Below are 57,671 nucleotides of genomic sequence, written 5' to 3'. Positions count from 1 at the left end.
AAATACCGATTCTTATAAAAAGGCTCTCAAAAGTGTTGAGCAAAACGATTCGGATGTGATTATCGAAATTCCTGCACATTTTGAAAGAACCTTAATCAAAGAAAATGAGGCCAAATTATTACTTGCTATCAATGCTGTCAATGGCACAAAAGGCAACATGGGAGGGGCGTATCTCAGCTCCATTATCAAAGATTTTAATCAGGATGTGCGAACAGATTGGGTTACTTTTCCAAGAATGAACCCTATGCCTTTACTGGATATTGTCCCTCGTTTTTGGTACAACACCCGTATGAATTACCAGCTATTTATGGTTCCTGGTATCTTGGTTATTTTGGTTACAATGGTCGGGAGTTTTCTTACAGCATTGAATATTGTTAAGGAAAAAGAAGTAGGAACGATTGAGCAAATCAACGTTACTCCTATCAAAAAACACCATTTTATCTTAGGCAAATTGATTCCTTTCTGGGTGTTAGGCTTGATTGTAACTGCTATTGGTCTTACAGTTAGTCGGGTAGTATTTGGTATTGTTCCAGTAGGAAGTTTACTGGTTATTTTTGGTTTTACTGCTATTTTTCTCTTGGCAGTTTTGGGGCTTGGTTTACTAATGTCTAACTTTTCTGATACACAGCAACAAGCCATGTTTTTTGCATTTTTTATGATAATGGTCTTTGTCCTAATGGGAGGCTTGTACACCTCCATAGATGGAATGCCTGAATGGGCGAAGATTATGACAAAGTTTAACCCTGTTGCCTATTTTATTGACGTCATGAGATTGGTTGTGATAAAAGGTTCAGGTATTTATGAAATCAGAAATCATATTTTTGCCATATTGAGCTTCGCTATTGTATTTAATGGACTTGCCATTTGGACCTATAAAAAGCAAGTTTAACACATTCCGAATGATAAGAATCAATTCGGTTATTAAAACTACACGTGTTATGAAGTCAATTATTTTGCTTAAACCATCCAATCTTACTAAATCAAGAAAAGGACTGGTTGATGAAGCATTATCTCAACTTCCCTTTATTGAAACATGGACGATTGACTGGCTTGATAAAGAAAGGATTATTAGGATTGTTTGCCGAAATGAAGGTAGTTTCGAAAATTCAATTGTTAGGATTCTTTACGATGCTGGTATTTTTGTCGAAATTTTTAAAGATTAAAAGATAATATCATTAACCTAAGACACACAAAAAACCGCTCTGTAAATTACAGAGCGGTCATCTATCAGTATTGGATTCCTAAGAATTAAGAGTTTATTTTTCCTCTCAATGCACGTGGGATATCGATAGTAGCAACTGGGTTAGTTGGGTTGTTCAAGATAGAAACACCTTCAACTTTCAATTTGCTAACTTTGATTGTTTGACCCAAATCCAAACCAGTAATATCTGCTTCAACAAAATCAGGAATGTTTTCAGCTAAACCTTTCAAAGTAACTTTGCGAAGTTTCTGAACCATTTTACCCCCTTTTTGTACACCTGGAGCGTTACCAACGATTTTCACTGGAACGTCAACTTTGATAGCTTTACCATCAACGATTTCCAAGAAGTCAACGTTTAAAATAGTTTCGTTAACTGGGTGGAATTGTGAATCTTGTAAGATTGCACGACGGATTTCGCCTTCAATGTTCAATTCAACTTCAGCAACTTCTGGAGTATAAATTAAATCACGGAATAAAATCATTGGAACTGCAAAGTGAACTACGTCTTGTCCACCGTACAATACACATGGAACTAATGATGCATTGCGTAAATCTTTTGCTGATTTTGTACCTAAAGTTTCTCTTTTGAAACCTACAACTTCAATCTTTCTCATTTGAGTGATTTTTGTGTTACTAGCCTTTCGCCAACTGCTATCTTCTAGTAACTGTTTTAGTAATTATTGTTTTATGAAAAGTGAACTGATAGACTCGTGGTCACGGATTCTTCCGATAGCTTTAGCAAACAATTGTGCTACTGAAAGAACTTTAATTTTATCACACTCTTGTTTGCTTGGAATGGTGTTTGTCACAACCAATTCTGTCAACACAGAGTTACTGATATTTTCGTAAGCATTACCAGATAATACTGCGTGAGTAACGATAGCTCTTACTGACTTGGCACCTTTGTCCATAATCAACTGAGCTGCTTTACACATTGTACCGCCTGTATCAATTAAGTCATCTACTAACACTACGTCTGCGCCTGTAACATCTCCAATCAATTGCATCGAAGCAACTTCATTGGCACGCTTGCGGTGTTTGTCACAGATAACCATTTCAGCATTGAAGAACTTCGCAATGTTACGAGTACGAACTACACCACCTACGTCTGGAGAAGCAAACAAAATGTTATCTAAGCCTAATGATTTCAAATAAGGCACAAAGATAGCTGTTCCTTCCAAATGATCTACAGGAAAATCGAAAAATCCTTGAATTTGTCCAGCATGTAGGTCAACTGTCATCAAGCGGTCAGCACCAGCGGCAGTCAAAAGGTTTGCAATTAATTTTGCACCAATACCAACTCTTGGCTTGTCTTTACGGTCTTGGCGTGAGTAACCGAAGTATGGAATTACTACTGTTACATAGTGCGCCGAAGCACGACGAGCCGCATCAATCATCAATAACAATTCCAACAGGTTGTCGGCTGGTGGAAAAGTTGATTGAATCAAGAAAACATCACAACCTCTGATTGATTCATCAAAACTTGGAGAAATCTCACCGTCTGAAAATCTTTGAATTGTAGTTGAACCTAATTCTTTACCGAAATACTGAGCGATTTCTTTTGCTAAATATTCAGAAGAAGTCCCTGCGAAAATTTTAACTTGATTTATGGAAGCCATTTTTTGTGGGGGTACAACGCCTTGCGTTTGCGAAGTACTGATTATTGTTGGATCTGTTTGCAATCGTTAATACCCAATTTTAAAATTTTCCGCAAAAGTACAAAATCCAGCGGATAAATGCTAGCAATCAAGACCTGTATTTTTGTTTTTCCTATGCTTTTTTTTCTATACACCTCGCTAAATGGTTATATCTTACCGAAATGCCTCTCTTTTGAGCTAAACAACGAATTTCAAACTTAAATAGCGTCAATCAGACACATTTGCTATGTTCTAATCAACGCTATATTTATACTACATTTTTTTTCTGGAAATAATTCAGCATTTCCTCAAAAAATACAATTCGCTATTCTCTATCAGTACTGAATGAAGGAATTCAAACTATTGCAGATTTGGGATTTTTGATTTCGGAAATAAAGTAAAATCCCTCTGTTTTTTTTCAAAAAATAGCAGATTACAATTCCTCAATCCAACATCCAATATCTGAAATGGATGGGTATTGCATTCCTTCATACACTACAAATTCTCTATCCGTAATACTTTTCAAAGCTAAAACCACTACTCAAAAGTTTTTGTGTTCGGTCTTTTTTCCATTGCTCTGTATCGTTATTGATTACAGCTTGTACAACACTTCTTTCATCGATTGAACCTAATCCCGAAGCAGAATAAATTCCTTGTGAACTGGCTGCTTGAGTAACTGCTTTTTGAAGAACCGCCAATGAGCCAGATAGTCCTCTATTCACCGCTAAATCTACTCGTAGCGCAATTCCACCTTCTGAAAATAAAACGCTATTTAAAGGAACTTGCTGACCAAAAATTCCAATACCAGTAGCATCCGAAAGTGCTTTGTTCATGTATTCCTCTTGGGCAATTTGAATTTGTGCCCTTATCATTTCTCTTTCAAATCCTGAAGCAATAAATACCCCTGTCAGTTGCAAATCATTGGCTATTGCCGTAAAGGCTGAATCGCCCGAAGCACCTTTGGCACTTACCACTGGAGCGCCATAACCTGAAACATCTATTCCGAACTTACTAAAAGAATTGTAAAAAGCGTCGCTACTATTCTGTTTCATTCTTTGCAACACCTTACTCAAAATCGAACCGCTTGCCGAAGCTCCTGTAAACTGAATAAAACCAAATGAGAAAATAGCTTTATCATAACTATTCACAGCATCGAAACAGCCTTCATTTTTACCAATAAAATGTAATACATCTGCGTAAAAAGCCTTGGGTAATAAATCTTCAAATTGATAACGTTGTGCGTCAAATGTTGATTTACCAAAATAAGAAACCCCTCTTGGATTTACCAAATTAGGTGAAGGATAATTGTCTCGCATTGTGCCAGTCGAGTCTGTTCCATAACTTGAGGGATACGAAATCACAATACTGTTATAACTACCTTTATTGTCTTTTCTTACTACAAAAGACGAAATACTTGAAGCTGTACTACCTCCTGAACTAGACGTTGTACCACCATAATTAGAGGGTGAATTGTTTGGGTAAACAGGTTCTGTATTAGAATACACAGGGTTGGTATTCGGATAAACGGGATTGCTATTAGGATATACGGGGTCACTGTAAGAAGGAGAATACCCCCCTCCTGAAGAAACATTTAATGTCTGACCAATCGAGATGTTATTGTCATAAAGATTATTAAATTGCTTCAACTGGTCTACGCTAATATTAAATTTTTTTGCGATACTATAAAGAGTGTCTTTGGGTTGTACAGTATAAGTTGCCATAGTTTTGTGTGCAATACATTAAAAGGTTCGGTTGATAATCGAAATTAAACAAATACTATGCAGAAAATAAAGTCTAGATTAATAACTGAGTAAAAGGCAATCCAGTTAGGAAGTTAGAACCGTAAAAAGGATTTCAAACCATTTCGGATTGGAGATTGCGGATTTCGGAAACATTTAACCCGCAATCTCCAATCCGAAATAGTTTTTATAATGGTTTATTTCCAGAAACTAAATGACCCGTCTAGCAATTTCAGAATTCTTTGTTTTTTCAAGGCGTCTGGCTCATTTTGTGCCAATACCTCCACTACTCTGCGCTCGTTGATTTTGGCTAATTGCATACTGGTAGAAAGCTTAGATTCTTTTGCCACCTGGATAATAGCTGTTTGAATAGGAGCCAATGAACCCGTAAGACCGCGATTGACAGCCAAATCGATTCGAATCGCAAACCCTCCTTCCGTTTTGAGTATATCGTTGAGCGCTAAGAGAGTTCCATTAAAATTGATTTTAACGGTTGGCGCTACCGCCTTCATTACGTATTCTTCCAAGGCTAATTCTACCTGTGCTCTAATCATACTACGTCGATAACTACTTGCTATAAAAGCACCTGTCAATGCGAGATTGTTAGCTACTTCCATATACGCAGCATCATTTTCTAAGATACCTTTAGGGGTTTCTACTCGAAAAATGGGCTTTGCTCCTGCTATTATATCCATGCCATACTGACCAAAACAGTCATTGAAGGCATATTCATCTCTTTGTTTAAAACGATTTAATACTTGAGACAAAATTGATCCCGAGGCCTGAGCTCCTGTAAATTGCAAAAAACCAAATGAGAAAATCGCTTTGTCATAGCTATTTACAGCATCAAAACAGCCTTCATTCTTGGCGATGTGATGCAATACCTCCAAATAAAATGGCTGAGGACACAAATCTTGAAAATAGCTAGTATTGATATCAAAAGTATTTCTTCCTGTATAGCTTACTCCATTGGAATTTACTCGGTTGGGCGAAGGATAATTATCTCTGAATATTCCTGTTTTTTGTATACCAATTGGGGTTGGATATGCAATAGTAAAAGTATTATAACCTACTTTAGGAAGCTTTTCAACGGCAAAATCCTTTCGTTTTTCGTAAATTGATTTGAGAGTTGTAGTAGGCTTGTTAGGAATAATGGGCGATGGCAAAGAAACAACTAGATTCTGACCAATACTGAGATTTGTAGAAACTAAATTATTGAGTGACATAACCTGCTCAACAGTCAAGCCATATTTTTTTGCAATGCTGTAGAGGGTTTCTTTGCTCTGAACGGTATGCGTCATAGGTTTTTGGGGTTCAAATAAATGATTACATAAAATAGTACGAATGTACGGAATTCACTTCAATTGATGATGAAGCTCTAGAAATAGTTGAAAGATAAAATCGAGGAAAGTTTCTGGAAGGGTTTTCCAGAAAGGTATCATGACAACAACTAAATAAGCGGATTAGCGTGAAGGCTCTTTGCTATGCTATACTAACTACCTTAGTTGGGGACGGCGTAATGGTTGGAAAGTTTTAAATATCAGCCTTTCAGGTTAATAATAATCTTACATTTAAGCAAATCTGTTTTGTGTCAAAGTAGTTATGCTTGAAATGACTTTAAAGTAGGAAGAATATGTCTATCAAGGATAGATTTATTACTGAGGAATTGTAAAAAAACAACAAACGCCATTTTTCTCGACAATCACCTTTATACGTCAATTATAACCATACAAATAAAACAAACAAAGGAGACTAATCCAAAGATTAATCTCCTTATTATTCAAAATATTGAAAATTGTTAAGCAAAACTCATATCATCAGCACTAGGCCCATAACTTCCAGGGATAGGGATATTTAATAATCTTAAAAATACTCCCAATTGTGCTCTATGATGTATAATTTGCGAAAACGTCATTCGAAGCACATCTATTTTAGGATCAGAACTATAGATGGTTTCTCCTGCACGTAATGTCCAAGGTTTGTCAAAGGTACTTACATCAGCAGTCGCAAGTGCATCACGGCTATCCAACAAGTTCTTCTCAAAAAAATCAACAAGCTCAGCAGTAGTGTTAATTTTGGGTACTGAATAAGGATTTTTTTCAAAATCTAACTCCTCTGTCTCCAAGACCATACGAACCCAAGTGGGTAATTCTGCCACGTGAGTCGACAAGCTTCTTAATGTCATACTCTTTGGGTGAGGTTGCCAGTCAAATTGGTCAGCAGGCACAATGCTCAACATCTTACGAGTAGTTTGTGCTTCTTTTTCAAGCTCTTGCTGGAGTAATGCTAATACAGTCATGGGAATAAAGGTTTGATTATTTTGTTTTTAATTGAGAACACTACAAAATAACAAGCCCATAGTGACAACCCTATGTCAGTAGTGTGTTAGTTTTTTTGAAATATCTATAATTTCTCAAGAATTTTCAGCACAATCCCTTTTACCATACCTCTTAGCTCAATGGGTTCTAGGATTTCGGCATATTCACCAAAGTTCAAAAACCAATGAGCAAATCCTCTAATAGAAGCCGTCAGAAAGGTCATTTCTACTTTTTCACCTCTATCTTTTTGATCCACAAAACCATTATAATATTTCTGGTCTCCAAAATAACGTAATACATTTTTTTGTACTAATATCTTTACCAAAGTCAGATTCTCCCTCTGACTAAATTTGGGCAAATAGGTCTGCAATGAAGGATGTTCACTCGAAAAACCAAGATTTGTATTTTTCAATTCCTTAATTCTATCTATCCTAAAATGTCGATAATCCGCCCTTAAACGGCAATAAGCAATCAAATACCAAGCAGTAGCCTGTAAGAATATTCCCACAGGTTCAATGATTCGCTGGCTATCGACTTGACTATGATTGGCAAAATAGAGCATTTCAACACAACGCCTTTCGGCTATACTTTGAAGCAAAGTTTGGATATGGTTGCTTTCATCGTGATGTTTGGGAAGATAAGGATTATCCAATACCTCAATATGATTAGAAATGGTATCCAGATAATCTTTTTCGGTCATTTTCAAAACGGACTTTACCTTAAAAAGCGCCGACTGATAGGTATTTCGGGTTTGTTCATCGGTAAGTTTTTCCACCAATTTTTCGGCTGTCAAAAATGCCGTTGCTTCTTCTTTGGTAAACATCACGGGCGGCAATCTGTAACCTTCCATCAAGCTATAACCGATACCTGCTTCGCCAATAATAGGTACACCAGCCTCTTCAAGCGTACGAATATCGCGGTAAACGGTGCGAAGACTAATCTCAAATCTATCTGCAAGCTCTTGGGCTTTTACCACTTTTTTGGATTGAAGCTGTATCAAAATGGCTGTTACTCTATCAATACGATTCATAAAAATAAACAGTTAGAGGTTTGTGAGAAAATAATTAGAGGTGCAAATTTCGTATTTCTTAGGCTGATATAAAATTCCTTTTAGTATATTTAAGCTACACTTCGAACGAATTATGAAAACTAAAACGCTCATCTACGGCTACGCTATTATTTTCAGTTTATCGATTCAATTCTCAATAGCACAGAATAGAACCATCGAACTTTGGAAAAATCGTTTGCAAACCGAAACTAGAGAAATCCCAAAAACTGATATTCTTCTGAATCTTTCAAAAGAATATGAACTCGAAAATAACCTCAATGAATCATTGATTTATGCTACTCAAGCTTTGAGTTTGGGTGAAAAAGCCAACTACAAAAAAGGAATGGCATTTGCTTATCTGCAACTTTCATTAGTTAATGGCAAACTTGGCAATAAATCTACCGCCCGAAAACAGCGCAATAAGGCTAATGACCTGCTAGAAGAAATCAACCAACATATTGGAAATGATATTGTACAATTACAAAAACAACAACTTTTAGCAGAAGAAGAACTCAAAAAAGACCAAGAAGAATTGGCTTTACAAAAAGAAGAAGCCGAAAAAAAACGCTTAGAACTAGAACAAAAAAACGCTGAAGTCGAACAGTCAAAAGGCGAAATAGCCCTTTCCTTACAAACCATTAATGAACTAAGTGGGGATATTTCGGAGAAAGAATCGATGCTCCTCAAAAAACAAAGACAACTCGACAAGCAAGCAGACAAAATCAAAATTTTACGACAAGAAAAAGCCATACAAGACCTTGCCCTCGAAAAACAGAAAGTCGTTCAAAAGCTGATGTTAGCAATTGTTGCAGGTATTTTGTTGCTGGTACTTTTTCTTTTGATTTTGTATTTTAACAAAAAAAGAAGCAACCAAAAATTAGCCGAGAAAAACGAAATCATCGAACTAGAAATGCAACGTTCGGATGAATTGTTACTAAACATTCTTCCTTCAGAACTCGTTGACGAATTAAAAGAAAAAGGGACTGCAACCACTCAGTATTACGAGTTGGCAACGGTCATGTTTACCGACTTTAAAGGTTTTACTCAAATCAGCGAACAGCTTTCGCCACAAGAACTGATTGAAGAAATCGATTATTGTTTTAGAGGCTTTGACTTGATTCTTGAAAAATATCCTTCTATCGAAAAAATCAAAACCATTGGCGACGCCTATCTCTGTGCTGGCGGCATTCCTATTCCCAACACCCAACATCCCATTGAGGTAATTAGGGCAGCATGGGATATATTGGCTTTTATGAAAAAAAGAGAAATACAACGACAAAACCAAGCCAAACCTTATTTTGAGATTCGAATTGGCATACATTCTGGTCCTTTGGTAGCAGGCGTAGTGGGGGTCAAAAAGTTTGCCTACGACATTTGGGGCGATACTGTCAACACTGCCTCTCGTATGGAAAGCAAAAGTGAAGTTGGCAAAATCAATATTTCTGGCAATACTTATCAGCTTGTTCAGAATCATTTCGCTTGTCATTATCGGGGAAAAATTCAGGCCAAGCACAAAGGAGAAATAGATATGTACTTTGTTGAAAAACCACTCAGCAATAATGCTGAATTGTAAGTAGTGAATTGTGAATGTAAATTTTTAAATATCAATACAATATCTCTTATGAAATGATAAAAACATTTTGCTGACCGCCCATTGCTGATTGCCGAAAGCCTAATTATATCACTTATCACATTTGGAATACAATACGATGAACCTCGCATTAGCTCGAACATATATTTTAGAACGATTGACGAAGGAACTCTCTCCTACTTTTAGCTATCACCATGTCAATCACACTCTGTCGGTCGCAAAACGAGCGCATGAAATAGCTTTGTCAGAAGGTATTTCCGACGAAGAAAATCTTGTTTTATTGGCTACAGCTTGCTATTTCCATGATTCAGGCTTTTTACTTTCGTACGACAATCACGAAGATTTTAGTTGTCAAATTGCAGAGAGAATTTTGCCTAGTTGTGGCTATAATTCTGCCCAGATTTCAGTGATTAAGAATTTGATAAAGGCAACCAAAATACCACAATCACCTGACAATTTGCTCTCGAAGATATTATGTGATGCCGACTTGGATTATTTGGGAGGAGCCAATTATTACACGATTGTTGAGACTTTACATCAGGAACTTTTGCATTTTGAACGTCTTAACTCAAACCAAAATTGGACGCAAATCCAGATAGATTTTCTGGTAAAACATGCTTATTTCACCCAAACAAACCAAAAAGAGCGAACAGAGGAAAAAAATAAAAGAATCGTAGAATTACGCTCAAAACAAGACACCCAATAAACTGACGGTGAGGTTCAATTCAATAAAAGTCAAAGCCCACAGTCCACTCAAACATATCTCAAATCGAACAACTTAAATTATGCAACATAATTATCCAATAAAAGACTATCAACATGATTTATTGGTAAATAGTCTATCTAGTGTTTTTGGCAAATTTGACACTCAAATGCTTGGACTAATCGAACCGCAATTGGAGTGGATAGAATTGGCTGGTGGCGAAATCTTGTTTCGACAAGACGAGATAGATGATTCCTTGTATTTTGTTATTAGCGGTCGACTACGAGCATATATTACCACTACAGAAGGCGAAAACTTGACCGTAGGAGAAATTATCAGAGGTGAAACAGTGGGCGAAATGGCATTGTTTACTGGCGAACCACGAGGCGCAAGTATTGTAGCTACCCGCGATAGCGTGTTGGTAAAACTCACAAAAGCGCTTTTTGAGGAAATCCTGAAAGCTTATCCGCTAATTTCGATGAGTGTTTCCAAAATTATCATCAATCGTCTACGCAATTCACAGTCACTCAAAAAAAGTATTAAAAAGCCTGTTAATATTTGTTTTGTGGGTATATCTCCTACACTCAATCATCGTGATTTTATTGACAAACTTTTTCCTTATCTCGAACGAAAAGGTCGAACACTTTTACTTTCTTCTGACCTCATTAATCATACCCATGAAACTGAAAATCTGGCTCAAGCTGCCAAAAGTGATACCACTCATTATCGCAAACTCAGTCAATGGCTCGACGAACAAGAATCTAAATATGATTTGATGTTGTACATCTGTGATAGTTCTAACACAGAATGGACCAAACGCTGTATTCGGAATGCCGACGAAATTTATCTGCTTGCCTCAGCAGAATATTCACCAGAGTTGACTGCTTTTGAAAAAGAGATTTTCGTCAAAACACAGGCTAAACCAGCGGTCAAAAATTTAATATTATTGCATAATGAATCCACAAGAATACCGCATTTTACTGATAAATGGTTAAACATTAGAAACGTTCAGCGACATTTCCATATCCGCCCCCATTTAATTACTGATTTACAACGTCTTGCAAGGGTTATCTCTGGCAATGCCATTGGTTTGGTGCTAGCTGGTGGGGGTGCCAAAGGTTTTGCCCATTTGGGCGTTTATCAGGCATTGAAAGAATTTAATATTCCTATAGATTTTGTGGGAGGCACGAGCGTTGGAGCTATGATGTCCTCATTGGTTGCCTTTGATATTTCGCCTGATATGGCAAGACAAAATGCCAGAAAAGGAGCCTTTTTCAATCCAACCAAAGATTATACTTTATTACCTTTTGTGTCATTAATAAAAGGACACAGAATCGAAAAAATGATTTCGGATAGCATTGTCAGTAGTGTTGGCAAGGAGGTAAATATCGAAGATACATGGATTCCCTGCTATTTTGTCTCCAGTAATTTTACTGAAGCACGAGAAGTATTACATACCAAAGGCTCTATTACCAAGTATTTGCGTGCCAGTAGCTCTATTCCGGGCGTTTTCCCACCTGTGATTGACAACAATGATTTCTTGGTAGATGGCGGTACTTTCAATAATTTTCCGACAGATATCATGAATAAAATAGGCGTTGCCAAAATTATTGGAGTAGACTTTTTTATTGATAAACCCAACAAACTCTCTATAACCAAAATGCCTTCGGGTTGGGAAATACTAAAAGATAGATTTCGTAATAAAAAAGACCAGAAATACCGTATGCCCTTGCTCATGTCTATTATTTTGAATAGCACAGTGTTATACAGCGATGCTCGACAAAGTGAAACCAAAAAATATACAGACCTATATATCAATCCAGATTTACGCAAATACAGTATTCTCAATTGGCAAGCTTTTGATGAAATCTATGAAATTGGCTATCAGCACGCCAAAAAGATGTTCGAAAATATGTCTGAAGAAGAATTAAGATTTTATAGAGAATAATTTTGTTTCGAAAAAACCAGCCAAAGTTGACGAGGAGGCTATATAATCTTCTCTAATTTTAGAGAGAAAATGTCGCTTTAGTCAAATGCCCAATTCATTACTGAAATTTCCGACAAACGGGTGTCAACCTCAACGAAAAAGCCAAAACAGTTACAAGTTCGTTTTATTCAATTTTTTAGCAAAATAATATTATTTTTAACTAGATTTTGCAACGAAAGTAGCCCTTATTTCGTTTAATAAATAGAGGGTCAAAACCACATATTCCATGATGAAAGTTAATACAAAACCTGCTTTTCAAGAGTGTTTTGTTCTTTTTATCAACATAACTTGCTTTCCATAAATGAGTAGAAAGCTTAAAACATCAAGGCTATGAAAAAGGTGATTGTTGCAACGAATTTTTCGGAAGAAGCCGAAAATGCTACTATATATGCTGCACAAGCTGCGGCTGCATTAAACTTGGAGTTGGTATTGTTCAACCTACACAATGTGTCTATACACGCCCTGAACGCCCGTACTTCAAGTAACTCAATGAATCATGGATTAGCCTTAGCGAAGTTAGAGTTGGCTGAAGCTGCCCAAAAACTCGAAAAAGAATACCAAATCAAAGTAACTCCTCATATTGCTTCTGGTGATATAACTGACGAACTAAATCGCTGTTTTGTAACGCATGACGCCGATATGCTAGTTTTGGGAATGCCCGAAAAGTCGGTTGAACAAGATTTATTGGGGAATACTACGACACTTGTTATCAACAAAATCAAATACCCTATCATGGCGATTCCTAAAAGTGTAAAATTTGAAGGAATCAAGAAAATTCTATTTGCTTGTGACGTCACCAAAGGCGTTCATGGTATCATTTTGGAAAGGGTAAAATCCGTTGCCAGAAGTTTTGGCGCCAAAGTGGAGGTATTTTATGTTTGTCGTAAACAATACGAACTCAATGCAGTAGATACCGAGCATTTGGATAGTATTTATGCAGGTTTGGATGGAATCGATTACTCGTACAACAACGTAACTTCTGATAGCGTAGTCGAATCTATTAAAGATGAAATAAAAGAGACCAATTCCGATTTATTGGTCATGGTACCGTATAAATACGGCTTTTTGAGCTCTATGGTACATAGAAGTAAAACCCGTATGATGGCATCTGAAAGTAATGTTCCTTTACTCTCATTGAACCTTTAACATACAAACTAATTATTGAGTGATTTGAGATTGAGTAAATGAGTGATTATTTTCATTGATTACTAGATAAATTGAAATAACTGATTCGAGACAAAGTCAAAACTATTGAATCGCTTTTATCCCTTTTGTCCAGTATTAATAATCACTCATTCACTCAATCATAATTCACTAAATTAACGAAGGCTCTAGAAAAGCTTTTCCTGTGGTGGCTTCGCTCCTGCTAAACGAATATAAACCGTTGTTTGACCTCTGTGGTGTGTTTGATGCTCAAAACATTTAGCAAAGGCTGAACCTCTAGTCATCTCAAAACGATTAAACAATTTGATTGTCTCACCCATTTTGTCTACTGGTACTTTTTTCAAGCTGTTAATCACAAAATCATATCCATCCAATACGATTTTAGAGACATTTGCTTTAGACTTATCTGTCGTCTTTTCTAATTCTCCCGGTGCAAAAGTACTTTTTTCGCCTGAAGCTGCTGCCGCAAAACCATAATTACCATCTGTCAAGTGTAACATTTGTTCAGCAAATGAACGCATTTCTGGTGTGGGCTTTAAGGCATAACCAGACTCAGGCATTGCATCAAGGTATTCCTTAGTGTAGGTCTTGGCTCTTTCCCATTCTTTAATCATTTCATCTTTAGATGTTTGTGCGTTTGCAAGGCTAGAAATAGCCAAAAACAAACAAATCATTGAGAGTAATTTTTGAAGTTTCATGAATTAGATTGTTTAGAAATAAATATTCTTCGAAAGATAAAACACTCAGCCCAGTCATTTTCATAAATCAATTCAAATATTGTCCATTCTTAGCGAATTTTAACCCAAACGTATATTTCATCGAATAATTAAGTAAATTGTTTCCTTTACCTTCATTAACCTTCTAATTGTACAATTTCGATGAATAACTATTCCAAAAAGGGTTTCAAGCTTTTATTGATTGGATTATTTATAGTTTCGCAGAACGCAATGGCTCAATCTTCTAAAAAAGCACTATTTAATTATACAATTGATTTTAATAAGCCTCAAAATCAAACATTTACCGTTGAATTAAGTAGCGCTGGATTCCCCAAAGACACCTTAGATTTTACGATGCCTCAATGGATGCCAGGGTATTATCAAATCATGTCTTACGCCAAACAAATCAATAAAATCGAGGCTAAAGATGCCAAAGGAAAAGCATTGACACTTACCAAAAAAGGGGATAATGTTTGGCAACTAGTTTTACCCAAAAATACACCCTTTTCCATCAACTATTCGGTAGCCGCCAAACGAAATTTTGTCGCAGCAGCCGTAGTGGATACCACTCATGCCTACGTTGTTACGACAGCAGCTTTTTTGTATATACCCGAATTTCTACAGAGTCCAGTAAATATTAAAGTAAAAACACCTTGGAAAGATGTTGCAACTGGTTTAACACCAGTTTATGGGAAAAAGCATGAATTTACTGCACCCGATTTTGATATACTTTACGACTGTCCTATCCTTTCTGGAAGCCTAGATGAGTTACCATCATTTAGTGTTGGTGGCAAAAAACACCGCTTTGTGGGTTATAAAATGGGCGAATTCGACAAAGTTCGTCTCATGAACCAGCTTCAAAAAATTATTGAACAGGCTACAACGCTTATTGGCGATATTCCTTATAATGAATATACTTTTATTGGAATCGGTCCAGGAAATGGCGGTATTGAGCACTTGAACAATACAACCGTTAGTTTTACAGGCGAAAAACTAAGCAATAGAGATGTTGAAATTAAGATATTGAACTTTTTGACACATGAATATTTTCACCATTACAACGTAAAAAGAATTCGTCCTTTTGAGTTAGGTCCATTTGATTACAGTCAAATGAATCATACCAATCAGCTTTGGATCAGCGAAGGTTTGACCGTGTATTATGAGTATTTATTAGTAAAAAGAGCAGGACTAATCTCCGAGCAAGAGGTATTAACTAATCTTTCCAGAAATATCACAAATATTCAAAACAACCCTGGCAGATTACATCAATCCCTTGTGCAGGCTAGTTATGACACTTGGAAAGATGGACCTTTCGGAACATCTGGAAAAGATGCGTCAAAATCAATTTCTTATTACGAAAAAGGACCCCTAGTAGGCTGGATTGTTGATTTGGCGATTAGAAATGCAACTGATAACCAAAAATCATTAGACAATGTCATGAGCTATTTGTATAATTATTATTACAAAAAACTCAAAAGAGGCTTCACTGATGCCGAATTCCGTCAGGCTTGTGAAACGATTGCAGGACAATCACTGAGTGCAGAATTTGACTATATTTATAGTACCAAAGAGTTGGATTATGCCACTTATTTGGGATACGCTGGTTTGGAAGTAAAAGCCGACGACACAACGCATAAATGGACAGTTTCAAGAAAAACCGCTGCCATTACATCTCAACAAGAGGCTATTTTAAAAAGTTGGTTAGGAGAAAAATAATAATTCCTAATAGGGTGCGACTAAAGTTGTACCCTATTAGGAATTTATAAAATACCTCTAGTGTATTCAAATAACAGATACCCCATTAACTGATAACTTCACAATACCTACAACATCACAGGCAATCCAGTTTTAACAGATTCGTCACAAGCAAAGGCAATTCTTAAACTATTGACTGCATCTTCTACATGGTCATCTAAATTTAGGTCTTCTTGGATTGCTTTCAAGAAATAGGCTTGTTCTCGATTACAAAGCTCTTGATGATCTGGCTCGTCGGTGAGGTTAATCCATTCATCAGGTTTGGTAAAAGCATTGTTACCATCAATATCTGCATAGTGTACACGCAAAGATTCTGTTTTGGTATGAGCATCCACATTGTCAGATTTGCCAACGCCCCCTGCTTCTTTGGCAACAATCGACACACAGCCTTTTGGTCCAATAACATCTTTGACAAAAAAGGCCGTTTCACTCATCATTGGTCCCCAACCAGCCTCGTACCAGCCCACTGAACCATCTTCAAAGCGAATTTGTAATTGACCATAATTATAATTTCCTTCAGGAATATCATTGGTCAATCTCGCGCCAATAGCATTGACCTGCAATGGTTTAGAACGAGTCATTTGACACATCACATCAATATAATGAACGCCACAATCTACAATCGGACTAAGGCTTTTCATCAAATTTCTGTGCACATCCCACATATAGCCATGACTTTGTTGGTTGAGATTCATGCGCATAACCAACGGACGTCCTAATCCAGAAGCAACTTCTACAAATTTTTCCCACGAAGGGTGATGTCTCAATATATATCCAACTACAACTTTCTTATTTTTCCCTTTTGCTTTAGCAGCTACTCTTTCAGCTCCAGCTACGGTGTCAGCCAATGGCTTTTCGATAAACACATGACAATCAGCTTCTAATGCCTGAATGGCAAAGGTTTCATGGGTATCAGGATAAGTCGAGATACAAACTGCATCGGGTTTAGTAGCTTCTAAGGCTTCTGTATAGTCATTAAAAAGAGCATAACCTCCTCCTAATTTGTCATTGAGAACTTCCTTACTTTTTCCCGTAGAAACAATTCCGCAAATCTCGAAATTTTCTGAATTGTGATAGGCTGTGGCGTGCGAGGCACCCATATTTCCACAACCGACAACCAATACTTTGATTTTTTGAACTGACATGTTTTTGGTAGTTAAATCAATTTAGATATGTGTATGCAATCTGTTTGTTTAAACAATCAACTACATCCAATATCCTTTCTTTTTATGAAAATTGGATATGATGTGATTTCTCACTGTTTAGCTCAAATCTATGAATTTATGCTGAATTTATTGTCCTGTCGAGTAAAGTTCCTAAGAGAATGAGCAGTGCAAATTAAGTTTTGATAAACGAGAATTATATCGCTATCATTGGTTAAAAGTGCCGTAAGTGCAACCGAAAGCTACTTATCTTGAAGTCTTTCGCACCTACGGCGCTCTATAATGGTACAAGAAAAAGATTCTTGACTACCAAACTGTCGCTCCTACGGAGCTGATGAAAAACAGTAACAATAAAATCTAGTTCAAGACTAAGTCTTGGACTCATTTTTTATACAGTTTAAAACTTAAACAAACGATAGTCTGAAACCAAGTCTTGAACTAGTGAAGAATGCAATCTTATTATTATAGGTATTGTAAGCACTTACAAATAACTGAGATACAATCAACTAATGTAATAATATCTTGTTACTTATGAAATTTTGAAAGAAGTCATCGATATTGCACCTAAAACAGTCTTATCGTTGAATACGCTTACTTGTTCTTGGGCTTGCTGTGTTCCAAGCGTATAAAGCAAAGGTAAATAATGGTCTGGTGAAGGCGCAGCCAATTGTACAGCCGAGCCTAAACTTTGGTAATTAATCAGAGATTTATGATCTTGATTTACTGCCATTTTTTTCAACATTTCATTAGCTTCCAATGCCCAATCATACCCGTATTCTGGCAAACGAGCTTTGTCCCAAGCCAAACGGCGGAGGTTATGAACGATATTCCCACTCCCTACAATCAATACGCCTTTATCCCGTAATTTGGCAATTTCTTTTGCCAAGTCATAGTGATATTGTGGTGCTTTGGTATAATCTAAGCTTAGCTGCAAAACAGGAACATCGGCCTTTGGATAAATATGTTTGATAACACTCCACGCACCATGATCTAAGCCCCATTGTTCGTCGAGACCAACCTCAGTGGTATGAATCGCTTGCTTAGTTTCTAAAGCAATCGAAGGGCTTCCTGGCGCAGGATATTGCACATCAAATAAAGCTTGCGGAAAGCCTCCAAAATCATGAATTGTTTTCGGTTTGGGCATGGCAGTAACAAAAGTACCTCTCGTTTCCCAGTGTGCCGAAACACACAGAATGGCACGTGGTTTAGGTAAATCTTGTCCTATTTTCTTCCAACCTCTCGAAAACTCATTATCCTCAATTGCATTCATCGGACTACCATGTCCTAAGAAAAATGCAGGCATTCTCTCCGTCTTTGGAGCGTTAGCCAATTCGTTTAAAGCCTTGATATCCATATTCATAGTAGCTGGCAATATTGCCATAGCCTTTAAAAACTCTTTGCGATTCATGTATATACATTAAATTTCTATAAAGGTAACAATAATTATTATCTATTCATTTCACGAATAGATAAATTTAATGTATATACACGAAATATATTGAGTAAGTTAGTGATTATTACATGTAGAGACGTAATACTTTACGTCTAAGGATATGCTAGCTGGCAAACAGGATTTCTGCAAGAAAATCCTTACAAGAACTTTACCTTAAAGAAACCATACTGATATTGTATTTTGATGACTGCGCCATAATCAATATCAACTGCGAAGACTTTTTGAGCGGGAATTTCTAAAATTAAGTGTAAAATTGTTCGTAATACGCCACCATGGCAAACAATGACTTTATGGTTTATAGTTTGTTCTAAAGTCGTTTCCCAAACAGATTTTACTCTTGCTATCATCTGGGAAAAACTTTCACCGTTGGGAGTTGCCACATTGACAAAGTCTTGCATCCATAGTTGACTTTCTTCTTCAGGAATATCGTTCCAAAGCTTCATTTCCCAATCGCCAAAATTCATCTCCATCCACCTTTTATCTATTTGGAATGCTTTTTCTGGAAACAAAAATTCCATCAAATGAGTACAACGACTTAGTGGGCTTGAGTGTAAATCAAAATCCACTTGAGTCGACAGAAGTTTCTTTTGTATAACTTTTGCTTCCTCCTCAAAGGTCTTTGCCAAGGGAACATCACTTTGCCCATAACATAGTCCCTTGGGAACATCCACAGAAGTATGTCGAATCAGATATATATCCATTATGAAAATCTTATTTTACCGTCCAAATTCCTACTAAATACAAATACGCGATAACCTCTGTCAATTGTTGAATACTACCCAAACAATCGCCTGTGTAGCCACCAAGCCACTTGGTAAAAAACCTAGAAAGATAGGCTCGCATTAAGAATACAGGAACTAAAATGCCTATAATTCTCCAATCTTGCGTTACATAACTCACAATACACATTGGTAATAAAGCAAAGATAGAAGCTGCAAAAAAGGCATCTATTCCTATTTTCTTGCCAATAGGTTTTGCCTTGCTTAGGGCGTCTTCACGAACATATTCATGAGTAAAAATCATCGACAGCGCCGCATATCTACTGAGTGGATGCACCAACATGAGGGCATAAATTTGATAGTCTTTTCCGATGTAAAAGAGACTACTTACCTTTAAAACAAGTACCAACCCAAGACCCAACAACCCAAATGTTCCTAAGCGTGAGTCTTTCATAATATCCAATATTTTTTGTTTGGTCCAGCCTCCACCGAACCCATCGCAAACATCAGCTAATCCATCTTCATGAAACCCACCTGTTGTTAGGATACTTGCAACCAAACTCAAAAGAATAGCAATTGGGAAAGGCAACACCAACGAAAAAAGCAAGAAAAGAAGGCTCGAAATAGCGCCTACAATCCAACCTATCACTGGGAAATAAACAGTTGCTTGGTTGAGCATATCCTCGTCATGTTTCATCCATTTGGGTACAGGAATACGGGTATAAAACATGAGAGCATTGAGAAAAATATGAAACTGTCGAGTTAGCATGATAAGTTAATTTAATTGATAAAGACCTGAGAATAAAGCAAAAGTAAAAATGACTTCTTGAAACTTTTGCCAAATGCCCATAACTGACTGCCAAAAGCCCAAAGCTAAACATTGGATACCCCAGCTGACTCAAAACTTGCCATTTCGTTCATAAAGTTTACCGCAGATTGGATAATTGGATACGCCAACGCACAGCCTGAACCCTCTCCTAAGCGTAAGTCTAATTTGAGGAGGGAATTTGCTCCTAAGAAATCCAACATGGTTTTGTGACCGCTTTCGTCTGATTGATGACAAAAAATGGCATAATGCGAAATATTGGGTTCAATCTGATGCGCTATCAAATAGGCAGATGTTGCGATAAATCCATCTACCAACACAATCATGCCTAGTTCGGCAGCTTGCAGCATGGCTCCTACCATTTGGGCAATTTCAAAACCACCAAATGCTGTCAAAACTTTTAGTGGGGTATCTAATCGACGATGCAAATCTTGGGCTTTTTGTAAGAGTTGAAGTTTGGTTCTTAAAGCTTGGTCATCTAGTCCTGTTCCTCGACCCACACATTCTGATAATGGTAATTTGCAAATTTTACTCATAATCAAGCTTGCTGAAGAAGTATTACCAATTCCCATTTCACCAAAACCGATGATATTGCAACCGTTTTCGTAAATCTTTTGAATAAGTGCTGCACCTTTATCTATGGACTTTTGTCCTTCTTTGATGCTCATGGCAGGTTCTTTCAGATAGTTTTTTGTCCCAAATGTATTTGGAATTTTATTCTGAATAATAGTCAGGTTTTTATCAAATGTTCCATTCACACCAGCATCAACCACCTCTAAGGTAATGTTATGTTGACGACAAAATACATTAATAGCTGCGCCACCCTGCACAAAATTCATGACCATCTGATAGGTCACTTCAGGAGGATATTTGCTAATACCTTCTTGTGCAGCACCGTGGTCACCCGCAAATACGACTAAATGAGGTTTTTGTAAGGAAGGATGTAAAGTTTGTTGAATCAGCGAAATTCGCAAAGCAAGTTTTTCTAATTGCCCCAGTGCACCTAGTGGTTTGGTTTTGAAATCTATTTTATGCTGAATAGCGTCTAAAATAGATGAATCTGGCACGGGAATATGGAACGTTTTCATAAAGGAATCAAATCTGTAAAGTAATATGTTGTGCGGTGCATGTTGAGGGCTGCATCCTTGTATTCGTAAGTTTTGTCGACGGTCTCTCCTATCTCAAATTTTATTTCTTGGCTAAAATAGGGTGCTTTAAAAACGAATGTATGAAACTCCCCATTTTCTCCACAAGGGTCAATATTGGGTGGAAGGTCGTTGACAAAGTCTTTGTTGAGGATTCTTCCGCAAAAACTTTTATCTAATAAGTTTCCATTCACACTCACAACAATGGTTTGAAAGCCCAAAGACCAAAATTCTTCTAGCAATTCCATCGAATCTCTTTTCCAAATAGGGAAAACACCTGTAATACCTTGTTGAGCCAAACGTTCCTCTCGGTGCTTACGAAGATCTTCTAAAAATATATCCCCAAAAATGGAATGTGTAATACCTTGTGACAAAAGTGGCTCTAAAGTTTCAGCCATTTTTTGCTGGTATTCCTCCATCGAAACCGTTTCGGGTAAGCGAAGTGTCGCAAGGGGTTTGCCGATACTTTGGGCTTGCTGTTGGAGCAATTCTTCACGTACTCCGTGCATAGAAATACGTTTAAACGAATCGTTAACTGAGGTAAGAAGTGTCTCGACACTCAAGTTAGGGTCTTTGAGCGCATGATAAAAACTCAATGCCGAATCTTTACCTCCCGACCAGTTCATAAGAGCTTTATGTGTCATGGGGTATAATAGTTTAGGAGCAAAATTCAGTTAATATTACTTAATCTGCACAGGAATCCCGCTTACCATCAAGGTTGCCTTTGTGGATTTTTGAGCAAGATATTGGTTGACCCACCCTTGCAAATCTACAAACTTTCTTCCCATTTCAGTTTCAGCATGCACGCCCATTCCTAATTCGTTGGTAATAAAAATAATCGTAGCATTGAGCTTTGCCAATTTGTCAATTTCTTGTTTCGCTTTGGTTAGACAAGCCTCAATATCATTTTTTTCGTCAATAAAAAAATTCGTCAACCAAAGTGTCACGCAATCAATCATATACACTTTATCGGCTTCAATTACTTTACTAATCTGCTTTTCTTCTTCAATCAAAGTCCAACGCTCGTCGCGGTCGCCACGATGGCGCTCGATTCTTTTTTCAAAATCTCCATCCCAATACCTTGCTGTGGCAAGATACGTTGGCGATTGAGAAAAGCTAAGTGCCAGATTTTGTCCATAACTACTTTTTCCACTTCTAGCACCGCCTGTAATCATCCAAATCATGGTATTATATTTATAGCTGTTGGCTTTTAGCCTTCAACATTCAGAAAATCATTTATTTTAAGTAAGGACATTTTTACACTCGAAACTCAGCACTAATACCTACACCAATACTGATTCATAGATATTTACGGCTTTGTGTTTTAAATGTGCTGGAATTTCAAAAATTTCAGGATGAAATAAGGCAGCTAATACCTCTATTCCATTCACTAGTGTTGACGCACTCGGTTGAGTAAACATATCAAAATCAGCCAAATACACTTGTTTGTTCTGCACAGCTTGAAGTTCATCCCAACCTTGTTGTTTTTCGAGCAGAAATAACTCTTCTCTAGCACGTTCGGTTTCGAATCCACAAGGGGCAATCACCAAAACTTCTGGATTATAACGTTTTATTTTATCAAAATCGGTCACAATGCTATAGCCAGCAGGGTTACTTAGCATATCTATTCCTCCTGCAAAAGCAATTTGGTATGGTATCCAGTGTCCACAATTATATACGGGCTGAATCCATTCCAATAAGCTCACTCGTCTAACTGGTGCTTTGTGTTTACGTAGGGTATCAATTACCACGTCTATTCTAGCATTGAGTTTTGACAAATATTCATAAGCTGCCTCTTCTTTTCCTAAAGCTGTTGCTATTTGAATGGCACAATCAAACACCTCTTTAAGATTTTTGGGTGTAAGTGCCACCAATTCAGGAACTTTTGGAAGCTGAGATACGGCACTAGCTGTACAAACGGTATCAATTTGGCAAACCTCACAGACATCCTGTGTAAAAACCACATCTGGTGAAGCTTTTTCGAGTCGCTCTTGCTCTACATAGTACAGACTTTTTCCTTGTGCTTTATAGGAAGAAAAGATTCTATCTATTTCATCGCTCGTGTAGTTGTTATCCTCTAATACGCAACGTACCACGATAGGCTTTTCGCTACGAGATTCGGTACTACATTCAAAAGTCACGCCATGCAAATGCCCCTGAAGATTCATATCATAAATCATCTGGGTAGCAGCTGGTAAAAAAGAACAGGCTCTCATATTAAATAAATGGCTATGGGGTTTGGACGGTAATTGGCTGTGAGGTTTGGGCTATCAGCTTTTGGCGAATGTTTCTCTGGTTTCCGAAGAAACATTTTTAAACTTTTACCTCAATACCTATTGGATTTACCTAAAAACAAATAAACTACTGATTATCAAAAATTTACAATTTATTATTAAAAAAGGTGTGAACTATTATAGTTGATCCGAGTATATATTAAACAATAGGTTATAGGTATGATTGAGAAATTAAAAAGTGTTACTTTGAAAAATTAACCAGATTTTTCAGAACTAAATACTAAGCTTGTTCAAAGGCAATATTCGGTAATTTTGTTTTTGCAAATTCAATAGCGCCAAACATCACGGCACCATAACCCAATGTTCCTGCTAAGAAATTAAGCATATATGGGTATCCTTGGATATAGCATTGGATTAAGCCATTCAAATCTCTTGAAAGTGCTCCGCCTGTGCGAATATCCATACCTCCACCAAACCAAACACCAAAGTCAACCAGCAACCAAAATCCTACCGATGCAGCTACACCACTCAATAAGAAATTTTGAAGATTTACTTTTTTCATCAAAACCTTTCCGAGCAATACAATGCCAGCAAAAATGGCGTAATTATACATCCAGCCGCTATACATGATACCGTATTTTCCTCCATAAATCATCCCATTGATGATTAAGTCAGAAAATAAAAGTGTCAATAAAGGAAATGCGAAGGCTTTCCAGCGTTGAGAAAAATACGTACCTCCAAATAAGCCCATAGCGCCAATTGGCGTAAAATTACTCAAAGGATTGAGACATGAGGCGTTGATGAGACGTGCTGTTCCTACCAAAATTACAATTGATAGTAGCAGACTTACACGTGGATTTAGTTGTGTTTTTGTCATGTTTGTAATCGTTTTTACTGTTAGAAAGGCAGAAAATCAATGTTTTCTACCTTGCCTTGCCTTTTAGTGAATACTAAATACCGCTCCAGCCATGAAGTTACGACGACGGCTATTGTAGCCTGGTACGTCTGAAAACTCCTTGTCTGTAAGGTTTTTCAAATCAAAGAATAATTTGATAGTCGAATTGATTTGATACTCTGTATAAAAATCTAATGTTGTGTAATTTCCGAGAACAACTTTAGCATCGTCGTAAGGACCACTACTTGCTTTGCTTACCGAACGAAGTGCTAATTGAGCTGACCAATTTTTCAAGATTTGATAAGCCACATTTACGTTAACTGTATGTTTTGGACGACGGAAAAGATTAGCATAAGTAGTATCTTTCCCAGCTACTTGTGTCGTAACTTCGCCATCTACAAAAGTATAATTAGCTTTTACTTGTGCTTTGCCAATGCTCCATTGAGCATCTACTTCAAACCCATGGTCTTTCTGTTGACTCAAATTTACATAACGTCCCCAAGGGTCTTGGTTGATACTGATATAAGCAATCACATCTTTGATATTGCGATTGAAGTACACCCCACGAATATATGATTGGTGATTTTTGCTAAAAAATTGAGCACCGATTTCACCTGTTTTACCTACCTCTGGCTTCAAAGCTTCGTTGCCATAAGGTGAGAATAATTGGTATAAGGATGGCGCTTTGTAGCTTGAAGAATAGGTAGCTAATACTTTTAATCTACTTCCAATCCAATAGAACGGATTAACGTTATACGTAAAATTGTTACCATAAATAGAATGATTGTTGTAACGTCCACCAAGCTCTAAACCAAAGCCATTGAAGTCTTGCAAATTCAAAGAAGTGTAGCCACTAAACAAACTTGTATTGGCTGTTGAAGCTTTAATAGCTGGACTCTCGTAAGGGCCATAGCTACTGATAGACAAATACGTTTGGTCGGTGTTTTGCCAACGATTTTCGACACCTAATACCCATTTGATTTTATCAGAAAATGTATGAGCATAGTAAGCCTCCGCAAATCTTGCTACGCCACGGTAATAACCATAAGAATATTTGGCAAAAGCACCAGCCTCCACATGAACCGAATCGTCGACATATACCCTTTGACCATTGGTTTGCTGAAAATTGACCGTTAACTTTCCATTTTTCAATTGGTAAGCACCGCCAACAGACCAAAGCAAGTTTTTATTTTCAAATGTATAGTCTTTTTCGTCTTTGAAAGATCCTGCATCCAAGTCTGTTTTGTAGTAATTACTCATCAAATCAGCTCTCAAGGTCAAGTTTTCACCTATTTGCTGACCTAATTTTACTTGGATATTGTTCTGTTTGAAACCGTCATTATCAAAGGCAGTTTTGGCTGTTTCTGGCTGTTTTGCTGCAGAGATACCATTTGATTTAGTACCATTCCACGACAAGCCATAAGTCGTTTTTTTGTACTGACAGCCTGCATTTATGCTCGCACGATATGTGTCATAACTACCGCCCGCTAAACTTCCGCCAAGACCTAATTTTTTACCACTATTTTTTGTCGTAATAATATTAATTACGCCAGCTACAGCATCAGAACCATACAAACTAGACTGACCGCCTTTCAAAATCTCGATACGCTCGATTTGATCGATAGCAATCAAGTTGATGTCAAATGAGGTAGAAGAACCTGAAGGGTCATATACAGGCAGGCCATCAACCAAAATCAAGGTATATCCAGCGCCTGCGCCACGCAAATACAAATCTTGGTTTGTACCAAGTGTATTTTGAGAACCAATTACCGTAAGACCAACTTGTTGATTCAACAACTCGCCTACGGTTTTACCTTTGCTACGTTGGATTGTAGCAGCATCAATTACTGTAACTACTTTTCCAGACTGAGACTGCTTTTGAGGATATTTGTTTGTACTAACAACTACCTCATCAAGCACCTGTGTCTTTTCTGAATTTTGAGCAATACTTTCTACGCTTGCGCACAAGGCAAGCAATACGACTGATGGAAATAACTTTGAAGAATAAAACATTTAGAATTTGAACTTCCATTTTTTTATTCACCCACTCCAAAACATTCATTCTATTACCGCAAAAGCAGCACAGAGAACTGTTTAAAAATGTTGATAATGGTCAATAAAAAAAGCGAAAATACTTTGCGAACGCTCGATTTTTGCTCATCCTCCGTAAGCGCGTATCAAGAATAATCTATGGCAGGTCTCCTGACTTCACTCGTCAAACTCGAACCTTCCCGAAATAAATTCAGTGGTTATGAGGATTGAGTTGACACAATTGAGTGTTACAGTTGCGGGGACAGTTCAGGTATCACACCTGATTCCCTATTAAGCTTTGAGGTTTTTACTGGGAAAAACTAAAGCACCATAAACTGTTGGCAAAGTTATGGAAAAAATTAGGACAAAAAAAATAGCGTATCAACTAAATCGATACGCTATTCCAAACTACACCAAATATTATTATGATAACCACAATCATGGCTCTCGAAAGTCTTGTTTCATTGTAATAGCACTTTGATGTTACAAATTTGAGTATTTATTATTAATAATAAAATAAGTAATTATACTTAATTGTTAGCAAAATTTATAGATTTATAATGAGTGCTTTCTTAAATTACTGAAAAAAAACCAGAAAGTCACAAACTTTTATTTTTCGGACTCTCATGCAAATGCTTATAATCATTTCAAACAAATCTGTTAACTTCAACGCCAATCTCAATTTTTTACATTAATTCTATAATCAAACATTTTTTTACTCCCTGAAATTTTAAAAAAATGACCAATTTTCTAAAAAACTCCAAAATTTTAACTCTTTTATTAGGCAGTTTGACGCTTGGTTCACAAGCACAAACCGTTGACAAAGTAAATGACCCCGTAGAATGGATTAATCCTCTGATGGGTACTGCCTCAAAACCTAGCCTTTCTACAGGAAATACCTATCCTGCCATTGCTTTGCCTTGGGGGATGAATTTCTGGATGCCACAAACTGGTAAAATGGGCGATGGTTGGGCTTATACTTATGATGCCGACAAAATTCGTGGCTTCAAACAAACACACCAGCCAAGTCCGTGGATCAACGACTATGGTCAGTTTGCGATTATGCCTATTACTGGTAAAATTCGTTTTCATGAAGACCAACGTGCTAGCTGGTTTTCGCACAAATCCGAAATTGCCAAGCCCTATTACTACAGTGTGTATTTGGCAGATCATGACGTTACTACCGAAATCACTCCTACTGAACGTGCGGCTATGATGCGCTTTACCTTTCCCAAAACTGACAGCGCTTTTGTGGTAATTGACGCTTTGGATAAAGGTTCTTTTGTGAAAATTATTCCTGAAAAAAATCAGATTATTGGCTACACCACCAAAAACAGTGGTGGCGTTCCTGAAAACTTCAAGAATTACTTCATCATTCAATTTGATAAGCCAATTACTTACAAATCGGTCTGGAAGGCAAAAGAATTGCTTACAAACGAATTATCGGTAACAGATAATCATGTTGGGGCTGTTGTTGGCTTCAAAATCTCAAAACGCGGTGAGCAGGTAACGGCTAAAATTGCTTCTTCTTTTATCAGTTTCGAACAAGCTGAAATTAACCTCAAAGAAGTAGGAAGTCAATCATTTGAGGAGATTAAAAACTTAGGAAAAGGTATTTGGAATACAGCTCTTTCAAGAATTGCAGTGGAAGGCGGCAGCGTAGACCAAACTCGTACGTTTTACTCGTGTTTGTATCGTACCATGCTTTTTCCAAGAAAATTCTATGAACTAGATGCCAAAGGAAAAGTTGTTCACTATAGCCCTTATAACGGTCAAGTATTGCCGGGATATATGTTTACAGATAATGGATTTTGGGATACTTTCCGTGCGGTATTTCCATTTTTCAACCTGATGCACCGTGACCTTAACTCTCATATTATGGAGGGTTTGGTGAATGCCTATAAAGAAAGTGGGTTTCTCCCAGAATGGGCAAGTCCCGGACACCGTGATTGTATGATTGGTTCAAACTCGGCTTCATTGATAGCCGATGCTTATATCAAAGGCGTTAGAGGTTTTGATGTTGAAACACTATATCAAGCAATGTTGAAAAACAGCGAAAACGAAGGTCCATTAACATCGGTAGGTCGTAAAGGTGTGAAATACTACAACGATTTGGGATATGTGCCTTATGATGTAAAAATCAACGAAAATGCTGCTCGTACACTCGAATATGCGTATGATGACTTTTGTATTTATCAGTTAGGAAAAGCATTAAATAAGCCAGCATCAGAATTAGAGAGATTTGCCAAGCGTTCACAAAATTACAAGAACCTTTATGACCCAAGTCATAAATTGATGCGTGGTAAAAATGCTGATGGGACATTCCAATCGCCTTTCAATCCGTTCAAATGGGGCGATGCGTTCACTGAAGGTAACTCTTGGCACTACACTTGGAGTGTATTCCATGACATCAATGGATTATCAAACTTAATGGGCGGCAAAAAGGAATTTGCTAATATGTTGGATTCTGTTTTTGTGGTTCCACCCGTATTTGATGATTCGTATTACGGCTTTGTAATTCATGAAATTCGTGAAATGCAAATTATGAATATGGGTAATTATGCACATGGCAATCAGCCAATACAGCACATGCCTTATTTGTACAACTATGCAGGACAACCTTGGAAATCACAATACTGGGTGCGTGAAGTAATGAACAAATTATATCAACCAACACCAGACGGTTACTGTGGTGACGAAGATAACGGACAGACTTCCGCTTGGTATGTTTTCTCAGCGATGGGCTTCTACCCTGTTTGTCCAGGTACAGACCAATATGTATTAGGTGCTCCATTGTTCAAAAAAGTTACCTTGTCACTTGAGAATGGTAAACAAGTTGTCATTAAAGCGCCAAATAATAGCGCTGATAATAAGTATATTGGCAATTTGAAATGGAATGGCAAAGATTATTCTAAAAACTGGTTGAGTCACAATGATTTGCAAAAAGGAGCTACTTTGGATTTCTTGATGCAGTCAAGCCCAGCTACGAACAGAGGTGTATCGGAGACAGACATTCCTTATTCGTTTGTAAAGTAATTGATTATTATCTTCTCTTAATTTGAAGATAAGGCAAAGCCCTAGATAAAAATGAATTCATTTTTATCTAGGGCTTTTAAAAATATATACTGGTAGCAATACGCTTTAGATATTCCTACAATCAAACATTTACGAAACTAGTATTTCATAATTTTTTGTTGAATAGATTTTTCACCTTTTGAAAACTTGAGGATATATACACCAGAAGGAAGCATTTGCAAATTCACTTCATGCTGTTTTCCTTCTAATATTTTTTCAATCATAAGTTGACCTTTTGTATCAAAAATCTGAATAATACCGCCTTGATAATCAGAGTCAATATTGATTTTTTCTGCAAATGGATTAGGATATACGACCATTCCTTGATTGTTTCCTAATTCGTTGACTCCTAAAACAAGCTTGACTTCAATAGTTTTTTTCAAACTAATTGCATTATACTTCGCATTTCCTGATTGTGAAATCTCTATTTGAACAGTTCCTGGAATACCTGTAAATGTAATTTTACCATTCTCATACTTAGCAGGTCCAGTTACAGTAATTGCAACAGGTAAAGAAGATGATGCTGTTGCTGTTAAATCCAAGGACTTTACGTTCTGTAATACTTCATTTGGCAAAGTATTTACCGTAATCATTTGATCATATTTATTTACAGTGATAATCACATTCGCAGAGGCTGTATTGTATTTTATGGTTTGTGCAGTCGATACTTTTACTGTTGAAACTCCGCTTTGAAGTATTTTTACTTGACCCGTTGCACTAACTTGAACTGAGTTTCCTTCAAGCAATGTGTACGTAAATGGAGAATCAGAATCAGTAGTTGGCTTCAAATCAAACATCACATCGTCTACCTTTTTACTGACATTCGAAATGGTTATATTGGGAGTTAACCTAGGCGCGCTCTCAACATCTATGATAATTGAACCAAAATGCCCTCTATATCTGTCTTCTTCTGGTGCTATAACAGAAATATATGTTTGGCCAATACCTACGATTTTAACCGTATTAGTTACAGGATTAAACTCTACACTATTACCATACAATACTGACAATGTTGGCTTTGTGTTATTGGTATTTTTAATCTCAATCGTAAAGTCCGAATCAGTGATTTTCTTTTTATAACTAGTTGTATAGCTAAAAGATTGATATGCCTTATCAACCGAAATTTCTACCAAAGTATATGTTTCTGCATAAGCCCCACTTGCTGCTGAACGTACTTCCAATATTGATTTCCCGCCTTTTACGATTTGGAGCTCACCTGTTGAGCTAATAGTTACGGATTCTCCTGAAATTATTTTATAAGTCAAATTATTTACACTACTCTTAAACTCGGAACTAATATTCTTTGAGGTAATTTCGGTTGTAAAGTTAAATGTATTTGGACCCGTAATAATGTTGGCTCGTGTGTTGGCTTTTGGAGTAAATCCAAATATTTTAATCTCATTAGACCTCTCACGACTTACAATTATATCATCCTTTATGGTAGCTATTTTAGCTTCACCGTTTTGAGAAACTTCTACTCTGGCACTTGCAATATTTCTTGCAGAAAGGTCAAATGATTGTATTTCAAGAGATCTTGAGTCTTCAACATTAACGGTATGTATATATTCACTACTTGAATTTTCTACAAATCCATCTACTGTTGAATATCCTGTATATACTTTAGGGATAAAGGTTTTGAAGGGAAAACCAAAGCTCAAAATATTTTTTGGACTATCATTAATAATCAAGTAATTTCCGTCCATCTTTTTATATGCCTTATTTGCACCCTTACTAATGATTTTCATATACTGCTGTCCGTTCAAATAGTAAGCTGTCAAGTTGTCGAATGCTTTTATCAGTACAATAGGTAACATTTTTTCGTCATAATCCATAAAGATTTGCTCTGGAGTAGTATCTAAACTAAGGGTAAAAAGGGGTTGATCCAGTTTGCCTTCCTCATACAAACTATATTTGTTGTAGGCTCCAGAACGTTCTGGAGTTAAGAAATAACTCTTTCCTTTGTTGTCCAATGCAAATGTTATAGGGTGATATTTTGCTACTATACCTGCATCAAAATTTCTCAAACTTGTAATCTCTTTATAAGTCGAATCATATACCATCATTTTATAATCATCAAGTACAAATAGCCTTTTGGTGTAATGATGCGCTTGAATACTACGAACACTAACAGGTGCAGGAGCTGTATATGGCGTATATACATCAGTTATCAACTGTTTAGTACTAGCATCGAAAAACCTCCACTGCGAGTCATTTAAACTCAATGTTTGAACAACTACCTGTTTGTTACTTTTCACAAAAACTATTTGCCCTACTTCGTTTATATCATTGCTGTATGGTGATTTAGATAACTCAACACCAGCGTTGTTGTAAACATACAAGTTTAGGTTTTTTGATGATTTAAGCACATATATTTTTTCATCAGAATCGATTGTGAAATCTTTTATTCCTTCTGAGGACTCAACTTTTGAGAGATAATTACCTTTATTATCAAACACTTGCACTTTGGCGTAGGCGGTACTTCCACCCGACCTAACGTAAATTTTACCAGAACTACCAACTAAAATTTTATTGATAACACCAAAGAATTGACCATCGCCAAAACCTGATGAACCAAATCTGCCCAAATATCTACCTTGGCTGTCATATTTATGGACATAGCCATTGTAACCACCAATATAAATTGTACCTGAATCATCAACCTCCAAATCATAATCATAGGATTGAAAATTGTCAGAAACAGCAATTGATGCATCAAACGAAAACAGCATTATTCCCTTAGGGCTATATTTTTGAATCGTATTCAAACTACTCAAAATGAAGTAATTACCTAATTTGTCGACCTCCACATTGCTGGCATCACTATAAAACTGACTTGTTTGTGGGTAAAGGTTGTCATTTTTTGAGACAAATAATCCGCTGTTATCAGTTGTAATAATTGCATTAGAACCCAGATAAATAACTTTATTTCCTTTGACTAATATATTATCAACTGATTTAACTAAGGCTTTTTTCCCAACTTCATCTACAAATGAAATGGTTTTTAGAGGCAAGTACTGCGCAAAAGGACTAAGAGGTAATACAAGTAAAATACAGAGTATTAACACTCTGAAATAAGAAGTGTAAAAGTGTTTCATGGCGAGCTAATTTAAACGAACTATAATTTTTTGTAGTTATTAGAAATGCTTTAATCACAAAAGCTGAAGGGAACTTAGATATACAAGATTATAGGTGTAAGGTATTTCAATTTATCTACAAATAATTAATTCTCTATTTATAGCTTAATCACCACTTAACTTCTACTCTAGGTGTAATCGGTGTAATCTTTTCACTTTGTAAGTATGCGTCTCTCAAATAATTGCAAAATTAAACAATATTCTTATTAGTGAAAAATAACTAATCAGGTTATTAGTGAACAAACTTTCAAATAGTCAAAAAGCATACTATATATTTGTCAGAATCCAGTCAATAATGCTCCTCAATATTATCTCAGATCTCGTTTAATAAGTTTAAGTGACAAAACTTGCCTTGTTTTCGGTTAAAGGTAAAATTTGCATTTTATTAATAAACTCACTTAAATCTTAGGACATTCTCGCCTATGAAATCACAACAACTATTCATTGCTATAGGATTTGCTATTATCATCACTTCATTTTATCAGGTTACTACGGTTTGGAGTACACCGACTACTACCAATATTCCAGTGCTGTTTTTCAATGTTTTTTTACTGGTACATTTCGTTATGGCTTTCAAGCATCTTTTAGCCTCACAGAAACTTTCCTATTTTTATTTGGGAGGGTTATTCGTAGCTGTAGGAATCAATGGATTTATGCTTAAAATGGAAGAAGCGTCCTTTGTTTCACAAGTATTGCTTACTGCTACAACTCTTACATTGAATTATGCTAAAGCCAGTATTGACGAGCAAAATTGGGAAGAAGATAATTTTGTCTTACAAGAAAAAGAAGACTTAGTAGAACTATAGATGAGCGTATGAAGCAATAAATCTCATCTTCACAAAAATCCCTGATAATTATTCGTGTAGTAATATTTACACTGAGCAATTATCAGGGATTTCTTATTGAATCGTAAAAATATCAAGCAAAAACCTATTGCTTTTAAGCACAACTTATTAACTTAGAATTAGTTCACCTTTCATTCCTTTTTAAACGCAATTACATGAAAAAGTTCATAATTCCTCTCCTGATTTTATCAATAGTGAGTTTGATTCTCTTTTGTCATTTCTTCGTTGATATTTACCCAACACTCGACCAATTCCACCTATTTTTCGGAAGTACGATTATGGTCACAGGTATTTATCATCTGTATAACCTCCGAACAATTTTCAAGTCAATAAACTCCTTTAGTGATTTTAATTGGGATTATTTTTCATACAGTTTATCTATAAGCATTTTTCAAATTGTCTGTAGTTATTCCGTATCAATCTGGTCTTTATTAGGGTTATTTTCTTTAAGTGCTGCCTACCGACTATGGAGAGTAGGCAAAAAAACACTTTTGTAACGGTTTATTCCGCACAATTTATTTCACCTAAACTATCACTCATTATGAACCTTCACAAATGGCTACTAGTAGCTGGCATACCTATCATTGTCAATGTTTGTTTTGCTCAACACAAAACACTTCATTTTCCGTTTGATAATAGCGCTTATTTATCCCTTTGCCTGATTCTCATCAATCTTGTACTTTTTTACTTTTTGAGTAAATACCTTAGAAATCCCGAAGTGAAAAACTCCCTTTTTCCTGTAGAATACCTCTATGCTGGTTTATTGATCAATATAGGACTATTGTTCGATAACATATCTTTAGTGTTTGCCATCATAGCACTAGTTATTATCAATCTTAGAATGATAAGTTTAAGATTGGAAAAGGTATAAAATCAAACCCTTGGAATCGCACTGTGCATTTCCAAGGGTTTTCTTCAAGTACACCAATTTATTAAGCTGGCATAACGGTCATTCTACAAATTAATTTTTTCGGTATATTCATTCCCAAATCTATCAGTAGCTTTCACAACAATCGTTTTGGCTTGTGATGAAGGTTGGGCAAAAAACAAATGGTCTGTCATAGTCGGATCCACGAATTTATGTTTTTTAGGTAATTCGGGTCCTGCAAAAAGCTCAATAGCTAGGGGGTCCAGTCCAATTTTTTGCTCCATTGCTCCTTTTACTATTCCATCTTCCCACCATTCAACTTTCCACTTTTTGTCCCAATTCCAAACATTGGCGACAATACTTTCTGGAAAATCTTTATTCGCTCCTTTCGGATACACTTTCAATTGATACGTGGCAGGTTTGCCTGTTCCTTTGTAATACCAAGAGATATTTCCGCCATCAACCTGATACACGCCATATCCACTTGGCGAGCCATCCGTACAAATGGGTCCTGTCCACCAAGCACCGCAAACCGTTCCGTGGACGTGCTCAATGATATTGCCTTCCTCCCATTTTTCATTCACGTGGGTATGTCCCGACATAATATGTGCTTGGAATGGCTCTAGCATTTTATACAATTGACGTCTATTGGCAACAGTTCCACCTAATTCCTCCTCTTTTAGTTTGTTACGACGAGCATGACCCGTGTTGGTCGGAATATGCAAACTCACTACAACTGTTGAACCTTTGGGTATAGAAGCCAAATCCTGTTCTAGCCAATGCAATTGATTTTCTGTGAGATACCCAACGTATTTCTTGGCAGTACCCATAAAAAACACATCGTCCAGAACCACATAGTGAACTTTGCCACGGTTGAATGAATAGTAAGTTGGACCAAAAGTATTTTTAAATGTTTTGGAAGAAAAATCGTCAGTTCTGGCATCCAAATCCATGTCATGGTTACCAATCACACTAAAAAATGGAATCTGAGCTTTCCCAAAAGCAGCGATATAATCATCCAACAATTCAAAATGATCCCAAACTAGGTCTCCACAACCGATACCATGAAAAAGAGTATCTTTTGGTACTGCTTTTACCAATTCAGCTAAATCTTCGCCTGACTTTTGTAGTTCTTCAGCATCTTTTTTAGAAATAATCTGAGGGTCAGCCCACACCACAAATTGGTGTTTGGTATCGTCAACTAACAAAGGTTTCAAGGTGAAATTTGCCTGAAAAGTACTTTTAGCCGTATCTAATTTTTGATAAAAACGTGCGACTCCCTTTTCATTGGGAAATTCATATCCAGATGGCACACTGATATACACAAACTCAGCTTGCGAATGCGCCTTGATTTGATATTTACCATTATTATCGGTTCTAACTACCGTAAAGCCGTCTGTTACTGATACCTGAGGAATACCTTTGCCATTGGCAGAAACAGTACCTTTTATTGTGACAAATTCAGTGTTTGCAGGCTGGTCATTTACCACGACAGAGGGTGCTCCAAGCACAGCCCCTCCTATTCCAAAATTCTTAAGAAAATTTCTTCTGTTAAACATATATTTTGGTTGTTTTTGTAGCTAAATATTAATGCTAAATTGTGAATGTAAACTTTTAATTATCAATATTTTACATTCACAATTCTTAACTCACAATTCATCACTAATAATTACCTGCTTACTTCGTCCACCATGTTTTGGTGTTGATATCGTCTCCTCCCATTTGAGCTACTACTTTGTCGTAATTAGCACGATTAAGTGATTGCGTCGATAAGGGATATTTTAATCTCATAGGCATTTTACCATTGTTTTCAATGCCTTTACCAACTGGCAAAACAGGGTATCCTGTACGTTTGTATTCAAACCATTGTTGCATATCATTGAAAAATAGAGCAATGTATTTTTGCGTCATGATTTGTTGGAGTGTTCCGTTATAAGCAACGCCTGAACGAGTCAAAAAGTCGGTTGGTTGCGTTGCACCCCAATATTTCATCGAAGCAGAAATACCTTTCTCATAATGGTCTTTGGGACTATCAGTGGTATATCCTTTTAACGCTGCCTCAGCTAACAAAAACTCTACCTCCGCATATTGCAAGATAGTACCTAAAATTAAAGAAGTTTTAAGGTTTTTGTTAAGTTTTGAAGAACTTATGGCATTCATCGCTGGACCTTCGGCTATGGTATATCCACTTGGGATACCTGTATATTTACCACTGGCTTTGGTAGCCCAAATATCCAATCTTGGGTCAGACCAAGTGCTTAGGGTTTTGATAAAAAACTCAGAAACTGCATTTGCTCCATTAAAATCATAATCACGGGTACTGGTAAAGGGATTCAATAGAGGAGTAACTTGTGTAAATTTCAAAGCAGCACTTTCGTCAAAACTAGCCATCAAAGGATATTTGTCTGGGTTTGACAACATGGTTTTCAGTTGTGCTCGAAAAACTGGAGATTTGGCTTCACCACGCATTAATAGTCGTAAACGAAGCGAATTAGTGAATTTTTTCCAGCGAACCGTCCCAACTGTACTCTTGTCTGCGCCAAACAAGGCATCTTGTCCTAAAGTTAAGGTTTTACTGACATCATAAAGCGCATTGGCTGTATCTAGTTTTGCTATCAAGTCGGTATAAATGTCTTCTTGTTTATCAAAAGCGGGATTTACTATGTAATTGGGATACCCTTTCAATGCCTGTGAATAGGGAATATCACCATAAATATCAGTCAAGTTCGCAAACAACCAAGCCTTTAAAGTAAGTCCAATGGCAAGGTAATTGGACTGTGACATGGCTTTTGCCTTTTGAATCATATCTTCGATATTGGTCAATGACAAATAATAATTGCTCCACATGTAATCTGACTCACTCGGAAAAAGCACATATCGATGAAACACCGTATTGCCTTCGGTCAAGGAAACTGTCACTTGCATCAACTCATTATTGAGGCGATGGCTTCGACTCAAACCAGTGTTAACTCCTTCCAAAATGGCAGTATTCATAAAGCTGCCTGCTGTGGCGGACGATACCCCTTCTGGGTCGTGATTGAGCTCTTCCATGCCTTCTGTACAAGACGTCAGAGCTAGGATAAGGAACAGATATAAAAAGATAAGTTTTTTCATGTTATAAAAATTAGAAAGATATAGTAAGGTTTGCTCCCATAGTACGAGTAGATGGGAATTGTCCAACTTCTAAACCTGGGGTGATAGTGGCATTATCGAGCGTAGATGTTTCGGGGTCAAAAGCTGGGAAAGTTGACCATACAAATAAATCACGACCGTAAATTCCGATACTGGCAGTTCTTAAGAAAGTCTTACGAAGTACTTTTGTAGGAATTGTGTAAGCCAAACGAGCCTCACGAAGTTTGACAAATGAAGCATCAAAGGTATTAGCCTCCACATTGTCACGACCATACCATTTATTGTAGTAGGTTACGATATTAGTTGCTTTCGTGGTATTTGGCACGTATTGACAGTCAGCGTTGAGGGTTACACCTTGTCCAACTATACCATCATATCTACCTGCCAATGTGGCTGTATTTTTACCTTGTTCACCCAAAATAGAATTTGTCAATGAGAAAATTCTACCACCTTGTCGAATGTCAAATAGTACTGACAAACTCCAATTTTTGTATTTAAAATTATTAGAAATACTGCCTCTCCAGTCAGGATTTGTATTCCCTAGATTAACAAACTGGTCGGTAAGCACAGGGTATCCATCTTTGTCAAATACAATTTGTCCTTCTGGCGAACGCTTAAAGCCAAGTCCGTAAATCGTTCCTAAAGGCTGACCTTCTCTCGCCTCCACAGTTACACGACTACCAACGTATTTTGCCAAAATCACACTTCCAGTTTCATTATTTAACTCCAATACTTTATTTCTATTCATCGACCAATTGACAGTTACATCCCACGAAAATCCAGCATAATTTTTCACAGGGCTTCCATTCAATGTTAACTCAACACCTCTGTTTACCACTTTACCCATATTGATCAGCGAAGAACTATATCCAGAAGCATATTCGACTGGAGCATACAAAATCTGATTGATAGTAGTTTGTTCATAAACCGTTGCGTCTACACTCAAGCGATTTTTGAAAAAACGCCATTCTGTTCCTGCTTCGAAGGAATTATTACGTTGAGGCTTGAGGTTGGGATTTGCTATAACATTCGGATTTTCGAGTTCGCCAGGGAATGTGCCAGAGTTATAGATTTTTTCTAGATTATATGTCCCTAAGCGAGCGTCATAGCCTACACTGGCATAAGCACCACGAAGCTTGGCATAGCTCACCCAATTTGGCATATTAGTCATTTGAGATAAAACTAAACTCAAAGTAGCTGATGGATAAAAGAAAGAATTATTTTGCTTTGGTAAAGTACTACTCCAGTCGTTACGACCTGTTATATCCAAAAAGGCAAAATCCTTATAGCCAACATTTACAAAACCATACAAACTGTTGATTCGCTTTTCGGCACGGTCACTTTGCGTAAGTGGCAATTGCTCAGAATTCGCCAAATTATATACCCCAGGAATCACCAAGCGATCGGCTAATTGATTAGTAAATTTTTGACTTTGATTCAAAATATTCCCTCCAAAACTTGTAGTTACTTGCCAAGTCTTTTCTAATGGCAATTTGTATTTCAACAAAAAATCAGCGTTAGATTCTAGGTTAAATACATTTTGCTGACGATACATACCTGCTTGAAACTTTTGGGTATTTTTCGGACGTTGTTGCGAACGGAATTCATAACCCATATCCAAACCAGTACGTATCGTTAAATCTAAGCCTTTCAAAATATTGTAGGTAGCCGACATCGTACCTGTGACATTATGACGACTTGATTTGTTCAGCATTTCATATACAATCAAATAAGGATTATCAATCAAAGAGCTAAAAGGGTGATTTTGTTCCAAACCTTCTTTACCCGCCAACCAATAGGGTTGATACCAATCCAGATTAACATTTGGATTTTGGAAAGCAATAAAGTACATAATCGACTGGTTGTTATAGCCCGTCGACGGAAGGTTATCGCTAAATTTATTGTAATAATTTACCTTCGCAGAAGTACTCAACTTAGCCGAAATCTGTGAATTGTTTGAAAAACCTAAACTAATACGTTCATAGCCCGTATTAGGCAAAATCCAGTTATTTTTCATTTGTGAAAGACTCAAACGAGTATTGCTTTTGTCTTTCACATTGGTAATCGAAATATTGTTTGACAAGGTTACTCCTTGCTCAAAAAAGTTTTTGCGATTGTCTGTATAAGGTTTCCAAGGTGTTCTTTCTGTAAAAGTACCATTGGCATCACGCGGTGAGTCATATTGATAAAATGATTGACCATCAAATTTAGGTCCCCAAGCCGAACTTGTACTTTGCGTTCCTGCACCATCTGCCGTTGTGCCATAGGAGTAATAATTCTGACCTGCTGTTCCTTGACCATATTGATATTGATAGTCTGGCCAACGATTAATTTGATCGACGCTGACATAAGAATTGAACGACACGCCAAGTCCTTTCTTGTCTTTACTAGCACTTTTAGTCGTGATAATAATCGCTCCATTTCCAGCACGAGACCCATATAGCGCCGATGCAGCAGGGCCTTTCAATACGTTGATAGACTCAATATTATTGGGGTCAATATCTGTCAACGCACTCCCAAAATCAATTGGAGAATCGCCACCCAAATAAGCCCCATGTCCTACACCTTGAAAGGAAGTATTAATTGGTTCGCCATCGACTACGATTAAAGCACCTGGGGAATTGAAATCCAAAATACTTTCGCCACGCAATGTCACGCGGCTACTTCCCATAGGTCCATCAGTTTTGGTTAGGTTCAAGCCTGCTACTTTACCAGATAGGGCATTCATAAAGTTGTTAGAAGGAGCATCTGTTACAGCAGAACCATCTAATTTTTGGGTAGAATATCCTAAGGCTTTCTCCTCTCTTTTGATACCTAAAGCAGTTACAACAACCTCATTGAGATATTTATTATCTTCTGATAATTGAACATTGAGGTGATTTCTTCCTTTTATCGGAACCTCTTGAGAAGCAAATCCCACAAAAGAGAATAGCAATACAGCGTCTTTTTCTGAAATACTAATTTTAAAATTACCATTAGCATCAGATGTTGAGCCCTTGCTTGTGCCTTTTACCGATACATTTACCCCTGGTAACGCATCTCCTGTTTGAGCATCGGTGATTTTTCCACTTACCGATGTATGGTCTTGCGACTTTGGGCTGGCTTTTAGGACAATTTGGTTATTACCAGAAAAACTAAAATCGATATTTCGGTTTAAAAAAATACCATTGAGCACCTGTTTTAAGTTTTGATTTTGGGCAGAAAACGTAAGTTTATCTTTTTCCGAAATCAAGCTTCCTGCATATACAAAACGAACGCCTGTTTGTTTTTCAATTTGAGATAAAACACTTTCTAAACTCTGGTTTTGAGCCTGAACAGATACTTTGTTATTCAATACTTCTTGTGCTTGGGATACTTGTACATTACATATACCAAAGCCTAGCGCCAACGAGAGCGTGGGCACCGAGATGATTCGCTTAATAATTAGCGAGAATCGTTTTTTTTGCATAAGTTTGCTTAAGATAATAACCTATAAGGGCTCCTTGTAAAAGGCGCTACGACATGGGGATTGTTTGCAAGGTTAATGAAGCTCGACCCTTCATTGACCTTTTTTTTATTCAAAAAATAGTTAAAATACTTTCTTGGGAATTTCTACATTATTGGCAAATTCCTGTTATAATAACCTCCTTTCCTTTGATTTGATATTGGATCCCTAGAGACGACTGCATCGACTGAAGTACTTCTTCCAAGCTAGCATTTTCGAAAGAAGCAATCCAAATACAATCCAATAATTGGGGATTTTTTATTTGAAATGACACATTATACATCCGTTCTAATTTCCTGAAAACTAAACCCATACATTCTCTTTTAAAGTAAACTTTTCGCTCTCTCCAACTAATTGATTCACTTGCATCAGCGACAACAGACTTAGTCAAAAAGGCTTTACCATTCTCATAAGTACACATTTGATTGGGTAGTATCAAACAGTTATGTTTAGTATTATCTGCTATTTCTACAGCTACTTTACCAGTAAGTACTGTCACGTTGGCTTGTGAGTCTTGTGCATAATCGTGAACATCAAAAGTGGTACCTTTCACTGTAGTATTTAAGTGTTTTGAACTCACGACAAAGGGCTGTTGAGGGTTATGAGTCACCTCAAAATACGCTTCCCCTTCTAAATATACGTGACGAGTTAGACCTTTCAGTTCTTTGGGAAAACGTAAACTTGAAGCCGCATTTAAAAATACCCTTGTTCCATCTTCTAGAATAACAGTAGCATGTTCGCCAGCCTTTGTTTTGATGGTCTGATAACTCAGCTCACTTTCAGATATTGGCTGATGAAATTTTGCTATCCATAGCCAAGCCAAAACAGAGATAAACAAAATACTAGCAGCAACCCCTAAACGAAGTCCCCAAGATGGTACCAAACGAATAATTGGAGATGAGGTTTTAGGAGAAATATGCGCCCACATTCGCTGCTGAGTCTGCGAGAGGACTTCCTCTGTATCCGAAATTGGCAAAGAATTCTCATCGTAGAGCGATTGCGTCCATTTGTCAAAAAGAGCCTTTCCTTCAGGACTGTCTTGTCCATTTAGGTATTCTCGTAAAACTCGCTCCTGCTCTTTGGAATTCATTCATGTAAAGGAAATGGGGATGTTTTCCTTCCCTTTCATGTATGTATTCGTGCAAGAAGAGATTTGGTACTATGTAGAAATACGTTTTTTTAAAAAATATTACATAAAAGAAATAGCCCTAAGGTTGCAAACTCTCGCAAATGAAAACGGACTACTTGCAATGCTTTAGATAGTTGATTTTTAACAGTTTGAGGAGAAAGTTGAAGCTTCTGGGCAATTTGATCTACAGTAAGTTGTTCAAATCGGCTTAGCTGAAAAACTTCTTTACATTTTTCAGGTAAAACATTCACCGCCTGATGGAGATGATTACTCAAATCGTTGGAAAGAATCGTTTGTTGAGTCGAGAAGTCTGACTCTGAGGCAGATTGAAGAATTTTCTGGATATAATCTTCTCGAACATATTGTTTTCGAATTTTATCCAGCAATTTGTTTCGAACAATAGCAAACAAATAAGACTCCGAAAATACTCCAGCATCGATTTGTTCTTTTTGCATCCATAACTGAGCAAAAACATCCTGAATCAAATCTTGGGCATCTTCGGCATTGGGAGTTGTACGGCGCGCAAAGGAATAGAGCTTCCGCCAATACTTCTGATAAAGTATCTCAAAAGCGTATGTATCGCCTGCTTGCCATGCTTGAATTATAGCAGAATCGTCTAGAAATTTAGCCTTTGTCATAACGCAAAACCAATTTTGCCACAAAGGTAAATCCTCAGGTATCTGCGGTGTTTATGAGTAAATTATACTTGTGTTAAGGATTTGTTACGATGGTTTATTCTGAATTGGATTGGTTTTAACCTACAGTATTAAACCTTGCTCTGAGCTAATGGTCTAAAAGTTCCAACTCTAAGCACAACATACTATGACTTTCTCAAGCAAACAAATTCAAGCGGGATTGGAGGAATACAAAGGTGAATGGAGTACTCCACAGATTACTCATCTGCTCAAGAGAGTAATGTTTGGCGCCAAACCTGCCGATGTTAATTATTTCAAAACCAAAACTTTAAGTCAGTCCGTCGAAGAATTATTAAAACCTCAATTGTACCCAGAGCCTCCGCTCAACTATTACAATACTGCCGATTATACAGACCCAACGGGTATTGCACTTGGTGCTACTTGGGCATTTGCAGCGTATGGAGACGGAACACTCAATAGCAAACGTAGGAATAGCTACAAAGCGTGGTGGCTACAACAAATGTTTTATCAAGGGCGAAGTATTCATGAGAAAATGATTTTGTTTTGGCATAATCATTTCTCAACCGAAGCAGATACTGTAAGTGATGCCCGCTATTTATACAAACATCATTCTCTGTTACGAAAATTTGCTTTGGGTAATTTCAAGACCTTCGTTCGGGAAATGTCCATCGATCCTGCTATGCTGGTGTATTTGAATGGTAATAAAAATACCAAAACTGCCCCAGACGAAAACTATGGACGTGAGCTACAAGAGCTTTTTACCATGGGCAAAGGCGCTGGCTCAAAGTACACAGAAGACGATGTAAAAGCAGCATCACGGGTTTTGACAGGCTACGTAGTAAATGCCCAAGCCATTGATTATAGCTTTACCCCAAACAGACACGATACAAGCGACAAAACCTTTTCTTCCTATTACAACAACACTGTCATAAAAGGAAAATCAGGTACTGATGGTATGTTAGAACTAGAGGAATTAGTTGATATGCTTTTTCTGAAAGAAGAATTGAGTAAGTTTATTTGTAGAAAAATTTATCAATTCTTTGTCCATTATGATTTGAATGAAACAATTGAGAAAAATATTATAACGCCGCTCGCCGAAATATTCAGAAAAAACAATTTCGAAATTAGCCCTGTCCTTTCTACCCTCTTTAAAAGTCAGTTTTTTTATGATGCACAGCTTTATGGAGCGGTCATCAAGTCTCCACTAGATTTAATCATTGGAAACCTTCGTGAATTTGAGGTGATATTCCCAAATCCTATAACAGAATTTGTCGATGTTTATATGCTTTTTGTGGAAGTCGTTCGTCAGGGCACCATCATGCAACAAAGTATTGGAGACCCACCCAATGTAGCAGGATGGGCAGCGTATTACCAACAACCGATATTTTATGAAGCGTGGATAACCTCTGATACCTATCCCAAAAGAGTACAATATACTGATACGATGCTTGCTAATGGGATAACTCGCAATGGCAAAAAGATACAGATTGATGCCATTGCTTTTGCCAAAAATTTACCTAAACCCAACGACCCCAATTTGTTGATTACAGATTCCATTGCCTTATTATACAAAGTGCCCGTTTCAGCAGAAAAAATAGAACAGCTCAAAAGAGACATACTGCTTTCAGGGCAGTTGAGTGACTATTATTGGACCGAAATCTGGGATACAATGCTGGTAAGACCACAAGATACAATGACGCTAGTGAAGAGTAAATTACAATCTCTTTACCAGTACTTATTGTCATTACCAGAGTATCAATTAACCTAGTTATGAGTGATGAATTGTGAGTTGTGAATTAGTAGTGTTCGAAGGATTTCTAACTATTTCAGATTTGGGATTTCTGATTTCGGAAATATAGAAATATACTTTTATTTTTCACAAAATACAGAAGCTTATACTTCCAATATCCAACATCCGAAAGAATCAGTTTTTATAATCCTTCGTACACTAGGTGAATTGTAAGTGAAATATTTTACTCTAATTCATTTTGCCCACTAATTTGATTTCTGTATTTCTTCTATCTAAAATCTCTTTTTATGAAACGTAGAGAATTTGTCCAGCAATCTGTAGCAGGATTCTTAATGCCAGCATTACTCAGTGGTTTTTCGGTAAAAGCCTTGGGAAATGTTGCCAAAAATCAAAGTGGTGACGAAAATACCCTTGTGGTTATCCAGCTCAATGGAGGTAACGACGGTTTAAATACAGTTATCCCTATCGATAAATATGGGCTTTACAAAAATGCCCGCTCAAACATCGCCATTCCAGAAGGAGCATTATTGAAAGTATCACAAAATGCCAATATTGGTCTACACCCTTCTATGGCAGGAGGCCTGCACAACCTATTTATGGAAGGCAAAGCCAATATTATACAAAGTGTAGGCTATCCCAATCCCAACTTCTCCCACTTTAGAGCCACTGATATTTGGAATTCCGCCACGGATTCTAATCAGTATGTGTACAATGGCTGGCTTGGAAGATATTTGACCTTGCAGCATCCTACCTATCCCAATAATTATCCTAATGTTCAATTTCCTGACCCCTTAGCCATCCAAATTGGCTCTACGGTGAGCACTGCTTTGCAAGGACCCGTTTCGTCTATGGGTATGGCTATTACCAACCCGAGCAGTTTCTATAATTTGGTACAAAATAAGGTAGAAGATGCCCCAGATACATTGGCAGGTAAAGAGCTTAGTTTTTTAAGAGAAGTAGCTAATCAAACAAATCTGTATGCCAGTTCAATTCGGGGAGCCGCAGGCAAAGCTAAAAATTTGGTTACCTACCCTAATACCAATTTGGCAGGACAACTAAAAATCGTCGCAAACCTTATTGGCGGAGGACTCAAAACGAAGGTGTATTTTGTCAATCTGGGAGGCTTTGATACGCACAGTAATCAGGTCAATACGACCGATACCACCACAGGAACGCACGCCAATCTTTGGAAACAAATCTCGGATGCCATCAAAGCCTTTACCGATGATTTGAAAGCCATGGGCGTATCCAATAGAGTTGTAGGAATGACCTATTCAGAATTTGGACGTAGGATTAAATCAAATGCCAGTGGCGGAACCGACCACGGAGCAGCCGCCCCCTTATTTATGTTTGGAGATATGGTAAATCCTGTTGTATTGGGTACAACGCCCGATATTGCAGCTTCAGTCCAAACAGGTGACAATGTACTCATGCAATATGATTTTCGTTCGGTATATAGTTCTATTCTCGAACAGTTTTTATGTATGAATGCCAGTTGGAAAGACGATGTTTTGTTTAAAGATACCTTTCAGTCTTTACCACTGATTCGACCGCAAGCCTGCGGGCTTACTCCTGTCGTTGATTTAGAATCTTCGGGGGAATACATCTATAATTATCCCAATCCATTCCAGCAAAGTACGATTTTGGTATATACTTCAAGAGGAGGATATAACCTTATTCAAATCTTTGATAACGTCGGACGACTTATGAGCACTCCTGTGGATGGAATGTATCCTGAAGGTACTTATGATATGCCTGTAGATACCTCAAAATGGAAAAATGGTGTCTATTATGCTCGTTTTCAAAATGACTCGTACCAGCAGATTCGAAAACTGATGAAGCATGGGTAAATGATATAAAAGGAGTTTTACATGAGTCATCACTAATTGAGTAATGACTTTTAATCTACATTTTACTAGTAGAGACGTAATGCTTTGCGTCTGAAGAGGTGTCATGTTGAAATAAAGTATCAAAAAAGGCGTTCGAAATGAATTTTTCGAACGCCTTTTTTGATAAACAGTTGAAATACCAAAATTCATGAGAACTCATGATTTTTCTAGAGTTTTAGCACTCCATTTCTGATATCTGAGAACGATTATTTGGTTTGTTCCTGTTAGAGGAATCATCGGACTGTTGCTCCAAAGTGCTTGATTTGATGAATTTTTCTGTAAATTCATTTTTGAATATTTTTCAAATCTTACATTAAAGCTCATGAAATTCATCGACTTAAGTCATACTATCGAAGATGGTACTGTTACCTATAAAGGACTTCCTGCACCCAAAATTTGTGATTTCTGGACAAGAGAAGAATCTAAAAATTGGTACGACGAGGATACCTCATTTCAAATCGGGAAAATTGAAATGGTCTCAAATACTGGAACTTATATAGATACCCCTTTCCACAGATATGAAGATGGAAAAGATTTATCAGAAATATTAATAGAAAGAACTGCACTTCTAGATGCTATTTTAATTTCTGTTCCTTATCAAAAATCCAAGAAAATTGATATTGATTCTTTTAAAGGATTTAACCTCAAAAATAAAGCAGTGTTGGTGCGCACTGGTTGGGATGAGCTTTGGGAACAAGAAGCATATTATTCAGAAAATCCCTTTTTAACGGCAGAGGCTGCACAATACTTGGTTGAGCAGGGGGTTATTTTGGTAGGGATAGACTCTTACAATATTGATGATGTATCTGGTAAAACTAGACCTGTTCATACGATTTTACTGAAAAATGAAATTTTGATTGTTGAACACTTATGCAATCTGAATCAAATTCCTGATGGGACCGCAATTAAATTTTGTGCTACACCTCCCAAAGTCAAAGGAATGGGGACTTTTCCTGTGAGGGCTTATGTAGTAATTGAATAAGGTGTCATTTGTAAGTCTGTGTAGTAGTTTTTGAAAATTCGATAATGGAAAAATTGATTAAAAACCCGAAAGCCATAACACCAATAGTGGTATTTGCCCAGTTTTCGGGAACCTCACTTTGGTTTGCTGTCAATGCTATACTGAAAGATATTCAACCTTTGTTTCCACAAAACAGTCATTTTCTTGGCAATATGACTTCGGCAGTACAGTTAGGTTTTGTTTGCGGCACTTTATGTTATGCTTTGTTAGCGATAAGTGATAGATTTTCGCCCAAATGGGTATTTGTTATTTCAGCTATACTTGGTGCAATACTCAATTTAAGTACGCTCAAAAGCATGGGGAATATGCCTTTTTTGTTAGGTATAAGATTTGGGGTAGGTTTTTTTCTGGCAGGCGTGTATCCTGTAGGTATGAAAATAATGAGCGATTGGCATCAAAAAGGACTAGGCAAAGCACTAGGATATTTGGTTGGAGCACTCGTATTAGGGACTTCTTTTGGGCACTTTTTAGCAGCAATACAATGGCATTTTAATTGGCAAAATATCATTGTTGCCTCCTCCCTATTGTCATGTTGTGGAGCATTATTAATAGCAATTGGAATCACTGACGGACCATACCGTCAAAAAACAGGAAATTTTAGTCCCAAAGCCATCTTTGAGGCATTTACAAATCCAGATTTCAAACAGTATGCTTGGGGGTATTTTGGGCACATGTTTGAGCTTTATACCTTTTGGGCTTTTGTTCCAGCCATTTTACAACATTATCAATCCATACATCATCTCCAATTTTCTATTTCAGCTTGGTCATTTTTGATAATTGGTATGGGAATTTTGGGCTGTATTTGCACCGCTGAACTCTCCCAAAAAAACTTCACAAGCCGTCAACTAGCGTATTTCTTCCTAATCATTTCTGGAATTTGCTGCTTAATAAGCCCTTTCATTTGGCATTTACCTTTTGAATTATTTATGGGTTTGCTACTAATTTGGGGATTTAGTGTTGTGGCAGACTCTCCTCAATTTTCGACCTTAATTTCACAAAATGCACAACCAAGCTATCGCGCTTCAGCCATTACAATAGTTAATAGTATTGGTTTTGCTATCACTGTTTTAAGTATCATGCTTTTACAAAACCTACAGGGTTTAATTATGACTGAATGGCTTTTTTTCCCGCTTTCACTCGGAATGTGCATAGGTTTAATTACCATAAAGCGATGATATAAGCCTATCAAAAAATCGGGAATTGCTTTATGTAATATTGCTGCTGAATCAATTTGATCAGCTCTCTTTCGTTTGGCACAGACAGCTTTCTATAAATATTACGTTTATGAGTATTTACAGTATGTACGCTAAGAAATAGCTTTTCTGCTATCGTTTGGCTAGAAAAACCTTGCATAACCAATGTAATTATTTCGACTTCTCGCTCTGATACATTATTTTGTTTAAGAAGTGTTTTTTGATTGATAAACGTATCTAAAAAAGGTTTCTCTCCAATTTCTAAAATTAAAGAATTTAGCTCTGAAAGAAGCTCATTCAGACCATGCTCCAGTTTAAACACTCTCTTGAGATTCGGTATTTCTGGTGAAATTTGTTTCAAATTTTCATTTGAAACATTCAAAATAAAAAGGGTTGGTTTTATATCTAAGACCAACAACTCATTAAAATACGCTGCTATTTGATTAAAAGAATGCTGGCTATCAATCAAGATTACATCAGGATTTAGGTTTTGGATATACTCTCTAGATGTTTGTTGAATAGATAACAATTGAATAGATAAAATACTTGGATTGAGTCCCAGTATTACTTTTAGTCCATCTGCAAGGAGTTGGTGTTCATGTACGATTAGCAAGTTCATAAATTTTAGTACACAATGTTTGTGCTATAGTTTATATGTGGTAACTACAAAGTAAGAATATGTTTATGTAAATGTTTGTTTGTTTTTATTTTACGGAGTGTTGTTATGACAATCGAAGATTATCGTACTTTATTGACGTGTTTTATGAATAAAAAAACACTTAAATGGTATTAAATAAGTTAGGGAGCCAATTTTACCTGCTATAAGCTTTATGCCATAAGCTAAATGTTAAAAAGTATTTCTCAGGAAATAAATGAAGCTTGTTTGCCTACGGCTTACGGCCTAATGCGTATTAATGCAATTTTATCTTGCATTAATAATTAAGTTAGTAGGCAAAATAAAATTTAAGATTGGGCTTTGGGCTTTCAGGTAACGGCTTTCGGCGGTGGGCTTTGGAAAAAGCATGGCTGTGGTTATTAAAAAACATTTTAACACTCTGTGCCTTGTGCCTGTTGCCTAGTGCCTAAACACATAACTTAAATATAATCCTGCACGATTACTTAATACTTCTTTGAAAAACATTAATTTAGGTATAGAGTAACTATCTAAAACAATCTTGCTAAAAGCTATAACTATGAATCAATTGATTGACTATTTTTCGACTATTCCTTCATCTCACCGCTCAATAATTTTGGTGGGAGGTATAACTTTTTTCTGGTTAATTGAATCCTCAATGCCATTATTCAGCTTTTCCTATCACAAATGGCGACACGCTGGTGTAAATATTTTTTTCACCATCACAACCATTATAGTAAATTTTTTCCTAGCTTTTATTCTACTTCAAGCATCTGACTGGGCTGTTGCCAACCATTTTGGTATCATTAATTGGCTTCCAAAAATGCCTTCATGGATATATGCCATTCTTGGTTTATTAATATTAGATTTGATTGGGGCGTGGTTTGTTCATTGGCTTGAACATAAGGTAAAATGGATGTGGAAATTCCACATTATCCATCACAGCGATATGCAGGTAGATACCACTACTGCCAATCGGCACCACCCAGGCGAGAGTGCCTTTAGATTTGTTTTTACAACTATCGCAGTTGTTATGACAGGCGCACCTATGTGGATAGTAATGATGTATCAGTCTATTTCGGTTATGCTATCACAATTCAATCATGCCAATATTAGTCTTCCAACTAGGCTAAATAAAGTTTTAAGCTGGTTCATTGTTACGCCTGATATGCACCATGTTCATCATCATTATGTACAACCCTATACAGATTCTAACTATGGAAATATTTTTTCCGTTTGGGATCGCCTATTTGGTACATTTTCATTTAAAAATCCTAATGACATTGTTTATGGAGTCGATACCCAAATGGATACAACCAAAAATGAATCTATTGCTTCTCTGCTCAAAATGCCCTTCGAATGATTTGTACATAGATTGAAATTCTAATGTGTTTGGACTAATTTTGTAAGAACATTCCTAACCATAATCGCCATGTTTCTTGATGATATTAGTTTTCAAACACTTTCTTTCTTACTGGTTTTTGCTTTTTCAGCAGGATTTATTGATTCGATTGTTGGAGGTGGCGGAATGATTCAACTACCAGCATTATTGATATTTTTACCACAATTTTCTATTCCAACTATCATTGGAACACATAAATTAGCCTCTGTATCAGGCACTTTGGTCGCAGCTTTTCAGTATATCAAGCAAGTAAAAGTAGATTGGAAGGTGATGTTTCCAGCTGTTTTGACTACTGGTATCTTTGCTCTTATGGGTGCACGCTTGGTAAGTACACTTAATAAAGAAACTCTTCGCCCAATTATTCTTGTTTTACTAATTTTGGTATTGATATATACTTTGATAAAAAAAGATTTGGGAACTCATCATACTCCCAAATATCATGGAAAAGTCTTTTTCTGGGGAGTTATGCTCACTGGAGCAATTTTAGGATTTTATGATGGATTTTTTGGTCCGGGTATGGGAAGCTTTTTAGTATTTACCTTTGTATCAATATTTTATCTCGACTTTCTACATGCTTCAGCTTATGCCAAAATTATGAACTGTGCTTCTAATATTCCTGCAATAATTTATTTTATGTCTTCGGGAGATGTGTTGTATAAAGTCGCTATACCATTAGCCATTGCTAATATTATAGGCTCGATTATAGGAACAAAATTAGCACTCAAGAAAGGAAGTGCTTTCGTAAGAATTTTCTTTGTTGTAGTGGTAATAGGCGTAATTTTACGCTTTGGTTATGATATATTTTTAAAATAAAAAACAGCAAGCTGACATACCTCAACTTGCTGTTTTTTATTTTACATAATCAGGCTTGATAAATTTATCAAATATTAGCAAATGCTTCTTGAATTCGTTTTATGCCTTCTTCTAAAGTGGCTCTGGTACAGCCAAAATTTACTCTAAAGAATCCTTGACCCTTAAAAACAGGTCCATCGACTACCCGAATACCATGTTTGAGTAAATGTTCTGCTAGATTTTCAATACCAGTTTCTCTAGCATCTATCCACGCCAAATATGTAGCCTCCAACTTATTCATTTTTAGCCCAGGTATAGCATTTATGGCTGTATGTAAAATATCATGATTTGTTTTGAGATATTTTACAAGTTCTTTACGCCATGGCTCACAATCCTTGTAGGCCGCATAAGCAGCACGAATCCCAAAGCGATTAAGTTCAGGAAATACACCTGCTTTAGCCAAAACAAATTTATCTCTTAATGCTTTGTTAGGAATTATAGCAACTGAACAACCCAAACCTGCAATATTGAAAGTTTTGCTCGGTGCCATCAAAGTAATCGTTATTTGAGCTGCTTCATCACTCAAACTTGCTGTAGGTATATGGCGAAGATTTTCATCTAAAATTAAATCACAATGAATCTCATCAGAACAGATTACCACACCATGTCTCTGGCAAATCTCTACAAGTTTGGTGAGCTCTGCTGAAGTAAATACTGTTCCTCCTGGGTTATAAGGATTACAAAGCATGAATACCTTTGTTTTTGGAGTCATTGCTTTTTCGATAGCTTCAAAATCCATGACCCAACGTTCGCCTTCGAGTAGTAATGGAACTGTTACTAATTGACGATCTGCCCAAGTTGGCGCCAAATGAAATGGACCATAAACGGGAATTGTTGTCATTACTTCGTCACCCGACTGCCCAACAGCCTTATAACTAGTGGTAATCCCAGGTACTAAACCAGGAATCCAAACTTGCCATTCTTCTTGAATATCCCAATCGTACAAGTCTTTCATACGCTGAGTAAACAATGCTTTTAACTCTTTTGGCACAAAAGAATAACCCATCACCCCATGTTCAGCCACCTCAAGCATAGCCTTAATGATAGGCTCAGGACAACGAAAATCCATGTCTGCAACAGGCATTGGAATTACATTTTCGGGGTCATTATTAAAATCCCATTTAGTAGAATCTGTATTGTGTCGGTTGATGATTTCGTCAAAATTAAACATAATAGTCTATGGATTGTTAAGTATTAGTGGGCAAAATTAAAATAATTTTACCCGCTTTAAGCTCTGGGCTTTATGCCGTACGCTAAAAGTCAAAAAGTGTTTTTAATGACACTATGAACACAATTTTGCCTAACGCCTACAGCTTATTGCCTAAAACGCATCAACATTAGTGATTCATCTCTAATGCTTTTCGCTTCTTAATGAGCAACAAAGATAAAAAACTGGTTTAGACTATCTTGATTTTATTTTGAAAACCCTTCAATCTCAGCATTAGAAGTTGTTTTTTTCTTGGGAGAAAATAAAAATGAAAGCAAAGTGGCAAAACCCATAATACAGGTAATAATTAGGAAAGCTAACTGATATGAGTGAGTTTTGTCAAAAATAAATCCTGTAAAAATTGGTCCACAAAATGCTCCTGCGGACTCAAACATGTTGATAGTTCCATTGATTTTTCCTGCCGACTTCAGACCAAATGTTCTTATCGTTAATACATTATACATCGAATAAATCCCTCCCCAACTCAAAGCCATTCCTGCGGTAGACCAGTAAACAAGATTTTTTTCCATAGTCGTAAAGCCCAGCACCGAGATAGTCATGAGAGTACAACAAAGTGTAAATATTCGATAGGTATTAAAATAATCGGATACCGACGTAATAAGTAGCTTCCCCCCAAAGGCAACCCCAAAATATAACGTTAAGGCAAAAGTGGCATCTTGTGCTGTAAAGCCTAAATCAGTTATATGTAAAAACAAATTGGCGACGACGCCCAATAAACCATAAAAAGTGAGAAATCCACAAAGACATATCAACCAAAAAGTAGGCGTTTGTAAAGCTTGCTCAAAGCTCAAGCCTTCGGCGAGAGGTTCAGATAAATTATTTTTCGAATGACGTGGTTCATCGGTACTACCAAACGCCTCGAGATTAAGCTCAGAAGGTGAACTTTTGACAAATAGGAAAATAAATACAAATAAAATAATAGGAAAAATAGCCAAATGTTGAAAAGTACTTCGCCAGCCCCATAGCTCCAACCAATGATGAATCAAATTTGGAAATACAAAACTACCTAAACTTGTACCTGCTAGGGTAATCCCAAGAGCCAAGCCTTTGTGTTTATAAAACCAACTAGAAACCAGAATAATAGCCGAAACAGAGCCTGAAAGTGTGTAGGCAACACCAAACAAAAAGTGAAGAAAGTAGGCTTCAAACTTCGTATGAATCAAACTATAAGAGTATAAAGCAATACTTAAAATCAAACTTCCAATCAGTAATAGTCTTCTTACACGAAATTTATCTATCAATAATCCTGAAAAAAAAATCAAAGCAAAAGCTGTTGCATTGGGTATTGAATCTCTCAATTTTAGCTCCGAGCGAGACCATTGAAATTCATCCAACAATACCCTATCGAATACTGAAATTGTAGTTGATGTCAGACCATTGATTACTACTAAAATCAGTAAACCTGAAAAGCAAATGAGAAAAGGGTAATATCGTTGAATCCACCAATGCTGTAAAAGATGTTTCATAGGTACAAATTGAGCATATTGAAATTTATTGTATATACATTAAATACAAAAAATGATAACTTCAAGTTCCTTAAATACCAATTGCTCGATTTATTTAACACAGAACTCACAAAATCTTGAGAATCGGATATATTTTCTTAGTTTTGCATAAAACTACCCTACTTATTTTGAGCACTTCTATCTGTTTGTTGTTATTAAAAATACAAATATCGTGTTCGTATTGGTTTGGGAGCTGTTTGCTACGTTTGATAAAATACTTCTATCAACCTTAGGCTCTTGAAATCTAACCTGACTAAGCCGTTGTAAGTAGTGCATCACAGACTCCATTAAGTACTAGTTTATGATTAAATCTAAAATTGCCTTAACTGCTACTATTTTCTTTACAGTGATTGGTTCTGCTTATTCGCAGTACCTCAATAACTCTTTCAATAAAGCTCCCGATAATTGGTTTAATTTAGATTTTCAGCAAGATGGCGTATTAGGAATAAGTACAGAGCGTGCTTACCGTGAAGTTCTCTATAAAAAGAAATCTAAAACGGTTGTGGTAGCCATTATCGATTCTGGAGTAGATATTAATCATGAAGATTTAAAGGATAATATTTGGGTAAATCCCAACGAAATTCCAAACAATGGCATAGACGACGATAACAATGGCTATGTAGACGACACCAATGGTTGGGACTTTTTAGGAAATGCAAAAGGGCAAGACCTTGAGCGCGAAAACATGGAGCTTACTCGAGAGTATGTACGTTTGAAAGCGAAATATGGTAGTTTTAGAGATAGAGATATCAACGGACTTTCTGCCAAACAAAAATCGGAGTATGATACTTATAAAAAAGTTAAAGTCAAATACGACGATAAAATCAAAGAGCTTAATGAGCAAGGTTCTTTTGTCATAAAACTTTACAACAAATTTGTGGAAGCCAAAAAAATAATTTTGGATTACACTGCTTCCGACCAAGTTGGAAACGCCGAACTTACACGAATTGGAGTAACTGCACCCGAAGAGGTCAAAGCCGCCAAAAGAATGTATGAAGTACTAGCCAAAGTAGGTCAGGACGAAGCATCGTTGAAAGAAGGTTATGATTATTATGATGCACAAATGAAGTACGGTATCAACATGAATTATAATGCACGTCAAGAAATTATTGGCGACGATGTAAATAATATTGTTGATAGAAGCTATGGAAACAACGAGGTAAAAGGTCCAGACGCTCGTCATGGCACACATGTGGCAGGAATAATCGCGGCTAACCGTCGCAACTCATTAGGTATTTTGGGTGTGGCAAATGACGTCAGATTGATGATTTTGCGTGCCATACCTGAAGGAGATGAACGAGATAAAGACGTTGCAAATGCCATACGTTATGCCGTTGATAATGGTGCTAAAATCATTAATATGAGTTTTGGTAAGCCTTTTTCGCCTCAAAAAATGGCTGTAGACGAAGCCGTTCGTTATGCCGAATCAAAGGATGTATTGTTGATTCATGCAGCAGGAAACGAAAATGAGAATATAGATATAAATGATAATTTCCCATCAAAAAGATATTTGGACGGAAAAATAGCAGAAAACTGGATTGAAGTCGGAGCTACTAGTTGGCTTCAGCCACCAAGCGCTATTGCCGAGTTTTCGAATTATGGAGGCAAAACAGTAGATGTTTTTGCTCCAGGTGTGGATTTAAAATCAACCGTAGTAGGCTCTAAATATGAAGATTTGAGCGGAACAAGTATGGCTGCCCCTGTTGTAACAGGATTAGCGGCTATGATTAAGGCTTATTACCCAGAGCTTTCTGCGAAACAAATCAAAAAAGTAATTTTGCAATCAGCAACAAAAATGCCTCACACTAAGGTAACTCAGCCTGGTACAGGAGACCTCGTTGAATTTAGTAAACTATCCATTACAGGTGGGGTTGTAAATGCTTATAATGCTATCCGTATGCTAGAAGATGGGCATCAACCATAGTGTAGATATTGTAAAAAACACGATTTTTGATTGATAAAAGGATATTCATTGGAGTTTTTTCGAATAATATCGTAAATTCCCATTAAAAGTTTTAATTTTTAGGAAACGGACTATTCGTGCAGAAAGGAAAAAATCATGTCGATTGTAAGTAATAATATCAAATATCTTCGCAGACTCAATGGTCTTACTCAAGAGCAATTTGCTCGCCGAATAGGGATTAAGCGCTCGTTGCTAGGAGCTTATGAGGAAGCTCGTGCCAATCCAAATTTGGAAAATCTCAAAATGATTGCACAAGTATTTGGTACATCGGTTGATGCACTCATCAAAACTGATATTCGTAAGATTAGAGACACGCCTGGTATTGCAGGTATGTCGTCGGGCGGAGTAAATCCCTATAAGACGACTGTTTCTCCGATTGACCCTGAGCCAAGTTCAATTGGGACGCTTATTGCCAACACTTTTCCTACAAGTACCTCCTCGGTCAATCCTATTCAGAGTTTTTACCAAGGTAGTCCAACTATAGCGCCAATCGAGCCTCAGACTACTATTCCTGCATTGCCAATCCAGAAGGTAGTAGAGAAATATTATCGTAATGAAAATCAAGTAAATTTGGTTTCGCAAAGAGTTGTTCCTAAAAAATACCATTCGGTTGACCCTGATAGACAAATAGTTAATTCAAATACAACGTCTGTCTCAAGTTCTCGTCTAAATGCAGCTCCTGAACCATCCAAAACACCAATTGTAGCTGGAGCTATAAGATATGTAACCAAACAGGCGGCAAAAGAATATGCTGGAAACTGCCAGCGAGCAGATTTTGTTGCGGCATTACCCAGTATGACTCTACCAAATATTACTTCAAACAATTGTCGTGCATTTGAGTCAGGAGATGATTTTGTTCTTGATAATTCAATTATTGTAGGTAATCAAATCAAAGATTGGTCAGATATCAAAGATGGGCAACATTATGTCATTGTATCGTCACAATATGGCATTCTTTACCGCAGAGTTTACAGTCAGGCAAAAATTAAAGGTACATTGTTGCTAAGCTCAGACAAAACTAATATTTCGAGCAAAGAAGTAAGCCTAAAAGATATTCAGGAAATATGGGGATGTTTGGCTTTTGTAAGTTATCAAATGCCCGAACCACAACCATCATTGGAGCGCATTAAGGATTTGGTTGATGATTTGAAAACGGAATTAGGAAGAATTTAATACAAAGTAAGGATATAAAGAATTATTTATAGCTTGAGCTCCACCAAATTGGTGGAGCTTTTTTTATATTATTGTAAGTATTTTTAACTTTGAAGCTGTTTAAACTTTCGTAAAATTACTTGCGTGAGCAATGAATTTATACTGTTTGAGCGAAGCGAGGTGGTACGCCACTCCGATTATAAATTCTTGATTTTTTTGTGGCCGCCGCTGCGGTTACTTTTTGTATTAAGGCGGGAACGCCTAGTTGGGAACGCCTAGTTGGGAACGCCTAGTTAAAAAGTAAAGCGAAGAATTAATAAACTTTATCACGGTTTATTATTTATTGTTCTGAAAGTAACTCTAAGATTATGTAATCCAACAGCAATATCCATGATTCGATCTAGGATTTGACTGGTTCTTAGGCGTATTTTCTC

General features: G+C 36.9%; 43 protein-coding genes and 1 riboswitch (1 of these 44 running past the window's edge). Of the genes, 17 read left to right on the top strand and 26 right to left on the bottom strand.

What is annotated here, in order from left to right:
• Positions 1-889, top strand: partial view of an ABC transporter permease gene (locus QM491_RS21805; RefSeq protein ID WP_283329649.1) — the 3' portion only. Its footprint begins 230 nt before the window's first position; the window shows 889 of its 1,119 coding nt (coding positions 231-1,119); its start codon lies off the left edge, out of view; it ends in the stop codon at positions 887-889.
• A 49-nt stretch (positions 890-938) separates the two neighbouring features.
• Positions 939-1,163, top strand: a complete 225-nt coding sequence (locus tag QM491_RS21800; RefSeq protein WP_283329648.1) for a hypothetical protein — start codon at positions 939-941, stop codon at positions 1,161-1,163.
• 85 nt (positions 1,164-1,248) lie between these two features.
• Here QM491_RS21800 and QM491_RS21795 read toward each other — a convergent pair whose 3' ends face one another.
• From QM491_RS21795 to QM491_RS21770, 6 genes are all read right to left on the bottom strand, one after another.
• Positions 1,249-1,815, bottom strand: a complete 567-nt coding sequence (locus QM491_RS21795; protein WP_283329647.1) for a 50S ribosomal protein L25/general stress protein Ctc — start codon at positions 1,813-1,815, stop codon at positions 1,249-1,251.
• A gap of 63 nt (positions 1,816-1,878) precedes the next feature.
• Positions 1,879-2,820, bottom strand: a complete 942-nt coding sequence (locus tag QM491_RS21790) for a ribose-phosphate pyrophosphokinase (RefSeq protein WP_166550089.1) — start codon at positions 2,818-2,820, stop codon at positions 1,879-1,881.
• A gap of 524 nt (positions 2,821-3,344) precedes the next feature.
• Positions 3,345-4,559, bottom strand: coding sequence for a LysM peptidoglycan-binding domain-containing protein (locus QM491_RS21785; protein ID WP_283329646.1), 1,215 nt, complete (start codon positions 4,557-4,559; stop codon positions 3,345-3,347).
• 215 nt (positions 4,560-4,774) lie between these two features.
• Complete coding sequence (locus tag QM491_RS21780) at positions 4,775-5,878, bottom strand: LysM peptidoglycan-binding domain-containing protein (RefSeq protein ID WP_283329645.1); 1,104 nt, start codon at positions 5,876-5,878, stop codon at positions 4,775-4,777.
• A gap of 497 nt (positions 5,879-6,375) precedes the next feature.
• Positions 6,376-6,876 (bottom strand): DinB family protein, encoded by a 501-nt coding sequence (locus QM491_RS21775; RefSeq protein ID WP_283329644.1) that lies wholly within the window; start codon positions 6,874-6,876, stop codon positions 6,376-6,378.
• A gap of 104 nt (positions 6,877-6,980) precedes the next feature.
• Positions 6,981-7,925, bottom strand: coding sequence for a helix-turn-helix transcriptional regulator (locus QM491_RS21770; protein ID WP_283329643.1), 945 nt, complete (start codon positions 7,923-7,925; stop codon positions 6,981-6,983).
• A 112-nt stretch (positions 7,926-8,037) separates the two neighbouring features.
• Here QM491_RS21770 and QM491_RS21765 point away from each other — a divergent pair, with 112 nt between their 5' ends.
• From QM491_RS21765 to QM491_RS21750, 4 genes are all read left to right on the top strand, one after another.
• Positions 8,038-9,516 (top strand): adenylate/guanylate cyclase domain-containing protein, encoded by a 1,479-nt coding sequence (locus QM491_RS21765; RefSeq protein WP_283329642.1) that lies wholly within the window; start codon positions 8,038-8,040, stop codon positions 9,514-9,516.
• 136 nt (positions 9,517-9,652) lie between these two features.
• Positions 9,653-10,240, top strand: a complete 588-nt coding sequence (locus tag QM491_RS21760; protein WP_283329641.1) for an HD domain-containing protein — start codon at positions 9,653-9,655, stop codon at positions 10,238-10,240.
• Between the two features lie 79 nt (positions 10,241-10,319).
• Entirely contained in the window at positions 10,320-12,185 is a 1,866-nt protein-coding gene (locus QM491_RS21755; RefSeq protein WP_283329640.1) for a patatin-like phospholipase family protein, read from the top strand.
• Between the two features lie 369 nt (positions 12,186-12,554).
• On the top strand, positions 12,555-13,370 hold the full coding sequence (locus QM491_RS21750) for a universal stress protein (protein ID WP_283329639.1): 816 nt from the start codon (positions 12,555-12,557) through the stop codon (positions 13,368-13,370).
• Between the two features lie 185 nt (positions 13,371-13,555).
• On the opposite strand, the gene QM491_RS21745 is transcribed toward QM491_RS21750, so the two are convergent.
• Positions 13,556-14,086, bottom strand: coding sequence for a DinB family protein (locus QM491_RS21745; RefSeq protein WP_283329638.1), 531 nt, complete (start codon positions 14,084-14,086; stop codon positions 13,556-13,558).
• 249 nt (positions 14,087-14,335) lie between these two features.
• Between QM491_RS21745 and QM491_RS21740 the strand changes: the two genes are divergently transcribed.
• Positions 14,336-15,820, top strand: a complete 1,485-nt coding sequence (locus tag QM491_RS21740; RefSeq protein ID WP_283329637.1) for a M61 family metallopeptidase — start codon at positions 14,336-14,338, stop codon at positions 15,818-15,820.
• A gap of 107 nt (positions 15,821-15,927) precedes the next feature.
• On the opposite strand, the gene QM491_RS21735 is transcribed toward QM491_RS21740, so the two are convergent.
• From QM491_RS21735 to QM491_RS21690, 10 genes are all read right to left on the bottom strand, one after another.
• Entirely contained in the window at positions 15,928-17,004 is a 1,077-nt protein-coding gene (locus tag QM491_RS21735; RefSeq protein WP_283329636.1) for a Gfo/Idh/MocA family protein, read from the bottom strand.
• A 547-nt stretch (positions 17,005-17,551) separates the two neighbouring features.
• The gene (gene ygiD, locus QM491_RS21730) at positions 17,552-18,430 is read right to left on the bottom strand and encodes a 4,5-DOPA-extradiol-dioxygenase (RefSeq protein ID WP_166550077.1); all 879 of its coding nucleotides are present in this window, start codon (positions 18,428-18,430) and stop codon (positions 17,552-17,554) included.
• A gap of 182 nt (positions 18,431-18,612) precedes the next feature.
• On the bottom strand, positions 18,613-19,176 hold the full coding sequence (gene cobC / locus QM491_RS21725; protein WP_283329635.1) for an alpha-ribazole phosphatase: 564 nt from the start codon (positions 19,174-19,176) through the stop codon (positions 18,613-18,615).
• 10 nt (positions 19,177-19,186) lie between these two features.
• Positions 19,187-19,963: an adenosylcobinamide-GDP ribazoletransferase gene (locus QM491_RS21720; RefSeq protein WP_283329634.1), complete on the bottom strand. Its 777-nt coding sequence runs from the start codon at positions 19,961-19,963 to the stop codon at positions 19,187-19,189.
• Positions 19,964-20,067: 104 nt separating this feature from the next.
• Positions 20,068-21,108 carry a nicotinate-nucleotide--dimethylbenzimidazole phosphoribosyltransferase gene (cobT, locus tag QM491_RS21715; protein WP_283329633.1) on the bottom strand — a complete coding sequence of 347 codons (1,041 nt, stop codon included), beginning with the start codon at positions 21,106-21,108 and terminating at the stop codon, positions 20,068-20,070.
• Positions 21,105-21,809, bottom strand: coding sequence for a Dph6-related ATP pyrophosphatase (locus QM491_RS21710; RefSeq protein ID WP_283329632.1), 705 nt, complete (start codon positions 21,807-21,809; stop codon positions 21,105-21,107). Before QM491_RS21710 ends, cobT begins: the two co-directional genes overlap by 4 nt.
• Before the next feature lie 36 nt (positions 21,810-21,845).
• Entirely contained in the window at positions 21,846-22,349 is a 504-nt protein-coding gene (gene cobU, locus QM491_RS21705; RefSeq protein ID WP_283329631.1) for a bifunctional adenosylcobinamide kinase/adenosylcobinamide-phosphate guanylyltransferase, read from the bottom strand.
• Between the two features lie 99 nt (positions 22,350-22,448).
• On the bottom strand, positions 22,449-23,381 hold the full coding sequence (locus QM491_RS21700; protein ID WP_283329630.1) for an ABC transporter substrate-binding protein: 933 nt from the start codon (positions 23,379-23,381) through the stop codon (positions 22,449-22,451).
• 298 nt (positions 23,382-23,679) lie between these two features.
• Positions 23,680-24,276 (bottom strand): DUF6580 family putative transport protein, encoded by a 597-nt coding sequence (locus tag QM491_RS21695; protein ID WP_283329629.1) that lies wholly within the window; start codon positions 24,274-24,276, stop codon positions 23,680-23,682.
• A 63-nt stretch (positions 24,277-24,339) separates the two neighbouring features.
• Positions 24,340-26,307 carry a TonB-dependent receptor plug domain-containing protein gene (locus tag QM491_RS21690; RefSeq protein WP_283329628.1) on the bottom strand — a complete coding sequence of 656 codons (1,968 nt, stop codon included), beginning with the start codon at positions 26,305-26,307 and terminating at the stop codon, positions 24,340-24,342.
• Positions 26,308-26,469: 162 nt separating this feature from the next.
• Positions 26,470-26,673, bottom strand: a riboswitch (cobalamin riboswitch).
• A gap of 390 nt (positions 26,674-27,063) precedes the next feature.
• On the opposite strand from QM491_RS21690, the gene QM491_RS21685 reads away from it, so the two are divergent.
• Positions 27,064-29,361 (top strand): GH92 family glycosyl hydrolase, encoded by a 2,298-nt coding sequence (locus tag QM491_RS21685; protein WP_283329627.1) that lies wholly within the window; start codon positions 27,064-27,066, stop codon positions 29,359-29,361.
• Positions 29,362-29,498: 137 nt separating this feature from the next.
• Here QM491_RS21685 and QM491_RS21680 read toward each other — a convergent pair whose 3' ends face one another.
• The gene (locus tag QM491_RS21680) at positions 29,499-32,495 is read right to left on the bottom strand and encodes a T9SS type A sorting domain-containing protein (protein WP_283329626.1); all 2,997 of its coding nucleotides are present in this window, start codon (positions 32,493-32,495) and stop codon (positions 29,499-29,501) included.
• 461 nt (positions 32,496-32,956) lie between these two features.
• Here QM491_RS21680 and QM491_RS21675 point away from each other — a divergent pair, with 461 nt between their 5' ends.
• Positions 32,957-33,340 (top strand): hypothetical protein, encoded by a 384-nt coding sequence (locus QM491_RS21675; protein ID WP_283329625.1) that lies wholly within the window; start codon positions 32,957-32,959, stop codon positions 33,338-33,340.
• Positions 33,341-34,333: 993 nt separating this feature from the next.
• Here QM491_RS21675 and QM491_RS21670 read toward each other — a convergent pair.
• The 5 genes from QM491_RS21670 to QM491_RS21650 form a co-directional block, all read right to left on the bottom strand.
• The gene (locus tag QM491_RS21670) at positions 34,334-35,806 is read right to left on the bottom strand and encodes a calcineurin-like phosphoesterase C-terminal domain-containing protein (RefSeq protein WP_283329624.1); all 1,473 of its coding nucleotides are present in this window, start codon (positions 35,804-35,806) and stop codon (positions 34,334-34,336) included.
• A gap of 118 nt (positions 35,807-35,924) precedes the next feature.
• A complete protein-coding gene (locus QM491_RS21665; protein WP_283329623.1) occupies positions 35,925-37,361 on the bottom strand; it encodes a SusD/RagB family nutrient-binding outer membrane lipoprotein in 1,437 nt (478 codons plus the stop codon).
• 10 nt (positions 37,362-37,371) lie between these two features.
• The gene (locus tag QM491_RS21660) at positions 37,372-40,827 is read right to left on the bottom strand and encodes a SusC/RagA family TonB-linked outer membrane protein (protein ID WP_283329622.1); all 3,456 of its coding nucleotides are present in this window, start codon (positions 40,825-40,827) and stop codon (positions 37,372-37,374) included.
• A gap of 148 nt (positions 40,828-40,975) precedes the next feature.
• Positions 40,976-41,953, bottom strand: a complete 978-nt coding sequence (locus tag QM491_RS21655; protein ID WP_283329621.1) for a FecR family protein — start codon at positions 41,951-41,953, stop codon at positions 40,976-40,978.
• Positions 41,954-42,042: 89 nt separating this feature from the next.
• Positions 42,043-42,630: an RNA polymerase sigma factor gene (locus tag QM491_RS21650; protein ID WP_283329620.1), complete on the bottom strand. Its 588-nt coding sequence runs from the start codon at positions 42,628-42,630 to the stop codon at positions 42,043-42,045.
• A gap of 184 nt (positions 42,631-42,814) precedes the next feature.
• On the opposite strand from QM491_RS21650, the gene QM491_RS21645 reads away from it, so the two are divergent.
• The 4 genes from QM491_RS21645 to QM491_RS21630 all read left to right on the top strand — a co-directional run bounded on the left by QM491_RS21645 (position 42,815) and on the right by QM491_RS21630 (position 48,483).
• Positions 42,815-44,416, top strand: a complete 1,602-nt coding sequence (locus QM491_RS21645; RefSeq protein WP_283329619.1) for a DUF1800 domain-containing protein — start codon at positions 42,815-42,817, stop codon at positions 44,414-44,416.
• A gap of 269 nt (positions 44,417-44,685) precedes the next feature.
• Positions 44,686-46,248, top strand: coding sequence for a DUF1501 domain-containing protein (locus QM491_RS21640; protein WP_283329618.1), 1,563 nt, complete (start codon positions 44,686-44,688; stop codon positions 46,246-46,248).
• A 361-nt stretch (positions 46,249-46,609) separates the two neighbouring features.
• Complete coding sequence (locus tag QM491_RS21635) at positions 46,610-47,269, top strand: cyclase family protein (RefSeq protein ID WP_283329617.1); 660 nt, start codon at positions 46,610-46,612, stop codon at positions 47,267-47,269.
• Positions 47,270-47,313: 44 nt separating this feature from the next.
• On the top strand, positions 47,314-48,483 hold the full coding sequence (locus tag QM491_RS21630) for an MFS transporter (protein WP_283329616.1): 1,170 nt from the start codon (positions 47,314-47,316) through the stop codon (positions 48,481-48,483).
• 10 nt (positions 48,484-48,493) lie between these two features.
• On the opposite strand, the gene QM491_RS21625 is transcribed toward QM491_RS21630, so the two are convergent.
• On the bottom strand, positions 48,494-49,120 hold the full coding sequence (locus QM491_RS21625; protein ID WP_283329615.1) for a response regulator transcription factor: 627 nt from the start codon (positions 49,118-49,120) through the stop codon (positions 48,494-48,496).
• 574 nt (positions 49,121-49,694) lie between these two features.
• On the opposite strand from QM491_RS21625, the gene QM491_RS21620 reads away from it, so the two are divergent.
• Both QM491_RS21620 and QM491_RS21615 read left to right on the top strand, forming a co-directional pair.
• Entirely contained in the window at positions 49,695-50,498 is an 804-nt protein-coding gene (locus QM491_RS21620) for a sterol desaturase family protein (RefSeq protein ID WP_283329614.1), read from the top strand.
• Between the two features lie 69 nt (positions 50,499-50,567).
• The gene (locus QM491_RS21615; RefSeq protein WP_283329613.1) at positions 50,568-51,350 is read left to right on the top strand and encodes a sulfite exporter TauE/SafE family protein; all 783 of its coding nucleotides are present in this window, start codon (positions 50,568-50,570) and stop codon (positions 51,348-51,350) included.
• A gap of 67 nt (positions 51,351-51,417) precedes the next feature.
• Here QM491_RS21615 and QM491_RS21610 read toward each other — a convergent pair whose 3' ends face one another.
• Entirely contained in the window at positions 51,418-52,560 is a 1,143-nt protein-coding gene (locus QM491_RS21610) for a MalY/PatB family protein (protein ID WP_283329612.1), read from the bottom strand.
• Positions 52,561-52,802: 242 nt separating this feature from the next.
• Positions 52,803-54,083 (bottom strand): MFS transporter, encoded by a 1,281-nt coding sequence (locus QM491_RS21605; RefSeq protein ID WP_283329611.1) that lies wholly within the window; start codon positions 54,081-54,083, stop codon positions 52,803-52,805.
• Positions 54,084-54,423: 340 nt separating this feature from the next.
• Between QM491_RS21605 and QM491_RS21600 the strand changes: the two genes are divergently transcribed.
• Together QM491_RS21600 and QM491_RS21595 are read left to right on the top strand one after the other, a co-directional pair.
• Complete coding sequence (locus QM491_RS21600) at positions 54,424-56,046, top strand: S8 family peptidase (protein ID WP_283329610.1); 1,623 nt, start codon at positions 54,424-54,426, stop codon at positions 56,044-56,046.
• Between the two features lie 135 nt (positions 56,047-56,181).
• Positions 56,182-57,258 carry a helix-turn-helix domain-containing protein gene (locus QM491_RS21595; RefSeq protein WP_283329609.1) on the top strand — a complete coding sequence of 359 codons (1,077 nt, stop codon included), beginning with the start codon at positions 56,182-56,184 and terminating at the stop codon, positions 57,256-57,258.
• Positions 57,259-57,671 lie beyond the last annotated feature (413 nt).

The organism is Flectobacillus longus (assembly GCF_030056705.1).
Taxonomy (GTDB): domain Bacteria; phylum Bacteroidota; class Bacteroidia; order Cytophagales; family Spirosomataceae; genus Flectobacillus; species Flectobacillus longus.
This window is presented reverse-complemented; position numbering and strand designations above follow the sequence as displayed.

Excerpts from the sequence above, each read along its gene's own strand:
- QM491_RS21800 (WP_283329648.1), top strand. The coding sequence starts at position 939 with ATGAAGTCAATTATTTTGCTTAAACCATCCAATCTTACTAAATCAAGA.
- QM491_RS21795 (WP_283329647.1), bottom strand. The coding sequence starts at position 1,815 with ATGAGAAAGATTGAAGTTGTAGGTTTCAAAAGAGAAACTTTAGGTACA.
- QM491_RS21790 (WP_166550089.1), bottom strand. The coding sequence starts at position 2,820 with ATGGCTTCCATAAATCAAGTTAAAATTTTCGCAGGGACTTCTTCTGAA.
- QM491_RS21785 (WP_283329646.1), bottom strand. The coding sequence starts at position 4,559 with ATGGCAACTTATACTGTACAACCCAAAGACACTCTTTATAGTATCGCA.
- QM491_RS21780 (WP_283329645.1), bottom strand. The coding sequence starts at position 5,878 with ATGACGCATACCGTTCAGAGCAAAGAAACCCTCTACAGCATTGCAAAA.
- QM491_RS21775 (WP_283329644.1), bottom strand. The coding sequence starts at position 6,876 with ATGACTGTATTAGCATTACTCCAGCAAGAGCTTGAAAAAGAAGCACAA.
- QM491_RS21770 (WP_283329643.1), bottom strand. The coding sequence starts at position 7,925 with ATGAATCGTATTGATAGAGTAACAGCCATTTTGATACAGCTTCAATCC.
- QM491_RS21765 (WP_283329642.1), top strand. The coding sequence starts at position 8,038 with ATGAAAACTAAAACGCTCATCTACGGCTACGCTATTATTTTCAGTTTA.
- QM491_RS21760 (WP_283329641.1), top strand. The coding sequence starts at position 9,653 with ATGAACCTCGCATTAGCTCGAACATATATTTTAGAACGATTGACGAAG.
- QM491_RS21755 (WP_283329640.1), top strand. The coding sequence starts at position 10,320 with ATGCAACATAATTATCCAATAAAAGACTATCAACATGATTTATTGGTA.
- QM491_RS21750 (WP_283329639.1), top strand. The coding sequence starts at position 12,555 with ATGAAAAAGGTGATTGTTGCAACGAATTTTTCGGAAGAAGCCGAAAAT.
- QM491_RS21745 (WP_283329638.1), bottom strand. The coding sequence starts at position 14,086 with ATGAAACTTCAAAAATTACTCTCAATGATTTGTTTGTTTTTGGCTATT.
- QM491_RS21740 (WP_283329637.1), top strand. The coding sequence starts at position 14,336 with ATGGCTCAATCTTCTAAAAAAGCACTATTTAATTATACAATTGATTTT.
- QM491_RS21735 (WP_283329636.1), bottom strand. The coding sequence starts at position 17,004 with ATGTCAGTTCAAAAAATCAAAGTATTGGTTGTCGGTTGTGGAAATATG.
- ygiD (WP_166550077.1), bottom strand. The coding sequence starts at position 18,430 with ATGAATCGCAAAGAGTTTTTAAAGGCTATGGCAATATTGCCAGCTACT.
- cobC (WP_283329635.1), bottom strand. The coding sequence starts at position 19,176 with ATGGATATATATCTGATTCGACATACTTCTGTGGATGTTCCCAAGGGA.
- QM491_RS21720 (WP_283329634.1), bottom strand. The coding sequence starts at position 19,963 with ATGCTAACTCGACAGTTTCATATTTTTCTCAATGCTCTCATGTTTTAT.
- cobT (WP_283329633.1), bottom strand. The coding sequence starts at position 21,108 with ATGAAAACGTTCCATATTCCCGTGCCAGATTCATCTATTTTAGACGCT.
- QM491_RS21710 (WP_283329632.1), bottom strand. The coding sequence starts at position 21,809 with ATGACACATAAAGCTCTTATGAACTGGTCGGGAGGTAAAGATTCGGCA.
- cobU (WP_283329631.1), bottom strand. The coding sequence starts at position 22,349 with ATGATTTGGATGATTACAGGCGGTGCTAGAAGTGGAAAAAGTAGTTAT.
- QM491_RS21700 (WP_283329630.1), bottom strand. The coding sequence starts at position 23,381 with ATGAGAGCCTGTTCTTTTTTACCAGCTGCTACCCAGATGATTTATGAT.
- QM491_RS21695 (WP_283329629.1), bottom strand. The coding sequence starts at position 24,276 with ATGACAAAAACACAACTAAATCCACGTGTAAGTCTGCTACTATCAATT.
- QM491_RS21690 (WP_283329628.1), bottom strand. The coding sequence starts at position 26,307 with ATGTTTTATTCTTCAAAGTTATTTCCATCAGTCGTATTGCTTGCCTTG.
- QM491_RS21685 (WP_283329627.1), top strand. The coding sequence starts at position 27,064 with ATGACCAATTTTCTAAAAAACTCCAAAATTTTAACTCTTTTATTAGGC.
- QM491_RS21680 (WP_283329626.1), bottom strand. The coding sequence starts at position 32,495 with ATGAAACACTTTTACACTTCTTATTTCAGAGTGTTAATACTCTGTATT.
- QM491_RS21675 (WP_283329625.1), top strand. The coding sequence starts at position 32,957 with ATGAAATCACAACAACTATTCATTGCTATAGGATTTGCTATTATCATC.
- QM491_RS21670 (WP_283329624.1), bottom strand. The coding sequence starts at position 35,806 with ATGTTTAACAGAAGAAATTTTCTTAAGAATTTTGGAATAGGAGGGGCT.
- QM491_RS21665 (WP_283329623.1), bottom strand. The coding sequence starts at position 37,361 with ATGAAAAAACTTATCTTTTTATATCTGTTCCTTATCCTAGCTCTGACG.
- QM491_RS21660 (WP_283329622.1), bottom strand. The coding sequence starts at position 40,827 with ATGCAAAAAAAACGATTCTCGCTAATTATTAAGCGAATCATCTCGGTG.
- QM491_RS21655 (WP_283329621.1), bottom strand. The coding sequence starts at position 41,953 with ATGAATTCCAAAGAGCAGGAGCGAGTTTTACGAGAATACCTAAATGGA.
- QM491_RS21650 (WP_283329620.1), bottom strand. The coding sequence starts at position 42,630 with ATGACAAAGGCTAAATTTCTAGACGATTCTGCTATAATTCAAGCATGG.
- QM491_RS21645 (WP_283329619.1), top strand. The coding sequence starts at position 42,815 with ATGACTTTCTCAAGCAAACAAATTCAAGCGGGATTGGAGGAATACAAA.
- QM491_RS21640 (WP_283329618.1), top strand. The coding sequence starts at position 44,686 with ATGAAACGTAGAGAATTTGTCCAGCAATCTGTAGCAGGATTCTTAATG.
- QM491_RS21635 (WP_283329617.1), top strand. The coding sequence starts at position 46,610 with ATGAAATTCATCGACTTAAGTCATACTATCGAAGATGGTACTGTTACC.
- QM491_RS21630 (WP_283329616.1), top strand. The coding sequence starts at position 47,314 with ATGGAAAAATTGATTAAAAACCCGAAAGCCATAACACCAATAGTGGTA.
- QM491_RS21625 (WP_283329615.1), bottom strand. The coding sequence starts at position 49,120 with ATGAACTTGCTAATCGTACATGAACACCAACTCCTTGCAGATGGACTA.
- QM491_RS21620 (WP_283329614.1), top strand. The coding sequence starts at position 49,695 with ATGAATCAATTGATTGACTATTTTTCGACTATTCCTTCATCTCACCGC.
- QM491_RS21615 (WP_283329613.1), top strand. The coding sequence starts at position 50,568 with ATGTTTCTTGATGATATTAGTTTTCAAACACTTTCTTTCTTACTGGTT.
- QM491_RS21610 (WP_283329612.1), bottom strand. The coding sequence starts at position 52,560 with ATGTTTAATTTTGACGAAATCATCAACCGACACAATACAGATTCTACT.
- QM491_RS21605 (WP_283329611.1), bottom strand. The coding sequence starts at position 54,083 with ATGAAACATCTTTTACAGCATTGGTGGATTCAACGATATTACCCTTTT.
- QM491_RS21600 (WP_283329610.1), top strand. The coding sequence starts at position 54,424 with ATGATTAAATCTAAAATTGCCTTAACTGCTACTATTTTCTTTACAGTG.
- QM491_RS21595 (WP_283329609.1), top strand. The coding sequence starts at position 56,182 with ATGTCGATTGTAAGTAATAATATCAAATATCTTCGCAGACTCAATGGT.